The following is a 55,653-nucleotide window of genomic DNA, read 5'->3' as shown; positions in this document are numbered from 1 at the left end:
TCTCCCGGCCAGGGAAAGAGACCGCGACGGTCAGGCCGTCCTTACCCGTGGAGGTCGCGGTGATCAGGCCGTCGTGGGCCTGGGTGATGGACCGCGCGATCGACAATCCAAGCCCGGCCCCGCCGCTGTGGTCGATACGGGTGGCCGCCCGCCGCCGGAACGGCTCGAAAAGGGCGGCCACCTCCTCCGGAGGGATGTCGTCGCCGGTGTTCGCCACGACCAGTGCCGGTTCGCCGCCGACCTGGACGTCGATGGTTCCGCCCGGCCGGTTGTATTTCACGGCGTTCTGCACCAGATTGGTGACCAGCCGTTCCAGCAGGACCTTTTCCCCGAGCACGGTACGAGGGTCCAGCCGACTGGTGATCGTCAACCCGGCATCAGCGGCCCGTGCCCGGTGCGCGGCCAGGACGTCGGCGGTGATCCGGTCGAGCCGCAGCGGCTCGCGCGCCACCAGGCCACGGTCGCTCTCGCTCAGCGTCAGCAGGCCCTCGATGAGGCGCTCGTTGCGCTCGTTGGTGGCCAGCAGCTGGGCGGTGAGCAGGTCGAGTTGCTCGGCGGTCAGCTCGCCGGCCATGCCGACCTCGATCAGGGTCCGCTGCACCGCGAGCGGCGTACGCAGCTCGTGTGAGGCGTCGGCGGCGAACCGGCGCTGCGCCTCGTAGCCGACCGCGATCCGGTCCATCATCTCGTCGATGGTGCGGCCCAGCACCGCCAGCTCGTCACGGCCCGGGCCGGGTCGCAGCCGGTGGCCGAGGTTCTGCGGGCCGACGTGGGCGATCACAGCGACCAGGTCACGCAGCGGGCGCAGGCACCATCGGACCAGCGGGTAGCAGATCGCCAGCCCGGCCGCGAGCACGAGCAGCAGCGCGGTGTAGTCGACGAGGCTCGGATATTTGTAGAGCACCAGGCACAGGTTGCCCTCCGGAACCCGCCCAGGCTCGGTCAGGCACCACTGCGGCCCGAACTGGTACCAGAACGTGAGTGCCCGCTCGGCGACCGGACGGGCGAACTGCCCGCCGACCAGCAGAAGCGCGCAGAGCAGCAGGATGCGCCGGCTCATGCGCCCAGCCGATATCCGGCCCGGCGCACCGTATGCAGCACCGGCGGGTCACCGAGTTTGCGGCGCAACGTCATTACCGTCATCCGGACGGTGTTGGTGAACGGGTCGGCGTGCTCGTCCCACGCCTGTTCCAGCAGCTCCTCGGCGCTGACCACCCGCCCGCCGGCCCGCATCAGCACGTGCAGGACGGCGAACTCCTTCGACGACAGCGACAGCAGGTTCCCGTCGCGGGAGGCGGTGTGCCGGGTGCTGTCCAGCACGATCCCGTCCTGTTCGAGGACCGGCGGCAGGGCTGCGGCCGACCGGCGCGACAGCGCCTGCACCCGGGCCGCTAGCTCGGCGAACGCGAACGGCTTGGTCAGATAGTCGTCCGCGCCGAGACCGAGCCCTTCCACGCGGTCCCGGATCCCGGCCGCGGCAGTCAGCAGCAGGATCCGGGTGTGGGCCGCGGAACCCGAGTCGACGATCCAGCGGCACAGCTCGTCCCCGGTCCGGCCGGGCATGTCCCGGTCCAGGACGGCCACGTCGTAGCGGTTCACGCCCAGGCGCTCGAGCGCGGCGTCGCCGTCGTAGACCACGTCGACCGCCATCGAGAGCCGGCGCAGGCCCTGGGCCACGGTGTCGGCCAGCAGCCGTTCGTCGTCCGCCACCAGCACACGCATCCCTCGTCCTCCCGTTTCCGGCCAGGCTTACACACCGAAGGTAAGTGGCTGATAAGGGCGGCGATGACGGTCGGCGGACGCGGTGATCGGAAACATGACTGGCCCTTGCTGCCGAGTTCACGGACGGTCACTTTTGCCCAACAATGCGCGGAATTACCTCATATTCCTCCTGATCGCGGTGGTCGCTGCGCCCTGGGGAGCCCGGCCCGCCATGGCCATCGCGTACGGCGAGAACGCCCGCACCGGCGACTATTCGTTCTCGGTGCTGCTCACCATGACCGGCCTGCCCGCCGACGGTGGCGGCACCCGGGACAGCTCCTGCTCCGGAGCCCTCATCGCACCGCGGTGGGTGATCACTGCCGGTCACTGCTTCCGCGACCGCGACGGCCGCCGGGCGGACCGCCCGGTAGCCGAGCGGACCATCGCGATCATCGGCCGGACCGACCTCCAGAGCCGGGAGGGGCACGAGATCGAGGTCGCCGCCGTGCACCAGGCCGATCACACCGACGTGGCCCTCGCCGAGCTCGCCGACCCGGTCACCGACATCACCCCCATCCAGCTCGCCACCGCCCCGCCTACCGTCGGTGAAGTGCTGCGGCTGACCGGGTTCGGAGTAGCCACCCGCGGCAACAACATCGAATCGGCGACCTGGATGCAGACCGGCCTGTTCACCGTCGGCGCGATCGGCGACACCATGCTGGAAGCCTCCGGCCGATCGCCGAGCCGGGAGACCAGCCCGTGCCCGCACGACTCCGGCGGACCGTACTTCCGCGAGCAGGCCGGCGGCTCACCTGCCCTGGTCGCAGTGGTCAGCACCGGCCCAAGCTGCCCTCACCCCGGGCCGGACTTCGGCGCCCGCGTCGACAACCTCGGCGACTGGATTGACAGCACCATGTCGGGGCGGCCGGCGCTGCCGTGGGCGGCGATCGCGCTGCTGATCGGCGCCGGAGTCCTCGGCGGCGTCGTGGTCCGGCGCCGGGTGCACCGGTGAGCGCGCCGGGCGAGGCCGTCGTCGACCTCGGCGCGATCGCCGCCAATCTGCGGACGATTGCCGCGATGGCGCGCACCCCGCTCATGGCCGTCGTGAAGGCCGACGGATTCGGTCACTGCGCGGTGCCCGTCGCCCGCGCCGCGGTCGCCGCCGGTGCGACCTGGCTGGGCACCACCTCAGCCGCCGAAGCCCTGGAACTGCGCGACGCCGGCCTCACCACACCGATCCTGAGCTGGCTGCACCCCGTCGACGAGGACTTCGGGCGCCTGATCGACACCCGTGTCGACATCAGCGTCTCCAGTCTGCCGCATCTGCACGCCGTCGCCGCGGCAGCCCGGCTCCGGGGCACACCGGCATTCGTGCAGCTCAAAGCCGACACCGGGCTGTCCCGCAATGGCGCTATTGGTTCCGACTGGCCGGAACTGACGGCGTGGGCCCGCAAATACGAAAAAGACGACGGGGTACGGGTACGCGGCGTCTGGTCCCACCTCGCCAACGCCGACGCGCATGACGACACCGCCGTGGCTGCGCAGGTGGACGCGTTCGAGGAGGCGGTCCAGGCGGCTCGGGCCACCGGACTCGACCCGCGGCTGCTCCACCTGGCCAACTCGGCGGCCGCGCTGCACGCCCCGCGGACCCGGTTCGATCTGTGCCGGATCGGGATCGCCCTCTACGGGTTCGGGCCTGGGCTGCGGCCCGCGATGACGCTGGGGTCGCGGGTGGTCAACGTCAAACGGGTGCCTGCCGGGACCGGGATCTCCTACGGCCCCGACCACGTCACCGCGCGGCCGACCACGCTCGCGCTGCTGCCGCTCGGGTTCGCCGACGGGCTGCCCCGGGCCGCACAGGGACGGGCCGAAGTGTGGCTGCACGGCCAACGCCGCCCGATCGCCGGGCGCATCGCCATGGACCAATGCGTGATCGATGCCGGAGACCTGCCGGTGCGGATCGGCGACCCGGTCACCGTCTTCGGCGACGAACCCGCGCCCACCGCCGCCGACTGGGCGCGCTGGGCCGGCACCAACCCCCACGAGATCCTGACGGGCATCGGAGCCAGGGTCGGCCGCATCCTCGGAAAGGCAGCAAACCCATGAGAATCGCTCTTCTGTACGGCGGACAGAGCGGTGAACACGACGTGTCCCTCCGTTCGGCCGCGAGCATCATCGACCATCTCGACCCTCAGGCGTACAAGATCACGGAGATTTTGATCGGTCGTGATGGTCAATGGCATGTCGACGGGCAGGCGGTCTCACTGCCGACCGCACTGGGCGTGATCCGCGAGCACGACTTGGCATTTCCGGCGCTGCACGGTCCCTACGGGGAGGACGGCCGGGTGCAGGCAATGCTGGAGTGGGTCGGCGTTCCGTACATAGGCAACGGGGTCTTCGCCAGCGCCGCCGGCATGGACAAGGCGGTGACGAAGAAGCTGCTCGCCGCCGACGGGCTGCGGGTGGCCCCGGGCGTGACGATCGACGGGGCTTCACCGGATCCCCTGGTCCGTGGGCTCGGCCTGCCGTTGTTCGTCAAACCGGCCCGCGCCGGGTCCAGCCTCGGCGTGTCCAAGGTCGACGATCTGTCGGACCTGCCCGCCGCGCTGTCGGCGGCCCGTGCATTCGACCACAAGATCCTCGTTGAGTCGGCGGTGATCGGTCGTGAGGTCGACGTGGCTGTTCTCCAGCACCCTGACGGCCAGGTCGAGGCCGGACCGCCGTTGGAGATCAGCGTGCCGTCGGGGTTCTTCGACTTCGCGGCCAAATATGAGGGCGGCGCCGCCTTCGAGATCCCCGCCCAGCTCGACCCGGCCGTCACCGCGGTCGTGCAGGACCGCGCGATCCGCGCCTTCCATGCCCTGGGCTGCCGGGCCCTACTGCGCGTCGACTTCTTCCTGCCCTCGCCTGGTCATCCTTCTCCCGGCTGGTTCGGCGACCCGGACGAGCCGGTGATCAACGAGGTCAACACGTTTCCGGGGATGACCGCCGAATCCCAGCTCCCGCAGATCTGGCGGCAGGCGGGCCTCGAATTTCCGGCACTTCTGGACATCCTGATCGCCGGAGCGACCCGGCTGTGATCCATGGCCCCCCTATCCACCTACTCCTGGAGTTTCCTCGACAGGCCCAACACAGACCCGCCGTCCACGCAGCCATCGCCGGTGCACTCGCCGTCATCGGCCTGGCAGCCTTCATCTACGCCTGGAAGCACAGACGGCCCCGCAGGGCCGGCCACATGTGACCTTGGTTGGGCCGGGCTCGGGAGCGTTCTGCGGAGCCGGTGGATGTACAGCGCCAACTGCACCGGAAGTGCCAGCGGCTCGATTGGAAGTACGACGAACTGTGCCTATCGTTCTCCCGTGGCACTGCGGTTCGAGACGCGCGCGTCCGACTCGCTGTGGGTCGACACCGTGTGGACCTGTACGAGCGAGCAGGTCGCGGAGATGACATCTGTTGCAGCGGTGTGCTGGGGCCTAGTGTTCTGGGAGCGTGAGGGCACGGCGTACGCGAGCATTACCGGCCCTGAGACCAGGACCGGCACCGCGCCTGTGCCGGAGGGCGCGACCTTCGTCGGCATCGAGTTCGCCGTGGGTACGTCGCTGCGGGCCGTGCCCATGCCGGCCCTGGTCGACCGCGGCGTCGAACTCCCCGACGCCACGCACAGGAGCTTTCGGCTGGACGGCATCCGCTGGGAGACGCCCGGGCCCGACGACGCTGAGGCCCTGGTCGACCGCCTCGTCCGCTCCGGAGCTGTGGTCCGTGACCCGCTCGTCACCGAGGTGCGCCGAGGGCGCCATCCAGCGGTCTCGGAACGCACCGTCGAACGGCGGTTCCGAGCGGCGACCGGGCTCACCCAGGGTGCCGTACGGCAGATCGAACGCGCACGCAAGGCTTCGGCGCTCCTGGCCGCCGGCGTCCCGGTCGCCGATGTTGTCTCCAGGATCGAGTACTTCGACGAGCCGCACCTGGCCCGTGCGCTGCGCCGGTACGTCGGGCGCACGGCGCGACAACTCCGCAAGGGCACCGGCGGTGCGATCGCCCTGGATCTGGATCAGCCGACCACGTCGTAGATCGCCTTGACGACACCGTTCGGGTAGGCCGCGGACGCCCGAAGCCTCAGTACCTGCTTGTCCTTGTCCGCGCTGCTGAACAGGCTCTTCCCGGCTCCGAGCAGCACCGGGAAGACGAGCAGGTTGTACCGGTCGATCAGGCCCGCGTCTGACAGGCGTCGCGCGAGCTCCGCACTCCCATGGATGAAGATCGCGCCACCCTCGCTCTTCTTAAGCTCGATGACGTCCTCGGTCGAGCGCAGGATCGTCGTCGGACCCCAACCCTCGACGAGGGCGTCGTCGGGCAGCGTGGTCGAGACTACGTACTTGGGCAGTTCCTTGTAGGCGGCGTGGTCGTCCGAGTCGCGCCAGAGCGGCGCGAACGCCTCGTAGCTGCGGCGGCCGAACATCAGCGCCGTCGTATCCTCAAGTTCCTCGCCCTTGAGCGAGAATGCCTCGGGCAGGAATTCCATGTCCTTGACCACCCAGCCACCGCTGCGGTGATCCTCGCCCGGTCCACCACCCGGGGAGTCCACAACGCCGTCGAGCGAAACGAACCCGGTATAGACCAGATCACGCATGTGCTGTTCTCCTCATTGCCAGGCGACGAGGCCGCCAGGTAGATCGACAAGCGGGCGGCAGCGCCACGCCGACGCACCACGGCGGAGCGCCCACCCCCATGCTAGGAAGCGCCACTGCGGCCGTCTTGTACGAAAACGACGGCACCAGGAGGCAGTAGACGCTGCCACAACGGGCGACGGCCGACACGGGACAGCGCCAGCATCAGCTGCCCGTGCACCCGCTCGTCCAGTAGCCGCTCGCGGCTCCTCCACTCCAGCCCCAGGCAGCACGGCCACAAGATCAGACGCACTCAATTCGGCAGTTGCGGCCGTTGCCGGGCAGCACGAGGTCGAGGTCGGGGACGTCGACGTGCGACTCGTCCCAGTCGATCAGCGCGACCTGACTCGCGGCCGTGCGGACGTTGCCAGCGTTGTACGACACCTCGGCGGCTGGGTCAGCCCGCGCTGAGGTTGGTGCGGCGGACGATCCACCAGGCCGCGGCGAGCGCCACCGCGGTCAGGCTCAGGTAGCCGGTCGCGACGATCAGGTGGAAGTCGGGGATTCGGCTGCCCGGCTGGTACTGCAGGTGGTGCAGAAGATGGTTGTCGAACTCGCAGGAGAGGATCTTGCCGCCATCGTTGTCGGGCGGGCAGAGGCGTTGCAGCTCGACGCCGCTGAGCTGGCGACCGGAGGCGTCGAACGCGCCGGACGGCCCGTCGGCACCGTAGTCGATCATGCCGCCCTTGACGACCAGGGCGTTGTCGCGCAACAGACCACCGTCCGGGCCGCCCACTCGTAGCTGCGCGGACAGCGGCTTCATCAGGGTGGGGTAGCGCCACTGGACGAGGTAGGTCAGGCCGATGAACCCCGCGATCACGCCGAACACAGCGGGGAGCGTGCGTTTGATCGCGGCGCCGAGTGCGACGCCGACCGCGAACCAGCAGATGCTGACCGCGACCGGCAGCATCCCGGTGTTCAGGAACGGCAGGTAGTCGAACAGGGTTCCCGGAGCGACCTGGGTTTCCAGGTGTGCCAGGTGGTCGCTGACGCCGGCGACGGCTGCGGTCACAGCCGCCACGAACAGGCCGAGCATGCCCAGCTTGGTCCACAGCCAGCGCGTTGGGGAGACGTCCTGGCTCCAGGCCAGCAGCAGGGTTCGCTGCTCGTGCTCCCTGGTCAGCACCGGGATGCCGATGAACACGCCGATCAGCAGCGGCATGTACTGCACCACCCGCGACAGGGCACCCAAGGTCAGGACCAGGCGCGAGGACCCGGCGAGCCGCTCGCCTTGTGGGGAGCTCTCCGGGCAGTACGCGTTGCCGCACTGGTGCCACAGGTCTGTCAGTTCCATGGACAGGTAGGTCATCCAGCCCACCAGGACCGCGGCCAGGACGAGCGTGCCGATCAGGGCCCAGCGGTGCTGACGCCAGGTCAGCCACAGCAGACCGCGGACGTCCCCGGCGGACCCGAGATCGTCCTGGCGCTTGGTGGAGACGGGCGCTTGGGTGACCGGGCTCATGCCGCTGTCTCCAGGTCACGGTGCGCCTTGGACGAGGCCTTGAGGTAGGTCAGGATCAGCTCGTCCAGGGTGATGGGCTGGGCGGTCCAGCCGGGGGCGACGACGGCGTGCGCCGTCGGTGGCGCTGGCTGCCGGAGGACGAACGTGGACTGGCGGTCGGTGTGCTGCGCCTGGACGATCGCGCCCGGGCCAGGTGGCTGGTCCGCGCGGGGCCCGGTCAGCCGCACGTGGCTGTCGAGCAACTCCTCGACATCGCCGGTGAGCACGGGCCGGCCCGCGTCGAGCAGCAGCAGATGGTCACCGACGCCACTGAGCTCGGCGATGATGTGGGTCGACAGCATCACGGTCATGTCGCTGTCGGCGGCCTCCGCCATGAGTTCGCCGGTCACCTCGGTGCGGGCCACCGGGTCCAGGTTCGCGAGGGGCTCGTCCAACAGCAGCACCGCCGGGCGGGAGCCCAGGGCGACCGCCAGCGCGACCTGCGCCCGCTGCCCGCCGGACAGCTTGCCGCAGCGACGGTCCAGGGGGATGTCGAAGCGCTGAAGCCACGACAGCGCCCGCCGCTGGTCCCACACGCGGTTCATCGACCTTCCGAAGCGGAGCATGTCCGACACACTGAAGTCGCGGTACAGCGGCTTGTCCTGGGCCAGGATCGCGACCCGGCTCCCGGCAGAACCACCCCCGTTGGTGGACCTGCCCTTCACCACCGGTCGGCCGTGGACCAGCAGCGAGCCGCAGGTGGCCGTCAACGTACCGGCGATAATGCTCATCAGCGTCGACTTGCCCGCGCCGTTCGCGCCGACCAGCGCGATGATGCGGCTGGCGGGCAGTTGGAAGCTGCACTCCCGCAGCGCCCAAACGGTGCCGTAGCGCCTGCCCACGTCGCGGGCTTCCACGGCGATGGACTCCTCACTCATGCGGCGCCTTCCTTGCTCCGGAACCCAGCACCCGGTGTCGGTGCTGCCTGCGTCCGGTTGCCGCCAGCGTGGGCCCTGCGCGCCGAGTTCTCCACGATCACCGAGGCGAGCAGCGCCTGGATGTCCTCGTCCTCCAGACCGGCCTCGCGGGCCTGGCCGAGCCACCGGGCGAGGCTGCCGCGTAGGCGAGCCATGACATGGGGATCCGCGTGGCCGAGCGTTCCGCTGACGAAGGTGCCCGCCCCCTGCCGCGCCTCTACCAGGCCGGACAGCTCCAGTTCCCGGTAGGCCTTAAGCACTGTAGTCGGGTTGACCGTGCACGAGGTCACCACGCTGCGCACGGTGGGGAGTTGGTCCCCGGGCTGCAGCGTCCCGATCCGCAGCGCTTCACGCACCTGCCGCACCAGTTGGGCGTAGGCGGGGACGCTGCTGGACCGGTCGACATGAAAGTTGATCACCTAGTGATCCTCCTTGTCCCGCTGGGCATCGCGGATTGTTCTGGTTAAGTAGAACACCAGTTAAGCGACATGGCAAGGACGTGCCCGGACAGCTGACGGCGTCGAACGGCTCGCAACACCGCCTGCCCAGCGCGATCGCCGCATCGGGCAGAAACCCGATATGCCGGCACGACCGGTGGCGCGCCGCGCAGTCATGAGTTCGGGCATGCGCTTCGGCGGACGACGCGATATGAGCTCGGTCGTGGCACCAAGGTCGACCCTCGCCGCTCGACCGTACGACGCCCGCTCAGCGGCAGATCCGCGCACACTCAGCGGCAGATCCGGAAGTCAGCGCCCACCACCGACGATGCCGCTCATGATGGGAGTCGTATAGAAGGGCAGGGGGCCATGTCGGAACGCTGGCTGTTAGCTCAGGTCAAGACATCGCAGGGTGTACCGGCATACTTGCCTGATGTCGAGGACCGCGGCCCACCGACGGGCCACTGGGGCGCTAGCCGCTCTATCTGTGCTGGTTGCCGCAGCGCTGGCGATTGTCACGAACTATGCCACCGAATTGCAGCCTTCCTGGCTCAAGGATCGCCCAGCAGTTACCTGGAGCGTCCTGCTGGTTCTTGTAGTCCTGAGTGCGTGGCTGACAATGAGCTTGGCGAATACCGACGGATCCGCGGGCGGGGCGTCGAAGCGCCAGTGGCTGATATTTCACCACCGCAACGCGCGATTGGTGCGCTGTCTTGCCTGCGGCAAGGACCGCATCGGGGCCCTCCAGGCGGGCGAGAGTGGTTCCTGGAAATGTGAGAAATGCGGACGAACGTCGATCGCCAGTGTGGATTCGGCAGCGCGGCTGACGGTCGAGACTCCGGGTTATGGCAAGGTCCGAGTCACGCAGCGGGCCTCGTTCCGCGGCCTGCTGACCAAGGTCTATCAGACCGAAGTGCTGGAACAGCCAGATCCGGTATCTGACACCCATCGCGGCGCCGACCAACCAGGCGCGACATCCATCAGCCTCGCTGTCGATGGGATGTACAAACGCGAGTTCCGGACGGCCTTCGTTAGAGGGCTGCTGCGTGATCGCAGGAGGAGCGTTGTCCTATGGAGCGTCGCCCTTGCCTTCTTAGTTCCTTGGGGGCGGCCGCATAGCCTGCTGGAGTTGTCCTGGCACGTGGCGCTGGGCTTCGGGGTCTGTGTCGTCCTTGGTTTCGGCCGTCTCTGGCTTGCTGGCCGACACACCTTCAACCGATGGACGCGTTCCAGGGAAGCCCTGTACTGCTGGCTCCAGCGCCCCGAGGGTCTCGCATTGGCCGTGGTGATGGGCCCATCTCCCTGGCACTTCGAGGCGCTTCGTGTTCTTGGTGGCCAGGAGGCGCGCATGCTGACCGCCGAGCTCATGATTGACGTATGCCGATACGCTGACCGTAACGCACTGACGCTATCAATTCACGCCAGTGACCCGGATTGGCTGATCGAAGAAATGCGATTCAAGCGAGTGCCCGAACAGTCAAAACATGGCTTCACCACCTTGGTAAGGGAACCATCCAGCAAAGTGCCGGGGTCGAGGGACGGCCGCCCGAGGAAAAAACGGGCGAAAGAATCAAGGTAAGAAACCAATGGCCGCATTCGGCGGGGTGACCAGCTGCCGCATCGGTGCGATATTCGACTGAAAGCATGCAATCTCGATTCATTTACGTCTACTGCAGCTGCATCAAATCCTTCCACGCACTCATCTCGGCAGGAGCGGATGCCGCCGAACCCGGTCACCAGCCGTGACGCTGTATAGCGCGCGGACGGCGGCGGATGTGCGCACAGGATTATGGCTTGCGGGCGTCGGCTGATCGGGCGCGGGCTATGACGCTCGTCGGTGCATGAGGAAGGGCAGCATCCGGTTCGCTTCGTCGTTGACGGCTTGCTGTTCGACGGTTGCAAGAGGCCGAAATGGGACGAGTCGTATGTCGTCTCCGGTGAAGGACCAGGTTCCACGGACGAAGCCGTCGATGAGGATGGTGGGGTGTACCAGGGCTCGGCCGGGCATGACCTGCTTACGGTCTTCGTCGCTGATGATGCGGGTGCGGTCGGCGTGGCCCAGCAGGGCGTTGTCGTACGCGGGCAGCAGTCGCACGGGCGCTGGGATGCGCGGGTCGGGTAGGTGCGCGTCGGGCAGGTCGAGCAGGGTCTGGCCGTCGGGTCCGGTGTAGTGGCGCAGTTCGATGCCCATGTTCGCGACGACTTGGTTGAGCCGGGTTAGCCCGCTCCATGCCTGGACGTCGGCCACCGTGGCGGGTCCGAAGGCGGCGAGGTAGCGGCGGATCAGGTTCTGTGCCTGTAGGGCGACCAGACGCCGGATCACGTTAAGTGGCGCCTGGTCGGTGCGTTCCAGGAGGAATTGGCGCTGCAGCAGTGCCCGGTTGAGGGCGCGACGCGACAGTGGCGTCATGCCAGCCGCACCGAGACGTTGCCGCGGTAGCCGCCTCGCAACAGCGACAGGAAGGCATCGGGCACGGCATCGATGCCGGCCTCGACGACCGTCTGCGGGAAGACGAACGTGTCCTCGTCGAGCCAGGCCCTGAAGTGGGTGTGCCATGCGGCGATCTGGTCTGGCGTGTGATAGCAGGAGAATGGCAGCAGCTCGATCCCCTTGGCTGCGGCGGCAGCCTGGTCGAGTTCGGGGAATCGCTGCGCCGCCGCACCCAGTTGGGTGGACAGCGATCCGCACAGCGCGAACCGCGCTCCCGGCGCGGCGACCTCGAGCGCGGCCTCGTAGAGCGTGCCGCCGACGGTGTCGAAGAAGACCGTGATTCCCTCGGGTGCCAGTTCCATCAGTGCGGCGACCGGGTCCTGGTGGTAGTCGAATGCGGCGTCGATACCGAGCTCCCGGACCAGGTACTCCGCCTTGGCTTGGCTGCCCGCGCTGCCGATGACCTTCGAGGCGCCCAGGTTGCGGGCGATCTGGGCGGCCAGGGAGCCGACGCCGCCGGCCGCGCCGGAGACGAACACGACATCGTCACGGCCGACCTTGGCCACGTCTGCCATGCCGTAGTACGCAGTCGGTCCCTGGCCGAGGTGGTAGCTCGGCTCCGGGTACGCGTCGCGGTCCAGCTTGACATACGAGGCGGCCGGGCCGGCGGAATGCGTACTCCAGCCGCTCATTGACTGGACCAGGTCGCCCTCTTGCAGGTCCGGGCTGGCCGACCGCAGGACCGTGCCGATGGCCATGACGCCGATGCGCTGGCCCGGCTGCCAGGCCGGGATCGGCAGGTGGCAGTCGGAGCGCATGAGCTCGAGGTATGTGGCGGCCAGCCCGAGGTAGTCGGTGCGGACGAGGACCTGGCCGTCGATCTCGGTCTCGACAACGGTGAAATGTTCCCGGCCGGGTACGCCGGCGATCTGAGTAGTCAGCTGAATCTCACGAGTGATCATGAGGGTGACGCTAGACCGACTTCCGGTCACTTTCTGACCGGAAGCCGTGCGAAGATCACGACATGGCCAACACCAGTTCCCGAACGCTCCGGCTGCTGTCGTTGCTGCAGACTCACCGCCACTGGTCCGGCACCGATCTGGCCGACCGCCTGGGCATCTCAGAACGCACGCTGCGCCGCGATGTCGACCGGCTGCGGGAACTCGGCTACCCGGTGCACGCCTCCCGAGGCACCGACGGCGGTTACCAGTTGGCCCCCGGTGCGGTCCTGCCGCCGCTGCTGCTCGACGACGAGGAAGGCGTCGCGCTGGCGGTCGGCATGGGTGACGCCGCCCAGAGCGGAATCGCCGGGATCGAAGACGCGGCGGTGCGCGCGCTGACCAAAGTGGTGCAGGTCCTCCCGCCGCGTCTCCGTGCCCGGGTCAACGCGTTGCGCGCGATGACCATCTCGCCCACGGCCGCGGGACCGGTCGTGCCCGCCGAAGTACTCACGGTGATCGCCCAAGCCTGCCGGGACGAGGAACGGCTGCGATTCCGCTACACCGCACGCGGCGGCCCCGACACCGAACGAGAAGTCGAACCGCACCGCCTTGTCGCGCTCGGCGGCCGCTGGTACCTGGTCGCCTACGACCTGACCCGACACGACTGGCGCAGCTTCCGCCTCGACCGACTGACCGACCCGCGCAGCGCCGGAACGAGGTTCCGTCCACGCCCCCTTCCCACCGGCGACGCCGCCCAGTTCGTGCGCACCTCCACCGGCGTCCCCTCAGGACACGCCGTGCAGGCCCTGGTCCACGCATCCGCCGAACACGTCCAACGGATCGTCGGGCAATGGGGCACGATCGAATCCATCGACAGCCAGCACTGCCGTCTCACCATGGTATCCGCCAGCCTGGACTGGCCCACCCAAGCACTGGGCAACATCGGCGCTGAATTCGAGGTGCTCAGCCCCCCGGAATTCACCGACCACCTCCGAGACTGGGGAACCCGATTCCTCCGAGCCGCACAAGGATCAGCAGCCCGGACCAACTCCCAACGGGCACCGCATCCTCCCGATGACGCAATCCACCGGCCGAAGAAGGCGACAGGACCTTGAGGGAGAAGGACAGGAACGTCATGACTGCTGCCCGCCCGTTCCTGTGGGTCTCGCTGAATCCGCTGGCCGGCTCGCGGGCGGTTGAAGGCTCGGAGGTGCCTCCGCTTGGCAGCACAAGCTGTCACCGCCGGGGCTGCTTTGCGCCCAGGACAGCAACCAATCTGTGCGTACTGAAAGGTTGAGCGGCCGAAACCGGGCGGCACCGGGTCACCGAGAGATTTCACAGCCCCGGTCAGAAGGGCCGGTCACTGAAGAGATCAGAGAGAACCGACAGTGGGCGCGGTTGCCATCCCGCGTCCGACATTGCCGGGCCAGCCGGCAGCCGACTGCGGCCGGCCGCGCGGGGCTCCCGAACGCCCGCATGGGTTAGTGTCACGCCCGTGAATGGGAAGCATGCCCGACGGTGGGCGCTGGTGCTCGTGCCGCTGTTCCTGGTGGCGTCCGGCGTCTTCGTGCTGCGGTGGCTGTCGGTGCCCAACGCTCGGAAGCTGCCCGAGCCATTCCGGGAGCAGCTCGCATCGCGGGTGGTGGACGCAATCGAGCACGACCCGACCTTTGACGGGCACGGCCCAGATGCATTGCCGGTCTGCGCTGCCTCGGTGTTCGGGGTGGCGCCGGACTCGGCTCACACCGTTGACGAGGTCCGCACGATCTACACGCTGGCGTACTGCCAGTACCTCAGCACGGCAGACATCGCGAAGGGACCTGATACTGACCTCAGCTCGCTCGGCGGAGTGTCTATGCCGATCGCGGTGCATCTGGGACCGCCTGTCACCTTCGAGGAACCGACAGACGGAGAGAAGGCATACCCGGACAGTATCCGGCGGATCTTTCCAAAACCCTTACACGAGGCTGCGTTCAGCGCCGCACCCGACCCGTCAATGAAAAACGCGCTGGACGAACGCATCATGCGCCTGCTGTCCTCGCCGACGCCCTCGCCCTCCCACTCCTGACGGCCAGGATCACCCCGCCGACCAGATCCTGCGTAGCGGTTGCATGCCTTCCTCGACGTAGTCGGCGATAGGACGATCGCCCCCGTCGAGGTACCACTGCTCGAGTGCGGCGAAGTAGCCGAAGGCGAGGGCGTTCGCGGTGACGCGCGCCTGCGTTTCGCTCAGCTTTCCGGTCGCTGCGATCAGCGGAGCGATCCGTTGGGCTGCTCGGTCGAGTGCGGCGCAGGCAGCCATGCGCACCGATGGTTCGGTGAAGAAGTAACGAACCCGGCGCCATGGGCTTCTCGCGGCCCGCGAGTCTCGTTCCACGTCCTCGGAGCGAGGTGCCGGTTCTGGTGCGGATTCGTACGCGCGGACGGCCCGCAGCAAGCTGCCGACCGGATCCCCGGGATCCAGGATGGTTTCGAGCATCTCTGGGCTCATGGTGTCGAACTCGTCAGCGACGAGGAGCCCCTCCTTGGTGCCGAAGTAGCGGTACACCGATGACGGCGAGACCTCGGCCGCGGCCGCGATCTCCTCGATCGTGACGGCGCCGAACCCTCGCTCGTCGAACAGGTCGAGAGCGCGTTCCTGGATGGTGCGCATGGCTTTGAGCCGCTGGCGCTCACGAAGCCCGGTCATGCGACGAGAGTAGCAGGAGGTCACGCGCTGCAGACAGTGACTCTCAAATGGCATTGACTATCTGAACGAGGGCGACCTAGGGTCACGAACTGACAGTGACTGTCTCTAAAACGTTTGGGCGGCAAGCCCGCATGGAAGGACATGCCATGACAAAGCTGGCAAGGAAAACGGGCAACCAGGCAGCCCTCGCGATGATGTACGTCGGCGTCGGACTCACGGTGATCGCTACACTCGCCCCGTTCATCGACGGGGCCACGACGACCGTCTTGGCGGACCACATCCGGGAGGGCTACCCGACGTACGGGACGGGGGAGATCAACACCGCCGTCACCGCGTACACGGCGATCCTGTCCACGGTGGGGGTGCTGGGACTCCTCGGCTGGCTCGGCTCCGTCTGGGCGGTCCGCACCGGCAAAGGCTGGGCCCGCTTGTTGGCGACCGGTATCTTCGCGATCGCGGCCTGCATCGCGGTCGCGGCCGCGACCACCAGGGACACCAACGGTGAAGTCGGCCTCGCGCCACTGCTGGGCCTGCTTCAGGTCCTTCCCTGCGTCCCCGGTCTCGCAGCGGTCGCGCTGTTGTGGAGAAGGGCGGGATGACCGCCAGGCGTATGGGGCCGCGGATCATCGGCCGCGCCGCCATCCGCGGGGTCGCGGCGCTCAAGCGCTCGATGTATCGGGGCGGGCGACCCAACGCGTTCACCCGACTCGTGAACCGTCTCGACGTCCTGGTGTACCGGTCCCGATTGCTGGCACCGCGCCATGCCGCCGTTCTCAAGGTGGTAGGGCGCCGCAGCGGGAGCGTCACGTCGGTCGCGGTCGCGGTCACGCAGCACCAAGGTGCCGAGTTCCTCGTGTCGATGCTCGGGCCGGACGCGAACTGGGTTCGGAACGTCCAGGCCGCGGGCGGCACGGCTGCCCTCTGCCGTCGAGGTCGCGAGATCCCGGTCGTGCTGCAGGAAGTCCCGCCCGAGCGTCGTGCTGAGATTCTGCGTCGCTACCTCGCCATCGCGCCCGGCGCGAGGCCGCATCTCGGGCTTGCGCCGACGGCACCGCTGGCGAAGTTCCGCCAGATCGCCCCTCGCCACCCGGCCTTCCGGATCCTTGAGCGGCCGGCCCGCACCGAGACGCAGGAGGCGAGCAAGTGAGCCGGGCTTCCCCCGACATGTGGACACCCTGAGACTGGACGTTGGTCCAGAGGAAGGGGCGCCCCGTCGCTGCGGCCAAGATCCGGAACCGCCCCGGTCGCGGCAATCCTGGCGATAGCGGGCGAAGCGCGTGGAGGGCGTGTTACGACTGCCAGATGGCCTGGAGCGACGGCGGGAACCGCCGACCATGACGACCGGTGACGAGACCGGTCGAGAGGTCGATCGCGCCAAGTCCCAGGTCGCCACTACCACCACCCGGGCCACCTTCCTGGAGCTCTTCTTCGACCTGGTGCTCGTCTTCGCGCTCACTCGCATCACGGCTCGATCCTTCGAGGACCTGGCCCTGGAGCCGGGCGGGACCACAGGGTGGGCGCCGCTCACCGGCGGCGGCAAGACTCTGCTGCTGCTGTTGGCGCTGTACGTGGTGTGGCAGGGCACCGCCTGGACCGCCAGCCGATACTCTCCGAGCCGATTCGGGTTGCAGCTCGTCGTGATGATCGCCCTGGTGGGCAGCATGGTCATGGGCGTGGCCATCCCCCGCGCGTTCCACGAGTCCGGCCTGGCGTTCGCGATCGCGTACGTGGTCGCGCAGGTCTCCCGGCCGCTGATCTTGTTGATCACCGAGGGCCAGCAGAACAGGCAGCTCAAGCAGCGGATGCTGGTCGTGTTCTGCGTAACCGCGGTGTTGTGGCTGGTCGGGGCGTTCCTGCCGACCACCCCTCGGATCGTGCTGTGGGCGGTGGCGTTGGGCATCGAATACCTGGAGGGGCGCACCGGCTGGCCGGTGCCCCGAATGGGGCGGTCCACCGTCTCCCGATGGGAGATCGCCGGGGAGCACCTGGCCGAGCGCTACCAGCAGTTCTTCCTGGTCGCGCTCGGCGAGACGATCCTCGTGGCCGGGTTCTCCTACAGCGCGCGTCCGTTCAGCCTCAAGTCCACCGCTGCCTTCGCCGCGGCGCTGCTCACGTCCATCCTGATCTGGCGCATCTACTTCCAGCGGGCCGGGCAGATCCTCGGCGAGGCGGTCATGAAGGCGAAGCACCCGGCGGCGATCGGGCAGTCCGCCGCCGATACCCATATGGCCATGCTGGTCGGGATCTCCGCCATCGCCATCGGTTACCAGCTGACCATCGAGCATCCCCTCGATCGCGCCGAGTCGGCCTGGGTCGCGCTGATCATCGTCGGCCCGGCGGTCTTCCTGGCCGGTCGAGCACGGTTCGAGTACGAGGTCTTCGGCCGGGTGTCGCCGTCCCGCTGGATCGCGATCCTGGTCCTGCTCGGCTCGGTGGCGCTGTTCCTGCACCACCCGCCGCTGATCGCCTCGGCCGTGGCCGCCGCCGTGCTGGCCGCGGTAGCGGTGGCCGATGCCCTGCGGGCGCGGGGCAAGCCGCCCGAGGAGGCCGCGCCGCCGTTCTGAACCACCGCCCCGCAGTCCGCCTGAACCATCGCCTGGCAGTCCGGCGAGCTGCCGAACACGCGGGACCACCCGGGCTGCCGGGCGGCGTTAACATCCGCGGGTGACCTTCTCGATCGTCGCCCGCTCCACCGACGGCCGCCTGCACGGCGTCGCCGTGGCCAGCAAGTTCCTCGCCGCCGGCGCGCTGGTCCCGGCCGCCGAGGCCGAGGTGGGCGCCATCGCCACCCAGGCGCACGTGAACCTCGCCTACCGCCCGCAGGGGCTGGCGCTGCTGCGCACCGGGGTCGCCGCCGCCGACGTGGTGGCCGGGCTGGTCGCCGCCGACCCCGGCCGGGACGACCGGCAGCTCGGCGTGGTCGCGGCAACCGGCGACGGGGCCACCTGGACCGGGCCGCGCTGCCACCCGTGGGCCGGCGGCCAGGCCGGGGACGGCTGGGCCGCGCAGGGCAACATCCTCGCCGGCCCGCAGGTCATCGACGCGATCCGGGACGCCTGGCTGGGCGGGGCGGAGCTGCCCTTCCCGCAGCGGCTGCTGGCCGCGCTGCACGCCGGCGACCGGGCCGGCGGTGACCGGCGCGGCCGGCAGAGCGCCGGCCTGCTGGTCGTGCAGCGGCACGGCGGGTACGCCGGCACCGATGACACCCTGGTCGACCTGCGGGTGGACGACCACCCCGACCCGGTCACCGAGCTGAGGCGGCTGCTCGACACGCACACCATGCTCTTCGGCAAGCCCGACCCGGCCACCCTGCGGGATCTCGCCGGCCCGCTCGCCGACGAGGTGGCCGCGCTGCTGGCCGCCGCCGGCCACCCGGTCGACGCGGCCGGCCTGGACGACGCGCTCGCCTCCTGGGCCGGCGTGGAGAACCTGGAGGAGCGCCTCGTCCCCGGCCGGATCGACCCGATCGTCCTGGACCACCTGCGCCGCACCGCCCCGGCCGCACGCACCGTCCCGGTCGCACGCGCCAGCGGCTGACCCGCCCGCCGGTGGTGCCCGGTTCAGCCGCCGAAGGACAGCCAGCGCAAGCCGGCCCGGTCGACCAGCATCGCCTCGCGGTCGGTGAGCGCGGCCCGTCCGGTCGCCTTGCGCACCAGGGTCAGCGCATCCCAGCCGAGCCCGTCGGGCACCGGCCGGCCGCCGGCCAGCAGTCCCGCGACCACCTCGGCCGCCGCCGGGGTCAGCCACGGCCGCCGGTGCAACGCATCGGCCAGGTCCAAGCCGTGCACACCGACCTCCACCACTCGGGTACGCAGGAACTCGGTGAGCGTCATCGCATCGCCGTGCCGGGTACGCACCAGCCGTCCCGGCGGCTGCCCGGCCACCGCCGCGTCGGCAGCCCGCCAGGCTCGCGCGAAGCCGTCGGCCACCTCGCCGACGCCGGGCAGCTCCCGCGCCTCCTGCCGGGCGCCGTCGATCCGCGCGCTGTCCACCTCCGGGGTGAACTTGGCCGCCCCGAAGTAGTCGGCCGCGTCCACCTCGGCCCGCTCGGGGGCCGGCGCGGCGAGCATGTCGACGAGCCGCCCCGCGCCGGTACGCACGTGCGCGAGCAGGTCACGGACGGCCCAGGGCGGGCAGGGCGTGGGCCGGTCCAGGTCCGCCTCGTCGAGGCCCCGCAGCACCTCCTCCAGCCGCTCGCACTCGTCCCGGAAGGCCGCGCGTACCGTGTCCATCCACCAAATCCCCGTCCGATCCGTCCCGGCCGGGCCAGCCTGCCACCCGCCGTTTCGTCGCCCCACCGCCGGGTACGCGCCACCGGACGAGGAGAGGGGGCGCCGAATGGCCGGCATCATGCTGCGGAGCACCGCGTTCACCGACCACGACCTGCTGCCGGGACGCTTCTCACGGGAGGGCGGAAACATCTCGCCGCCCCTGGAGTGGTCTCAGGTCCCCGACACGGCCGGCGAGCTCGTCCTGATCGTCGAGGACCCGGACGCCGGGAAGACGCCCTTCCTGCACTGGCTGGTCACCGGAATCTCGCCCTTTGCGGGCGGGGTCGCCGAGGGCGCCGTGCCGGAGGGGGGCCGGGAGTGGCCCAACGACTTCGGTACGACCGGGTGGGGCGGTCCGCACCCACCTGCCCACGAGGACCCGCACCGGTACTTCTTCCGGCTCTACGCCCTGGAGCGCCCGCTGGAACTGCCGCAATCGCCCCAGGCCACCGACGTGCACAATGCACTCACCGACCGGGAGATCGCCAGCGGCACCATGGTGGGCACCTTCTACCGCTGATTCAACGCCGGTAGCGGGGCACCAGGCGGTGCACCATCGCGAGGACCAGCGCGGCCACCACGGCCATCGTTCCGACGATGCCGGCCGCGCTGCCCGCGTACCCGACGAAGAGCGGCCGGCGGGCGAGTTCGTCGGCGGGGACGTCGGATTGCCCGACCAGCCACGCCAGCGCGAGCCCGGACGCGACCAGCGCGAGCGCGCCGCCCACGCCGAGCACGGCGGCGGCGACCCGGTGCGCGTCGGCCGGCGAGATCGCCGCCCGTTCCCGCTGGAAGAACAGCAGCACCAGCCCGGCGACCGCCGCCCAGGCGCCCACCAGCAGATACGCGGCGACGGCGTCGCTGGGCCGGTGCCAGCCGGCGGAGAGGGTGCCCACCCCGGCCGCGGCCGCGTAGCCGGCGCCGAGGAACGCGCCCGGCACCCGTACCTTCGGGGGCAACACCAGGATCAGCGCGATCGCCACCGACGCGGCCACCGTGGTGTGCCCGCTGGGCAGGCTGTTGCCGGCCGCCGCGCGCTCCGGGTCGATGCCGAAGTCGGGGCGGGTCAGGTAGTGCTTGAGCAGCTGGGTGCTGACGTTGGCGCCGGCGATCAGCAGGGTGGCGGTGACGGCGAGGGCCGTCCGGTTGCGGATCAGCGCGATGAAGCCGATCACCGCGGTCGCCACCAGCAGGGACGCCACCGACATGGCGTTGAGGATGCGGTCCACCGGCCCGTCGATGCGATCGTGGCCGATCCGGCTGCCGGTCAAAGCGACCGTGTCGATCCACTGGCCGGACACGGTGTGCACGGCGATGCGCCACAGCACGATGAGCGCGACCGCGTGGGCCAGGGCCAGTACGACCAACCAGACCGCCGTCCAACCTCTTGCCGTTTCGCGCACCCGCACACCGTAACGGCCGGGCGGGGCCGGCGCTCGGTGGAGCGCGGCGGCGTCCGGTCAGGTTGGTTCGACGGGTGCAGGAGGTGGCGGGGTGGCCAGCTGGCGGTGAGCTGGCTGGTGATCCGGCGTTCTTTTCCGGCCGGGCATTCGGGGCTGCGCATCCGGCTCCGGCGTCCGATGCGGACGGAGGGCGGGAGACATTAAAAGAGAGGCCGCCACGGGGGGAGCGGCCTCTCCTGGTGATGTACGTTACTCCGTCGCGGGCCGTGGTGTGATCCCGTGGCGCCCCGATTTTCACGGGTGTTTTCGCGGCAAGTTCGTCTACGGGCGCAAGGATGCGCCGGTCCGTCCGCTGCGTCGACCGGACGGACCGGCCCACCCGGCCTGAGTGTGGGATTCAGGCCTTCCGCCGATCGGGCTGGCGTTCCCCTTCAGCCCGATCGGTCTCCGCCACGGGTGGGCCGGCCACCCGTGGCGGAGTCGTCATCTCACCCGGCCGGGAAGTAGGTGCCGTAGTCGGCGTACGCCATGGCGACGTCTGCCTGGGCCCAGAACCGGTGGTAGTTGAACGTCGGCGCGGGCCCGCCCTTCAGATACGCGTCGACCTTGGGCCAGTCCGGGTCGTTCTTGTAGAACGACCGGATGTCGAGGAAGCTCTTGCCGGCGGCGATGGCGTCCCCGTTGGGCATCTTGCCGGTCCAGCCGGACGGGATGTAGAGGCCCTGGCCGGTGCTGGCGTTGTAGACGTCGTCGAAGCGGTCGTAGTCCGTCCGGGTCTCCGGCCGCGAGACGCCCTTGCTGTCGGCGGCCGCGGTCAGCGCGTCGAGCAGCCCCTTCGCGGTGTTCTTGGCAGCGGTGTTGCCGGACTTGGCCGCGTACGCGATCAGGGTACGGATGTAGGCGGCGGCGACGCCGACGTCTTGGCCGCCCTTGGTCACCGTGACGTGCAGGTTGGTGTTCGGCTGCGGGTTGGCCGGGTCCCAGTTGGTGGGCTGGCCACTCCACTGCAGGTCCGACGGGATCGACCAGTTGGTGCCCACCGTGGTGTTGGCGATGGCCCAGGGCACCCACTTGTCCAGCAGCGCCTTGGCCTTCGTGTTGCCGGTCTGCAGGTACAGCTCGGCGATGCGCTGCATCGACCACGCCTGCATGCCGAACCACTGGTTGGACGGCGGGTCCCGGTAGACCGGGGCGACGTCGTAGAACATGCCGTAGAAGGTGGCGGTGCCGGCCGGCGGCTGGGAGTAGCTGCCGTCCCAGCTGTTGGTGGCGCCACCGGCGATGCCGCCCTCGGTGGACTGGAGCCAGGTGTAGAACTCCAGCTGCCGGTCGAAGCTCTTCTGCCAGTCGGCGACCGCGGTCGGCGACTGCGGCTTGAGCTCGGGCACGTTGGTCAGCGCCCAGGCCGCGAGCGGGTTCTGGTAGCCGAAGTGGTTGTGGCTGGAGCCGATCCGCCAGGACCAGTTCTGCGACGTGTCGTACGCGCCACCCCAGGCGTAGTACCAGGACAGCAGGTAGTGCGCCGAGTCCCGCCCGTTGCCGGCGGGGCAGGTGGTCGGGCCGACGCAGTTGCCGATCTTCTTGAAGTACTTGTCGAACAGCGAGTACCGCAGGTAGTCACCCATCTTGGCGGCCTTGGCCACGGTCGCCGCGACGTCGGCCTGCTTGCCCTGCGCCTTGGCCCAGGTCAGCGCCCAGTACGCGGCCTGCACGGCACGGGCGTCGGCGTCCGGAGCGTTGGTGTACTTCCACTGCTTGGCGGGGGCGTTGGCTTCCTTGATGAACAGGTCGAGGTAGCCGTTCGGGCCGCCGTGCTTGAACGTGTCGCAGGTCGGCTGCGGCACGGTCTCCCACACCGACTCCTGCGGGCCCCGCTGGAAGGTGTTGATGTACGCGGGCCGGGTGGTGCCGTCGCCACAGCGGCCGTAGCCGTACTTGTTGTCGACGTCGAGCAGCCAGTGCATGCCGTAGATGTCACCGGTGCCGTAGGTGGACTGCAGCTCCGAGCGCAGCGGGTCCTGGCCGACGGACACGTTCGGCTGCAGCTGCGACGGGTACTGGTTGGGCTGGTTGTACTCGGCCGCGTACTGCGGGGTGCCCGGGGCGCCGGCCGTCGGCTGGTCGGCGTGCGACGGGATGATGTACTTCTCCATTACCGTCCAGGCGTTGTTGAACGGGGCCCAGTTCTGGGTGACCCGGCCGTACTGCGCCTCCAGCCAGAGCCAGAAGCTGAACGCCTCCGAGGTGGTCTCGTGGCCGTGGTCGGGCGCCTCGACGATCAGCGTCTCGATCGAGTGGTACGGCACGCCCTCCGGGCTGAAGTACCCGGAGTTCTTGATCTTGCCGTACTGGTCGAGGAACTTCTGGATGTAGGCGTTGCCGCCGCCGGTGTCGGTGGCGGTGGCGGTGACCGACACCGGGGTGTAGCCGGTGGCGGAGGCGGTGATGGTGGCGGTGCTGCTGGTGTCGGCGTTCGCCGCCGCGGCGACGGTGATCGTGGCGCCGGTGCTCCAGTTGGACGGCGTCAGGGTCGCCGTGGTGGGCGAGACGGTGATGCCGGTGTTGCCGGTGCGGGTCAGCGTCACCGGCACGTTGCCGCTCGGTGCGGCGCTCAGCTTCAGGTTGAAGGTGGCGTTGCCGCCCTTGTTCACGCTGAGCGCGAGCGGGGTGGCCACCAGGGCCGGCCCGGTGGCGGGGTTGACCGTGAAGGACTTCTCGGCCACCGCGCTGGCGCCGAGGTTGTCGTACGCCTTGGCCTGCACGGTGTAGCTGCCGGCCGGCAGGCTGTCCAGCGTGTAGGCGTACGGGGCGGTGGTGTCGGTGTTGACCAGCAGGCCGTTGCGGTAGAACTCGACCTTGCTGATCGTCCCGTCCGGGTCGCTGGCGGTGGCGGTCAGCGGCACGCTCGCCGGCGCCACGAACGGCCCGGCCGGCACGCTGAGGGAGACCGTGGGCGGCTGGTTGGCGACGGTGCCGTTGCAGGTGACCCCGTTGAGGGTGAACGAGGTGGGCTTCGGGTTGCTGCCGGTGTGCGAGCCGTTGAAGCCGATGTTGGTCGTGGTGCCGGTGCCGAGGCTGCCGTTCCACGTCTCGTTGGTCGCGGTCACCTGGTTGCCGGACTGGCTCCACTTGGCCGACCAGCCCTGGACCACCTGCTGGCTGCTGGTCGGGAAGGTGAACTTCAGGGTCCAGCCGTTGACCGGGTCGCCGAGGTTCTTGAGGTCGATGTTGGCGGTGAAGCCGTTGTTCCAGTCGTTCGTCACGTACGTCACGTCGCAGGACGGGGCGGCCTGCGCGGCGCCTGCCGGCAGGGTCACCCCGCCGATGGCGAGGACGGTGGCGGCGACCATCGCCGTGCGGCGACGTCTGGCCATGAGTCTCATGTGCGCGGTGTCTCCTCGGACCGGGCCGGGACCGCACGGCCCCGGCGGGGCGCTTCCACGCGTCGACGGGCGTACGCGGGGCGACGGAAGCGCCCGGGAAGGTGGTCGACCCGGCCGTGCCGGGGATCGGGGTGCCGCACCGGGATGACCGGGTGCCCTCGGCGACCCACGCTCGCGTGAGCTGGCTCTGCGTCGCGGTTGATTGAGAGTCTGACATGGAAGCGCTCCCATCACAACGTCGCCGCCGCTCAGGCACGTCCATGTTTCGATCTCGTTTAGGGGCTTTCACAAACCCGTGACGGGCATTACAGTCGCAAGCATCGCCGATGGGAGCGCTTCCATCGATCGAGATGCAAGTCCGAGTTCGCTGGGGAACCCCCGTGTCCCCAGCGCACCAGCCCAAGAGGCTGACGGCGGGCCAGCCCGGACGCCGCCGTCAGCCATCACCCACCGGCTTGGAGGGAGGTGGAACCAGAGCCACTCGCGTGGCCCGGCTCCCGCGCGACACGTACGACAGAACCCAATTCCACTCGTGCGTGTGTGCATCGCTAGTGGGGACGGGGGTTGCCCTCCCCCGTCCCCACACACTAATCCCCCGTTGTCGACGGGAAAAGAGGCCGACGGGAATGGCGCGACACGCCTCCCGGCCGGCCTCCTTTCGCTATCTGCCCGCCTCGCCGCTCGCACCGCCCCGCGAGCGACACCCACCCGCTCACTCACCTCCGGCCGCCCGCCAACCGAACCGCATTTTCGCCGCGGTCCGCCCAGGAGACGCGGCCGGCCCCGCCTGGCCTATGCTGGGAGCGCTCCCGGCCCCAGGGTGGCCAGTCACTCCGAGGAGATCATCCATGTCGCTACTCACCCGACGGCGCCTGCTCCGCCGCGCCGCCCTCTCCGCGACCGCCGCCGGCGCGGCCCGTGTCGGGCTCCCCGGTGCCGTCGCGGCCGGGACCGCCGCGGCCGCCGCCGCTGTCGCCGGCTGCGACGACACGCCCGACCCCGCCCCCGACGGCGACGGGCACGGGCCGTTGCGCTTCCCGCCCGACTTCGGCTGGGGCGCGGCCACCTCGGCATACCAGATCGAGGGCGCGGCCAAGGAGGACGGCCGGGGCGAGTCCGTCTGGGACACCTTCAGCCACACCCCGGGACGGACCCGCAACGGCGACACCGGCGACGTCGCCGCCGACCACTACCACCGGTACGTCGAGGACCTCGACCTCATGCGCGGCCTGGGCCTGCGCAGCTACCGGTTCTCCATCTCCTGGTCCCGCATCCAGGCCGACGGGTCCGGCCGACCCAACCAGCGCGGCCTCGACTTCTACCGCCGCCTCGTCGACGGGCTGCACGAGCGCGACATCGCCCCGATGGCCACCCTCTTCCACTGGGACCTCCCCCAGGCCCTTCAGGACGCCGGCGGCTGGGAGAACCGGGACACCGCCGAGCGCTTCGCCGAATACGCCGACATCACCTTCCGCGCCCTCGGCGACCGGGTACCGGTCTGGCTGACCATCAACGAGCCGAAGACCGTGGTGCAGAACGGCTACCTGTGGGGGCACCACGCGCCCGGCCACCAGGACCCGGAGGCGGCGTACCTGGTCGCCCACCACCTCCAGCTCGCCCACGGCCTCGCCGTACGCGCGCTGCGCGCCACCGGCGCCAAGACGCGCATCGGCCCCGCGCTCAACCTGCACCCCTGCTACCCGGCCGACAACACCGCCGAGGCGGCCACGGCGACCCGGTTGTACGACGGCTACGAGAACCGGCTCTACCTGGACTCGATCCTCAAGGGCGCCTACCCGCAGGACGTGCTGGCCGACCTCGGCCCGGACAGCCGGATGGTCCGGGGCATCCGCGACGGCGACCTGGCGATCATCTCCAGCCCCGTCGACCTGCTCGCCGTGCAGTACTACACGCCCATCTACGTCACCGGCCAGGGCGACACCGTCAGCAAGTGGCCCACCTCAGAAGCGAGCTGGCAGCAGATCTACCCCGAGGGGATGTACGACATCCTCACCCGGGTCACCGGCGACTACGGCCCGATCCCGCTCACCATCACCGAGAACGGGCTGCCCTGCCCGGACGACCTCGCCGCGGACGGCACCGTCGACGACGCCGCCCGGATCGACTTCCTCCGCGACCACTTCGCCGCCGCCCACCGGGCCATCCAGGACGGCGTACCGCTGGAGAGCTACCACGTCTGGTCGCTGCTGGACAACTTCGAGTGGAACGAGGGATACCAGCAGCGCTGGGGTCTGGTCTACGTGGACTACCCGACGCAGCGCCGGGTGCTCAAGCGCAGCGCCCACTGGTATCGCACGGTCATCCGCAACAACGGGCTGTAGCGGGCCCTGCGCGGCCCGGCCGGGGCGCTGCGCCGGCCGGGCCGTCCCCGCTCAGCGGGGCAGCGCCTGCTGCAGCTCCGCCCTCAGCGCGGGGGTGAGCATCTCGCCGGCCTGCTTGGCCAGGCGCGCCATCTCGTAGCCGACCACGCCGATGTCGGCCTCCGCGCCCGCCAGGGTGGCCAGGATCGAACCGTCCCGGATCTGCATCACCAGGAAGTAGCCCCGGCCCATCTCCACCACCGTCTGCTTGACGATGTCCCCGTCGAACATCTGGGCCGCTCCCGAGGTGATGCTCATCAGACCGGAGGTCACCGCGGCGAGCTTGTCCGCGTGGTCGCGGGGCAGATGGGCGGAGATCGCCACCAGCAGCCCGTCGGAGGAGACCACCACCGCGTGCGCCACCCCCGGGACCCGCTCCGCGAACGCGTTCACCAGCCAGCTCAGGTCACGTGCCTCCTGGCTCAACACCGTCACTGTTGTTGTCCCCCTTCGCTGCGTACGCCGGCGGGCGGCATGAACATCTCTATGGTCTCGTCGGCCTCGGCCCGCCGCACCCCGCCGTAGAAGCGGGCGAGCATCCCGCCGACGGCCTCCGGGTCCGGGTCATGGCGCGGGACCAGCTCGGCCGGACGGCCCGGCCGGGTGGCCGGGGCGAGCTGGGCCATCGGCACGCGTACCGGCAGGCCCCGCTCGTTGATCCCGGCGGTGACCGGCGTCGTGGCCGGCGCCGGGGTCACCCCCCGCACCGGAGACGACGGGCCCCGACGGCTGAACCAGCCGCCCCCGACGGTCGGCGATCCGGCCGCCGGGGCCAGCACGTCCTCGGCCCGGACGGGAACCCGGCGGACCTGCCGCGGCACGGCCGGCGCAGGTCCGGCCGGCACCCCCGGGTGAGCCGCCGCCGACCGGACCTCCGGACGACGGCCCGCCACCGGCACCTCGTGCGCCGCACGCGGGTCGGCGGCGCGGGACGCCGCCGCGACCTGGGCGATCCGCATCCGCGGTGAGGCCGGCAGATCCCGCCCGGCGGCGGGCGGCGGGGCCAGCAGCGCGACGGGCAGCCGGATCGCGGCCACCAGGCCCTCGTGGCCGCCGCTCAGCCGCACCTCGACCCCGTGCCGGGCGCCCAGGTGACTGACCACGAACAGGCCCATCCGCTCGGAGGCCGCCACGTCTGCCGCCGGCGGGGCGGCCAACAGCGCGTTCGCCTCCGCCATCGCCGCCGGGCTCATCCCGAGCCCCTGGTCGACGATCTCCACCAGCGCGCCCCTACTACTGTCGGCCCGCACGATGACCCGCACCACAGTGTCCGGTCGGGAGAAGGCGGTGGCGTTCTCCAACAACTCGGCGAGCATGTGCACCAGGTCGCCGACCACGTGCCCGACGACGTGCACGTCGGCGGCGGATTCGTGGCGGACCCGCTGGTACTGCTCGATCTCGGCGCTCGCCGCGAGCAGCACCGCGCCCAGGCCGACCGGCCGGTTCCACCGCCGGCTGGACTCCGTGCCGGCGAGCACCAGCAGGCTCTCGTCGTTGCGCCGCATCCGGGCCGCGAGGTGGTCGAGCCGGAACAGGTTCTGCAGCTGGTCCGGGTCGCCCTCCTCGCGTTCGAGCTCGTCGAGGAGTTCCAACTGCCGCTCGACCAGCACCTGGCTGCGCCGGGCCAGGTTGACGAACATCGCGTTGACGTTACGCCGCATCAGCGCCTGCTCGACCGCGACATCCACGGCGCTACGGTGCACCGCCACGAACGCCTCCGCCAGCTCGCCGATCTCGTCCCCTGCACGGACCACCGCCGGCGGCACCTCGATCGCGCCCGCCCAACGGTCCATCACGCGCAGCCGGTCCAGGGTGTCCGGCAGCTCGACCTGCGCGATCCGCAGCGCCTGGCCACGCAGCAGCCGGATCGACCGGGCGACGGAGCGACCGACGAGCAGTGAGATCAGCACGGCGACCAGCAGCACCGCGACAACGCCGCCGACCACCAGCAGGGTGTCCCGCAGCTGCCGGGCGCTGGCGTCGTCGGCCCGGCGTACGGCGTCGTCGAGCACCTCGCTCTCCAGCTCGCGCAGCAGCACCTGCCGCTGCTCACTGGCCGCCCACCACTCTGGTGCGGCCAGCAGCGCCGGCTGGGTGGTGGCCGTGGGCAGGGTCTGCTCCTCCAGCGTGGCGGCCGACACGAACGCCGGATCCCGCGTCGCCCGGGCATAGCGGCTGACCTGTTCGGCGGTCGCCACGACCCGGAACGCGCCCAGCGCGGTGAGCTGTTGGGCCCGCAGGTCGGTCAGGGTGGCCTGATCATCGACCTCGTACCGGCCGGCGCGGGAGGCCGCGTACAGCTCCGCCCGGATCCGGGAGGAGAGCTCCTTGACCCGGGCGAGCTGCACGTAGCGCAGCACCGCGTCGGTCAGCGCCTGCTGGTCGTCCCCGGGCGAGGGCTCGGCCAGCAGGTTGAGCAGGGTGGCGATGGCCCGGTGGTAGTGGTTGAGAATGGTGTCGCTGCTGAGCACCGCCGGCGGGATCGTGGGGCGGATGTAGATGACCTGGTCGTACGCCTGCAGGACCTCCGAGTACGCGACCCGCCAGCCGGCGTCGGCGTCAGCGAGCGGCTCGGCGGCCCTCCGCAGGTCGGCCAACGCCTGGTCGGTGGCGGCCTGCAACGGCGCCAGCGTGGCGATCGCCGCGTCCCGGTCGACGCCACCGCCCGACCGGCGCAGCGCGGCCAGCTCACCGGCGGCGCGGTCCCGCTCCTGCTGCAGCCGGTCCACCAGGCCGGTGATCTGCCGGCCGACGCCGACCTGCTCGGCGAAGCCGCTCAGCACCGTGGTCCGCCCCACCAGCCCCCGGGCCTGCACCCCGGCCAGCGTCAGGAACGCCAGCGACGGGATGACCAGCACGGTGGCGAGCTTGGTGCGCATCCGCCAGTCCCGCAGCCGGAAGGCCGAACGCCGCCGGTGGGGCACCACCCGATCGTCGAACCGGCTCCGGCGCGGGTACGAGGCCGCCCCGCGACCCGGGTCGGGACCTGCCCCCACACCTGCCTCCTCGGCCCCCTCGACTTGACCATGATGGGAGCGAGGTCCATCCAACCAGGCCAGTGGGCGGTGTCAACGGGTCGAGCGGCCGTACAAACAGGAACATCAACGCGGCGGGGTGCCGGCTACGGTGTTCGGCGCATCCGATTCATCCGTCCGGCCGATGCCCCGCAGGTGCGCCGCCTCGGCGATCCGACCCAGCGCGACCAGGGCCGCGCCGGTCCCCCCGACCTCCGGATTGTGCTGGTATCGCACCGTACGTGGTGCCAGCTCGTCGGCGAACGCCCCGCGCCACCAGGCGGAGGCGGCAATCGCGCCGCCGCCCAGCACCACTTCGGTCGGGCGGTCCAACCCGGACTCCAGCACGGCGAGGTCGTCGGCGACCAGCCGGCACAGGCCGGTCATCAACCCGGCGAGGATGTCGACGGCGGTGGTGCCGAAGCTCAGCGCGTGCAACTCGCCGGAGCCGGCGGGCGCGACGCCGGGCGGCCGATCACCGCCGAACCGGACGTTGGCCCGAACCCGCAGGCCCTCGGACGCCCGGGCCAGGGCGGCCTCGAGCTCGGCGCCCGCGGGCAGGCGCAGCTCCCGGGTGGCCCACGCGTACAGATTCCCGCCGCTGGAGTACGCCGCACCGGTCACCACGTGCTCGTGGTCGACCCGGTAGCGCCAGAGATGCTCGGCCAGGGGCGGCAGCTCCGCCCCAGCCGGAGCCGCCCGCAGCAGGCGCACCGCGGCGGAGGTGCCGACGGTCACCGCGGCCCGCGACGGATCGACGCAGCCGGAGCCGACGTTGGAGGCGGCGCCGTCGCCCACCGGGGCGGCCCAGCGGGCCTCCGCCAGCTGCGGCCAGCGCCGGGCGAGCTCGGGGCAGAGCCGGCCGTGCCACCGCTGCGGCGCCAGCGCCGGCAGCTCCGCGGGGCGCACCCCGGCAAGCTCGCACGCCTCGGCGTCCCACGTCAGCCGGCGCAGGTCGAGCAGCCCCGCGCCCGAGGCCATCGACACGGACATCGGCGCGTCGTCGAGCAGCGCACCGAGCACATACTCGACCAGCCCCACGAAACGGGCGACCCGCCCGCCGGTCCGCTCCCGCAGCCAGGGCAGCCGGACCGTCCAGAAGCAGCGGTGCCACCACGCCCCGGTGCGCTGGTGGAAGGCGTCGGGATCGGCCGGCCCCGGGGCGCCGGCGGGCGGCTGCGGCCGGGTGTCCAGCCAGGTCAGCACCGGGCCGAGCGGCTCGCCGTCGCCGCCCAGCGGCAGCACCGAGTGCCACTGCGCCGAGATCGCGACCAGCGCCACGTCGCGCAGGTGACCGCCCTCGGCCAGCTCGTCCAGGCACTGCATCAGGCAGGCGAGGTAGCCGGGCCCGTCCAGGGTGCCGGTGCCGTCGTCGCTGGTGACCGGGTGCACCTTGCGACGGGCCAGCGCGCCGGGGCGCGGGGTGGCGTCCGCGTCCAGCACGAGCCCCCGCACGGAGGAGGTGCCCAGGTCGAGAGCGAGAATGTCCATCCCGGGTCAAGTTACCCGCCGGGAGCGACGCCGAGGCCAACATCCGGGTGCGTCGGAGGTGGGAGTGGGGAACGCAGTGGCCGCACCTGCGAAAGTCGGCCTCCCGCCCGACCAGATGACAGCGAACCGTGCGGGGCCTGAGCCATGCCGGGCAGCCTTGGTGCGACGCCAGCGGGCGTCGGACAGGTCGGAGGGGTGGGGTCGTTCGGCCATACGATCACCTGGCCCCGCCGCCGTGCGCGGTGCACCGCCGGTAGGTGGATCGCACGACCGCCGGTAACCGGTTACAGTCCTCGAAGCGGATCAACCACGATCGCCAGGAGGTACCCGGTGACGAACGCCAGCGGACCCGCACCGTCTGACGCCCGGACCGATTGGGAAGCCCGCATCGCCCGCCGCAGCGACGAAGGCGACACGGCCGCGCTACCGGACCTGCCACCGCCGGCCATGCTCACCGCCACCCCCGGCCACGGACACGTCCGCCTCTCCTGGCAGCCCGTCGACGGCGCGGTCGGCTACCTGGTGCATCGTGCAACGCTGGACGGCGACCGGGCGTCCGGGCCGTTCACCCCGGTGGACCACCTCGGCGGAGACGTGCTCTCCGTGCCCGACACCTGGTACGTCGACACGACCGGCACCCCCGGCGAGCGGTACGCGTACGCGGTGGCCGCCGTCCCCGAGGTGACCGTGACCGGCGCGCTGAGCGACCCGGTCCCGGCGGCCGCCCTGCCAGCCGCCGATGAACCGCCCACCGTCACGCTGCACCTCGACGCAAGGGCTGCGGGCACCACCCTGCACCGGCCCTGGCAGCCGATGATCGGCAGCGAGCGGCTGTCCCAACTGCTCTGCCAGGACCGCTCCGGCGGCCGCGAGATCGGCACCGAACTGCTGGCCGCACTCCGCCGGGTCCACGACGAGATCGGCGTGACCACCGTGCGGGCACACTCGATCCTGCACGACGACCTCGGCGTCTACCGCGAGGTCGACGGCGAGCCGGTGTACGACTTCAGCCGGGTGGACCAGATCTACGACCTGCTCCTGGGCATCGGCATGACGCCGGTGGTGGAACTCGGGTTCATGCCCCACGACCTCGCCAGCGACCCGGACCGCACCGTGTTCACCTACCGCGGCATCATCTCCCCGCCGCGCGCCTGGGACCGGTGGTCCGGGCTGGTCCGGGCGCTGGTGGCCCACCTGCTCGACCGGTACGGCGAGCAGGTGCTCGGCTGGGACTTCGAGGTGTGGAACGAGGCCAACCTGGAGGTCTTCTGGAGCGGCAGCCGCGAAGAATGGATGCGGCTGTACGACGTGACCGCCCGCGCGGTCAAGGACGTCGACCCGCGGATCCCGGTGGGCGGACCCTCGTCGGCCGCCGCCGGCTGGGTGGACGCGCTGCTGGAGCACGCCGCCCGGTCCGGTGCACCCGTGGACTTCGTCTCCACCCACACATACGGCAGCCCGCCGCTGGACCTGCGGCCCACCCTGGCCCGCCTCGGCTTCCCCGACGCGCGGATCCTGTGGACCGAGTGGGGCGTCACCCCCACCCACTTCCACCCGGTCAACGACGGCACCTCGGCCGCCACCTTCCTGCTCACCGGCATGCGGTCCGCCGCCGGCAGGGTCGACGCGCTGTCCTACTGGGTGGCCAGCGACCACTTCGAGGAACTCGGCCGGCCGCCGAGGCTGCTGCACGGCGGCTTCGGCCTGCTCACCGTCGGCGGCATCGCCAAGCCGCGCTACCACGCCCTGCGCATGCTCGCCCAGCTCGGCGAGACCGAACTGCCCGTACGGGCCGCCGGCGACGGCGCCGACGGCCTGGTACGGACCTGGGCCAGCCGGCGCGCCGACGGCAGCCTCGCGATCCTGGTCTGGGTGGCCACCCTCGACCAGGACAAGCGGGACGGGGACCGGGCGCTAACCCGGCGGATCAGGTTGGTCGTCGACGGCGCGGCAGGCCGGCCCGCCCTGGTCTCCCGGCTCGACCGGGAGCACGGTGACATCACCACCCTCGCCGACCGGCTGGGGGTCGCCGAGTGGCCGACCGACGAGCAGTGGATCGCGCTACGCGCCGCCGACCAACTCCCGACGGAGAAGATGCAGCCGGCAGCCGAGGCCGGGGCCGCGGTGATCGAACTGGAGGTGCCGCAGCCCGGGGCGGTGCTGGTCGAGGTCTCCAGCTCCTGAGGCGGGCAGGGGTTCCGCTGGGAGTTCGACACCGAGGACAAGGCGCTCGAACTCCTCGACGTCGTGCGGGATCCCGTACACGATCCGGAACCGACCGCTCGTCAGGGCTCCTCCCCGCGGTCACGGCGCAGCACCGTCAGGGTGGCCGCATCGGCGGGTTCGACCACGGTGAACCGGAAATCGGCGGGAATGCCCGCGGCGAACAGCCGGTCGCCCTCTCCGACGACGGTCGGGAAGGTGATCAGCCGATACTCGTCGACGAGGTCGGCCGCGGCCAGCGCATGCACCAATCTCAGGCTGCCGATCACGACGATGTCGCGCCGCGTGCGCTCGTCCGTGACCCAGGCCACCGGGTCGCCGTCGATCGCCGCCGAGTTCGACCAGGCGGTCGCGTCGATGCCGGTGCGGGTGGCTACGCGCTTGGCCACCGCGTTCATCAGCCGGGCGAAGTCCCCGTCGCGGCGCGGCCAGAGCCGGGCGAAGTGCTCCCAGGTCCGCCGGCCGTAGAGCTGGACGCCCTGCTCCATCCGCGCACCCAGGCGGAACTTGTCGTCGCTGACCGGACCCGGGCCGTAGCGGAACGCCCAGCCGCCGTGGCCGGTCCCCCAGCGCCCGTCGGGGTCGGAGACCACGCCGTCGAGCGTGGAGAACTGGATGACGATGACATCGCCCATCGCCGGCTCCCTCCTGCCGTGGCGGCTCCCGTCCGGCCGCCCTCACCCGACACTTACCGGGGCCGTGCGTCGAACTCATCGCTGCCCGGCGCGGAAATTCCGGTCGTGGTCCGGCGTAGGCTCGCCCGCGTGGCTGGGGCGACGACACGGGACTGGGACGAGCAGCACGAGGCCTTCCGTGGTGACCTGCTGGCACACTGTTACCGGATGCTCGGCTCCGTCGAGGAGGCCGAGGACCTTGTTCAAGAGACGCTGTTGCGGGCATGGCGGGCGGCCGACCGGTACGACCCGCAACGAGCATCGCTGCGCACCTGGCTGCACCGGATCGCCACCAACGCTTGTCTCACCGCGCTGGAGGGACGGGCCCGGCGGCCGCTGCCGAGCGGGCTGGGCCCGGCCGGCGACGACCCGCAGGCGCCGCTGGTGCCGAGCCTCGACGTCCAGTGGTTGCAGCCGTTCCCGGACGCGCGGCTCGGTGATCCCGCCGAAGCCGCCCAGCAACGCGCGGGGCTGCGGCTGGCCCTGGTCGCGGCGCTGCAGGTGCTGCCCGCGCGACAGCGCGCGGCGCTGGTCCTGCGCGAGGTGCTCCAACTTCCGGCCGCCGAGGTGGCACAGGCCCTGGGCAGCAGCGTGGCCTCGGTGAACAGCAGCCTGCAGCGGGCGCGGGCCACGCTGCGGGCCGCCGGCCCGGTGCTCGAGGAGCTGCGCGAGCCCGCCGACCCCGACGAGCGTGCCGTGGTCGAGCGTTACCTGGCGGCGTTCGAGGCAGCCGACGTGCCCGGCCTGGCCAGGCTGCTGGCCGACGACGTGGTGCTGGAGATGCCGCCTGTGGCGCTCTGGCTCGTCGGCCGCGCGCGCTACCGCGAGTTCATGGAGCGGGTCTTCGCCATGCGCGGGCCGGGCTGGCGCCTGCTACCCGTGCAGGCCAACGGGAGCCCCTCCCTGGCGGCCTACGCCCCGGACCCGGCCACTCGAGGAGTCCGGGCGCACTCGCTCCAGGTATTCGCAGTGACCGGCGGCCTGATCCAGCGCTGCGTCACGTTCGCCGACCCGGCGATTTTCGACCTATTCGGACTTCCGGCCGCTCCGCCCGATCGCGCACCAGACATCAAACGACAGCACGAACCCGGCCTGCCTAGAAGGTCATCCGGCTGATGCCGAAGCATCAGTGTGTGAGGGATGCGTTGGGAAGCTTCGATAATTCGTTGCTCGCTTGTTGGAGGCGGCCGTCCGGCACGCACTCGGCGCGGCGGGTGCGGGTCCGCTCCAATAGCAGCGGGTGAAGGGGATAAATGGCTTGCACAGGCGCCGGGCTGATAGTTTGACTGCTCGCCATGCCTTTCCCCTCACCGATCTTCGTCGCGGGTACGGGTCGTTCGGGAACGTCACGCATCGCCGACATCATCGGCGAACATCCGCTGATCCATCGGATTCCCATGGAGACCCGGTTTCTCATCGACCCCGGTGGCCTGCGGGACCTGGCCGACGCGCTCACCGATCGATACGACCCCACCGTCGGTGAGGACGCCCTGCACCGGCTGAGCGACTTCCTCACCGTACGAGTGCCCGGCCGGCGCGACGATCGCGGTAAAACCGTTCCCGAGCTGGTCGGCCAGCGGCGCTACCGGGACGCGGTGCAACAGCTCTGGCCGCAATTGATCGCGTACACATACGACGAACCTGCGCCCGCGGAAGGCTTCGGGAACGCCGACCGGCCTGCCGGGCCGTTCGAGCCGCTGAGCCGCCGGCGGATACTTCCCAGGTATTTCAGCGACCGGGGCGAACTGCTCGGAATCTTGCGGGGCCTGATCGACACCATGTTCGGCGGAGCAGCCGCCGACGCTGGCAAGCCGACCTGGTGCGAGAAGACACCATTCAACCTGCTGTGCATGGAGTTCCTCTGGGAACTGGTCCCCGAAGCGACCATCGTGCACATCAAGCGTCACCCGGTCTCGGTGCTCGCATCCCACCTGGCCCAGCCATGGGCGCCGCCCACCGTCGACGGCGCGCTCGCCTACCTCAAGCCGGTCTACCACCGATGGCTCACCTGGAAGAACACGGCCGACCTGACGGGCAGGCGATACATTGAGGTGAAAGCAGAAGATCTCGCAGCCGACTGGCCCGGGCAGCGCCGCGCCCTGTTCGAACGGCTCGACGTCGACGACTTCGCCACCTCTTCAACGTTTCAGTCTCACAAGCTGACGAACCGCAACGACCAATTCGACGACGAAACCCGCGAGTTCATCGAAGAAGCACTCGGCAAGGTCATCCCGGCCATGGGATATGAGTGACGGCCCTGGCTCCACCTTGACGACGCCGCGTCGCGCCCCTCGAGCGCCCGGTAAACGCTGCTTCAGCCGAACCGCACCGCAGACCACCCGTTCCTAAATTTCCGGCCGTCTTTTGAGCCCGCGCTTATGGGCGGGTGCGCGCTTCTGCCGCTGATCGAGCGTCACAGGCCGTGACCGGTCTGCCCTGTGCTTCAGCTTCCGGTACTGCCGAGAAGAGTGCGCTGTTTCAGCAGTCGGGCACCAGGACCTTACCCGGTGCTGCGGCTGGCGTTATGGTCCAACGGTGGAGATCGTGACTCGCGCCGAGAAGCCTGATTTGCAGGACATGGCCGCTGTCGTGTTCAAGGAACGCTGGCCGGAGTTCATCTTCCACGACGAGGTTCCCAAGAAGTACATGGATCGGGTCGAGGAGTACTTCGGCCGCTTCGACATCATGGTGCTCGACCATGGAACAGTGGTCGCCGGGGGGTGGGGGGTGCCAATTCCGTGGAGCGGAGCCGCCGACGGTCTGCCGTCGGGTTATGACGGTGCGCTCGTCCGGGCTGTGGAGACACGGGAGGCCGACATCCCGGCCACGACGCTGAGCTTCATGGCGGTTGCCGTCGGATCGTCGCATGACAAGCGTGGTCTCGCCACTGCCGTCCTTGAAGAGTTGACGCGTCGGGCTCTCGAGGAGGGCCTCGTGCACGTCATCGCTCCGCTGCGCCCGACGTGGAAGCATCGGTACCCGACTGTTCCGATGGACGAATACGCCGGGTGGGTACGTTCCGACGGGCTGTCGATTGATCCGTGGATCCGCACCCATCAACGCATGGGTGCACGGGTGCTCGGCACGGCACCGAGCTCGATGGTGATCGAGGGCACCGTCGCGCAATGGGAGAGCTGGACGGGGATGGTCTTCCCCGTAACGCGAGAATATGTCGTCCCCGATGCGCTCAACCTCGTCCGGATCGACCGCGAGAAGGACTGCGGTGTCTACATCGAGGAGAACCTTTGGGTTCAGCATCGCTGAACCCAAAGGCATCATCCGGACATCGACGATCGCTCGCGTGTACCTGGCCGAACGTTGACCTCGTCTTGTATGGTGCAAGGCCGCCGGCTCGGCGTGTTTCCGCCAACAGCCTCCAGGCCCGGCTAAGCACCCTCTACCCGCGGTAACTGCGCGGTTGTCGGTACGCCGGTGGATACTGCCCGGCATGGCGAGCTTCAAGGACCAGGACCTGACTGATGCCGAGTTCCGCGAGTGTGACTTGACCCGCGCTCGTCTGATCGGGGTGGTAATGCAGGACGTTGTGATCGACGGGCTGGTCACCAACCTGGTGGTCAACGGAGTCGAGGTGACGTCGTACGTCGAAGCCGAGCTTGACCGCCGGTATCCGGTGCGGCTGCTGCTCCGCTCAGCCGATCCGGCGGACCTGCTGCAGGCTGTCCGGCAGCTGCGGGCCGGCTGGGCGGAGACGATCGAGCGGCTGCGAGCGATGCCCAGGGGTTCGGAGCAGCAGCGCGTCGGCGGCGAATGGTCGGCGGTAGAGACCCAGCGCCATCTGGTGTTCGTGCACGACTCGTGGTTCCGCCGCTGCTGCCTGGGATCGACCGAGCCGTTCACCGCGATCGGGCTGGCGTCCGAGTTCGTCCCTGACCAGGAGGAGCAGGGCCTGGACCGAGCGGCGGCCCCCAGTCTCGACGAGGTGCTGGCCGCGCGAGACGTGCAAGGCGCTGAGCTAGAGCGTTGGCTGTCGACGGTGACGGCCGATCAGCTCTCGGCGCCCGCGCCAGTGCCGGCGGGCCCGGGTTGGCCGCCGTATGCCAGGGGAAAGTCGGTGCTGGAGTGCGTTCAGGTGGTACTGAACGAGGAGTGGGCGCACCACGGCTTCTGCGTTCGTGACCTCGATCTACTCGGATCATGACCCTCGCCACGAGGTTGCGTGCGACTAGCAAGGATTTCACTCTATGCCGCCGTCCGCGCCTGCTGATTAATCGAGAGCGGCCACTGTCGGTAGCTGACCTCTGAGAGAGGATTGGGTAACCGGGCAGTCTCTCTTCGTGCTCGGGTGAGTCGTCAGCGGGTACGTGCGAGTTCCTCGACGTCTGCCAAGGTGGCGACTTGGTCGCACTCTTCGGGTGTCAGTTTGTTGATCAAGGCCTTGGCTGCTTGGGCTTCCTTTGTGGTGGGCAGGGCACCGGCGACGAGGGCGGGCAGGCTCAGTTCGTAGCCGACTCGTGCCCGTGGGGTATACCGGGTGCGATTACGGGCGACGGCAAAGGAGACGCGAATGGCGTGCTCATTGCCGGCCAGCACGTTGGGCCGGTCGACCTCTCGGGCCCCGAAGCGCGTTCCGTGGTAGAAGGTGCACCGCTGACAGGTGGCCGGTCCCCTGGTGAGGGTGGATCCGCACTCCGTGCACGTCAGGCGGTCGAGCGCGGCGTCGGCGATGCGCCAGTCATGCTCGGCGGGACTGCCGACCACGAGCCACCCCAGGGCCGTCTCATCCGGCGAACCGGGCGCCACGTCCAGCTCGCTGAGCAGGCGCGCCCAGGCCAGGTCGAGCTGGGCCTCGATCTCGCCGATGGTCCGGGCCAGGGACGTGCTGCGCCATGCCCGTGTCGTGTCAACCATGTCGTCAAGCATCGCCCGTCAGCGGATGCCGGCATACCGGATCTGTTGCCCGGCCAGGCGTGCGGCCAACAGCCGGATCATCGCTACCTAGATGAAGTCCTCGGCGTGCGCGGTCGTGCGTTCGTAGTCACGGCACAACCTACGGCAGCGAGTCAGCAGCCGAACGTCCTCTCCACCACCCAGCGGCGGGGCAGTACCTGGAAGCCGGTCACGACGCAGACCAGCAACAGGCCTAGCGTGTCGACCAACAGATGCCGTTTGCGTCCCCGAACCTTCTTGCCCGCGTCGTAGCCGATCTGCTCGCCGCCGCTGGCGGACTTGCGGACTGGGCATCCAGCACCGCCGCCGACGGGACCGGATCACGGCCCTCGGCCTGGCGTACCTGCTCACGCAGCGCGTCGTGGATGGCATCCCACACCCCGCCGCGCTCCAGCACCGAAACCAGCGGTACGCCGCATCCCACGGCGCCAAATCATTCGGGACCAGCCGCCACGCACAGCCGGCGACCAGCACGTACAGGATCGTGTCGATGATCAACCGTGACCGAACTTCAACGGACGCCCGCCACTCCGGGGGCCCCGTACCGGTAAAACGAGCGGCGACCACCTCCCACATCGAGTCGGTCAGGGCACAGGGGTAGCGTCGGCGAACGTCATCCCCGCAACTGTTGTAAGTCGTCACAAACTCGCGACCTTGGCGGGGATGACCCATTCCTATCCAGTCGACACGCGCCGGCTCCGTTGATCGTCGTGCTCGCGCTGGCGCTGCTCGTCGCGGGAGCGCCCACTTTCCGTGATCTTGGTGCGGCGCAAGGGGCGTAGCGCCGTGGCCGGGCGGCCAGGCGGGCGCTATCCGCGGCAGATGGGGGCGACATGATGCCCGCAGGCGCCGAGCGGCGTCCCGTGCCGTCGAGGATTGGCGCGTACCGCATCACTGCGGCTTACCCCGTGCCCGGCGGAGTCGTGTTCTACGAGGCGAACGGATACTTCCTCGACGACGCCGGGTTTGCCTACCTGCCCGAAGGCCCAACTCCGGACCTGGAAACCCCCGACTTTGAGTCCCCGGCCTTCAAGCACCTCGGCGGTGCCTGGTACAGCTGGACCGCGAGCTGGTAGGCGAGGAACGCGAGGGCGAGCACCGGCCGTCCTACGCAACAGCATCCGCCTAGAAGATGAGCTTGCAGCCGTCTGGGCGAGCGGGCGTTCCCGAACATCCGCTTCTGCCGCTTCAGGTGGACTGGTGTTCATCGCCAGTGGTGACGCACGGTGATGTACGGCTATCTCTCCTGCTTCGGCCTCCAGTGTCGTACCTGCCGATCAACTCGTGGTGCGCGCCGCGGTGTCGGCCTCCCTGGGCCGTGCCCCAACCCGAGGGTCGGCGACTCGGCCGGCACCGTGGGCCGACGGACGTAGTCGGTCGGCGAGTGCTCAAGGATGGCGTCGATGACGCAGACTCGATAGAAGCCGACTACGACCGACAGCCGCCGCGACACCGTCGAGGGCTGGTACCGGCGTACATCTTGCAGCCAGCGCACGTACCGCTCGATGTCCACCCGCGCCGCAGCCAGGGGTCAAGGCCGTGGTCGACGCACCAACGGAGAAAGACTCGCAGGTCGGACTCGGCATGAACGCGAGTCTGGCCACGGTAGCGGCCCAGGGAGGCCGACACCGTACGCGGCAAAGGCGGCAAGGTCGTCCTCGTCCCGCTACCACCCGCAGTCGCCAGGGCCATCGACCGGGCCGTCGACGACCGCATCAGCGGGCCGATCCTGCGCAACAACCACGGTGGACGGATGGACCGGCACGCCGCCACCCGCCGACTCAAGCACCTCGCCCACGCCGCTGGGATCCGGATGCCGAGCATGCACCCCCACATGCTGCGCCACACCTTCGTGACCACGATGCTCGACGCCGGCGTCAGCCTCCGCGACGTGCAGATCGCCGCCCGCCACGCCGACCCGAGAACCACCATGCGCTACGACCGCGCCCGCAAGAACCTCGACCGGCACCCCAACTACATCCTCGCCGCGTACATGGCCTCCGGGACATAGCAAGCCCTCCCGGCTTTGCCGATGACAGCGCGTTGGAGTTCAGGCGCGGGGAACCCGCATCGCTTCCACCACCGCTGGGCCTAGAAGTTCGTGGGCGAGCGGAGGCATCTCCTCAGGCCGGAACCAACGGATCTCGTCATGTTCATCGGGAGCGACGTTTGTCGGTGTCCCCTCCCACTCGCCGACAAGCCAGGCGCTGAAGCGTACAGTTTCTTCTCCGCGGCCTGCGTCCAGCCGACACAGATGGATCGCGGAGCCTGTTGCTATCTGCACGCCCAGTTCCTCGTGCATCTCCCTGGTGAGCGCAGCCAGCTCTGTCTCGCCTGTCTCGATGTGTCCGCCGGGCAGATCCCACACGTCCGGGTAGGCGCGGCGGTTCGGACTTCGATGGACGAGTAGGACCCGACCTTCGCGAACCAGTGCCGCCGTCACGATCTCGTGCATGGGTTGGGATTGTGGCATGACCATCCGACCAACAACGTCCGCAACTGCCGCTGAGCCGGTGCTGCGGCTCATGTCGATCGTCACGGTTCCTACGCCGCTCCGCAGGCCATTGATCACAAATCTGGCGAGGGCGCCACATGCCGGCGATCTTGGCCCGGCTTACGCCACCAACTCCTCGCTGAGGGCCCATAGACGCGCGGCGGCCTCGGGGTCGCGGGCCAGGGAGCTTGGCTCGATCTGCTTGCCACGGAAGAAATAGCCTCCGGTGACCTCGGCCGCCTCCGGGGCGCTGGCCAGGTAGACCGGGGTGGCCGCGCCGGTCTGGACGGTACCCATGAAGGGCTTGGCGGCCGCGACGAGCAGCTTGGCGACGCCGCGGACCTCGCGGCCCAACTGGGTGCGGATGAGGCCCGGGTGCAGGCAGTTGGCCACCACGCCGGTGCCGGTCAGGCGCTTGGCCAGCTCGACTGTGAACAGGATGTTTGCCAGTTTCGACAGCGGGTAGCTCGGCTCGCCGCGGGCCAGTTCGTCCCACGGGATCTGCTTGGCCGAACTATGCGCATTGGACGACACCGTGATCACGCGGGCCGGCGCGCTGCCCACCAGCCGTTCCCGCAGCAGGCTGGTCAGCAGGAACGGCGCCAGATGGTTGACGGCGAACATGGTCTCGTAGCCGTCGACTGTGAACTGCCGCTTGAGCATGATCACACCGGCGTTGTTGTCGAGCACGTCAAGCCGGTGGTACTTCTCCAGCACCTCGGCGGCCAGCCGGCGCACTTCGGCCAGGCTCGACATGTCGGCCGTCAGGAGGTCCACCTCGGCGCTGGGCGCCCGACGCCGGATCTCCTTGACGGCCGCTCGCCCTCGCTCGGCGTCGCGCCCGACGACGACCACGGTAGCCCCCAGCTCGGCCAGCCGGGCCGCCGTCTCCCGGCCAATCCCGCTGGTCCCGCCGGTCACCAAGCACACCTTGCCGGACATCGTGGTCATTGGCCCTCCCAGATGTACTTGCCGCGGCGCCATTTTCTCCACGGCGACGCCTCGGGTACCAGGTGGGGCTCGACGCCGCCAGCGGACGTGCCCGGTCCGCCCCGTTCTCCTGACGATCCTCAATGCCGCCGTCAGCCGCCGCAACGTCCAGATCGCTGCCGTTACGCCGACCCACGCACCACCATGCGCTACGACCGAACCGGCAACAACCTGGACCGCCGCACCAATCACCACACCGAACGGCGCGCTTGGAGATGGGCGGCCACCACGCCGAGACTCGGAGATCCGGCTCGCTGGGACTGAACGGCGGTGACTAGCGCCCCGGCCAGGCCAAACCGGACCGTGCGCCGCGCAACTCATTACGGACGCCGGTCTGCGGTACGAGTACGGCCAGGGAATCCACGCAACCCCCGGCATCCGGAATGTGGCCCGACCGGCCAGCGTCATCATCGGCCGTCGTCGGAACTCGGGCCTCATGCCGCTACTACCTCTTGATCGGGTGCACCGACATGCCGCGATCCGCTCGCTACGCGGTCATGGCAAGGCGGCGCCCTCTGCGCCCGGGCATGCCGAAGAGCGGATGCGTCACTCGATGCCGCGTCTCAAGTGCCAGCCGAAGAGGGCTCGGGTGCGTGCTCGGTCAGCTCGTCTCACCGCCCGGCGACCAACTCCTTCTGCCTCCGGATCACGTCGAGGCAGATCTCGCTGGCCGTCTGCTGTTCGAGTGTGATTCTGCGGCCGAGACCCTGGGTCTGCATGGCGACGTCGTAGCACGAGAAGAGGACTTCGTTGACCGTCGAGACCTGCGCCCCGTCAGCTACGGAGACGAGCAGGTCCATGGCGGTCTGAAGCATGTTGGCGGGAGCCGGCCCCACCTGATCCGACAGCTCGGCCGGTGGCGGGCCGGGCACGGTGAGAACCACATCGATAGCCGCCCGCAGTAGATGGTTGGCCGCCGGTGGAAACAGAGCAGACAACGGCAACCGCGATTCGAACATCACGTACTCGACAGATGTGGCCATAAGATGCAGCCTCGTCGCCTGATCCATCTCCTCGATCGCAGGATCGATCTCAGACAGCTCGATCATCCATAGGTTGTCCACGTCACCCGACATTCCGCGGCTCGACCCGCCGCTGGCCGTAGATCGTGATGCTGTCGTCAGCCGCCGACCATACGCGGATGATCGCTCGTGGCCGCGGCTCAGGCGCGCACATCTGCCACCGTCCGTGCGTGCCGAACACCTGCGTACGGTGCAAGATGTTGCGTCTCGACCTGGCGCAAGGGCCGCGGTTGCTGCAGATCGAGTCGAACAACAAGGAGCGGGCTCGCCGAAGTCCGCCAACAGCAGTGGCTCGGAGGGCTCGCGGCCCTGAAGGAGAGCCTGCGGCACGTAGCGGCTAAGAAACTGCAGGCCAAGCGTCTTCGAGAGCGGACTGACAGCAACGAGTTCGTCCCGGACGCCCTCCGAGAGCGGTTCGGGGCAGGACGGGAGGGGTCGATAGCCCGAACCTGGGACCGAGACACTCGCAGCCACTGCGTACCGGCGCGGTGTCGTAGGCTGATCGGCCATGCGACGCAGCCCGCTCCTCGGCTGGGCTGTCCCAGCTGTCATAGTTCTGGCGATCGCCGTATACGTCGGCGGAGTGGTGTCAGGCCGCTGGCGGGACCCGACCGCCGCCCGGGGCGCCGACGGGATCACGGCGTATCCCGAGTCGACCGACTCGGAGCAGCGCAAGGCGCGTGCCGAGCTGTGCCCGCTGATCAACCGGCCCGAGGTACTCGAGCTCGTCGAGCAGCCGGCGACGGTCAAGGGCCTCGGTACGTCGTACGACCTCCACAGTGACTGGCATCAGTGCGCGGTGACGCTGCCGAACAGCGTGCTCCGGCTGAACGTCTGGCACGGCCGTACCCGCATCGTGGACTACCAGAAGCTGTTCCCGGAGGCGCAGCCGCGTGCCGTGCTCGGGCGGCCGGCCATCTGGACGACCGACCCTTCACCAATGATGAACTCGACATTGAACAGTTCAACGTTGCTGGTAGCGTGCCGCGCCGACGCCGGCGGGATGGTCGAGATAACCATCCTCCGGCAGGTTGTCGAGCCGGGTGACGAGGCCGCGCTGATGCGGATCGCCGAACGGCAGCTTCCGGCCCTGCGCGGCTGGCCAGGCTGACCTCGAGGCTCGGGCTACGGCGTGCGCCCTGCGTCTGATCGCGGCGCGGACGTTCTCGTCTGGAAGAACGACCGCGGAATGATCACGGCCTTGCGGACGCCGCAGATGGGGCGACGCCCCTCCGACGCGGCGCCCCGCTCGGCCGCTGAGCGCTCCGCGCCCACACTGCTCGTATCGATCGGCGATCGGCCGGACTTGCGCTACAGCTCGGTCACGCGTCCCGGTTGATCAAGTCTCATCATCGGGTGCACGGATCTGCCGCTGGTCGAGCGTGACAGGCCGTGACCGGTCCGCCCTGTGCTTCAGCTTCCGGTACTGGCTCCCCTCTGTGTCAAGACACCGCCGGGAGGAGAGTTCTATGCTGGGTCTCGGCGGGTCCGGGAAGTGACTTCTCTGAAGAGCCGGCTTGGGGATGCGAGCCGGTCACGCTGGAGTCAGTAGCCGTTCCCCGTTGTCCTCCCGGGCCCGCTGCCGTAGCAGCTGTGACGTCGTTGATCATGCGTCGGTAGACGATGTCGGACAGGCGTCGTTTCAGCGCGCGCATCGCTTCCATCGACGTCTTGCCGGACGCCTTCTTCCGGTCGAAATAGGCGCGGCCCTCGGTGGGGTTGCGCAGCTGGACCGTGGCCATGATGTGCAGCACCCGGTTGATCTGCCGGTTCCCGGCGCGGGAGAGCCGGTGGCGTACCTGCTCGCCGGAGGACGCGTCGATGGGGGCGGTGCCGTTCCAGGAGGCGAAGTGGGCCCGGTTGGGGAACCGGGTGATGTCGCTGACCTCGACCAGCAGCCGGGCGGCGCCGGATGGTCCGATGCCGTGCAGGTCCATCAACGTGGTGCCGGTCGAGGCCACAAGTTCCTTCAGTTCCTTGTCGGCTTCCTTGGAGCGTTGGTAGACCCGTTCCAGGTCGCTGATCAGCTCCGCGGCGACCCGGCGTCGGGCCTTGCCGACCGTGTCACGGGGTCTGACCCCAGCCAGCAGTGCCTTGGCCTGGGCGGCGGACAGGCTCTTCTTCGCCCCACCCGGAATGAGCTCGAGGAGCAGTTGGTGCAGCTGGGAGACCATCCGGGTGTGGTCCTCGCCGAGGGAGCGGCGCCGGTCGACCAGGATCCGCAGCAAGGCGAGCTGCTCATCGTTGACCACCGGGCGCAATCCCGCCATGCGGGTGCCGACCAGCGCGATGGAGTGGGCGTCGGTGGCGTCGGTCTTGCGGCCCTGGCCGGTGGCGAACACCCGCGCCCGGGCGGACAGCTTCGGTGGCACGTCGACGACCTGCTCGCCGTCGGCGAGCAGCCGGTTGGCGATGTGCCGGCCGATGCCCTGGCAGCCCTCGATCGCCCAGACCCGGTTCGGCCACTGCCTGCCGTACTTCCTCATCGCCGCGTAGCCGTCCCGCCCGGTGTCGAAACGGCCCGTGCCGACGACGGTCTCGTCGCCGGCCATGACCTCGATCGTGGCAGAGCGCTTGTGCGGGTCCATACCGATGACCACGCGGTCCGATATGACAGTCAACGCGTCCTCCGATGCTCGATCCACCTGGGTTGTCGAGCCGGGAGGGCAACGCTACTTCGAGCAGAGCAAACCCCTCTTGAGCCTCTCCCCGCCCTTGGGGCGACGCCCGGGACCGCGCAGGCCAAATGAGAGCCACACGACCAGCGTGGGCAGCCGATGTGAGAGCGACAGCCCGGGCGCCTCGACCGAAGCCTGGCCGGGCAACGGTCGTAGGTCAATGAAACAAGTAGCCGATGACAGTGCACCCGATCATGTGCTGGTAAACATGCCCCGGAGGACCGTGAGTACGACTGGGACGGCCCGGTTGGTCAGGACACCGGCGTGACCCGCCCCAGGCAGCAGGACATTGACGGAGTGACTTATGCCTTCAGCGACGTACGATGGTGTGAGCCGTTCGGCGATGGGGTAACGATGCTCGGCTCGATGGCGCACAGGGATCGGTTGCTGCTACGGGCCATCGCGCGGCACGCTTCACACCTGGCCAGCGGACAGCACGTCGATCTGCCCGGTCTGGCGGCGACGATGCGGCAGCGGCTGGCGGCGGGTGAAGGCTTGGGCGCCCTGCTCCCCGAGGCCTTCAACGCAATGTGCGAGGCGTACCGCCGGACCCGGGGCCCGGGCAGGTGCTCATCCTCGCGGGTCTGGCGCTTCATCGGGGCGCGGTGGCGCAGCTAGCCTCGGGCCCGTGGAGACGACGAAAGACCCCGCCTCTATGGTGGGCCGATGGCATCGGTCAAGCAGATCCAAGTCACCTTCGACTGCGCAGATCCTGAGCGCGTCGCTCGCTTCTGGTGCGAGGTGTTGGGGTACGTCGTACCGCCGCCACCGGAAGGGTTTGCTAGTTGGGGCGATTTCAATCGCACGCTGCCGCCTGAGCGTCAGGGTTCAGCGTTCGCCTGCAGTGATCCCTCAGGTGTGGGTCCGCGATTGTACTTCCAGCGCGTTCCCGAAGGCAAGGTCGTCAAGAATCGGGTGCATCTTGACGTGCGGGTCGGCACCGGGCTCGTGGGTGAGGAGCGCCTGGCCGCACTTGAGGCCGAATGCGCACGACTGGTCGCGCTCGGCGCGGTACGCGGGCGACTACTGCGCGCCGATGGCGACAACGAGTCGTGCCTCGGGATGCAGGACATCGAGGGCAACGAGTTCTGTCTCGCCTGAGTGGCCGCGAACGTGGCACCTTCGCGAGTCGACTGGTGCAGTTCACCACCGCGAGGGTCGCCGTCCCGCAGCGCGCCAACGGTCCTGATCCAGAACCACCCCTCGCCCCCGATGCCCCCCCCCGCATCCGGTGACCTCTACTCGGCATCCGCCTCACGTCGACTGGCGCCGAGATCGCCCACGAGCCACCCAAACAGCCGGGCGCCATCCTGGCCACCACGACGGAGGCCCTCCTGGCCGCCTTCGGCAACGACGACATCGCCGGACTCGTAGCCGCCGGTGCCACCATCACCGGCGATCCGGAGGCCGTACGCCGTCTCATCGCGGGCGTCCAAGTCTCAAGCGCCACAGATCAAAGCTCAAATGGCACCCACGGGCAAGGGGGCGGGGCGGATAGCCGCCAGAGGCTGACCGAAAGGTGAGCCAATGCCGTGTCAGGTCGCGTCCGCTCTGTTCTGATCGGCACTCCAGCCCGACGTCGACCAAGGTCACGTGCGCGCATCTGCCGCGATCCGCGCGCCACGCAGTGTCACTACAACAGATCAAGCCAGCGCCCGGTCATAGCCGATGAGCGTGCCCCCGGTCGCGCCCCTGTTGGACCCTTGCATAGGCTGCGTCGCCATGGACGAGTCGCGCGGGTCAGGAGTCCTCCGTCATCAGTCGCTGCACGACGGGTTCGTACCGGCGCAAGGGCCGCAGCAGGCGTTCGCCGACGCTATCGACCGACACATCGAGGAACACTTCGGGCCTGTCGAGTTCGTCTACCACGAGACCGCCTCGCACCTGGTCGGTGTGCATGTCTATGTCGTGGCCCCGACCGAGGAACGCCCGTACCGGACGCTGATCACTTCTGGGATGAGTGAGCTGCCGATGACGGTCCCGGAGGGCCACGACATCAGCCCGTACGCCGAACTGATGCTCAGCCTGCCGGCAGATTGGCCGCTGACCGAGGTAGCCGGGCTCGGCGACGAAACCGGGTGGCCGCTGCGGATCCTCAAGCAGGTAGCTCGGCTGCCGCACGAGTACGGGACCTGGATCGGCGAATGGCATTCCGTGCCGAACGGCGATCCCGCGCAGCCGTACGCTACGGACGCCCCGTTCGCCGGAGTCGTCGTCACGCCGATGCTGCGGGTGCCGCCAGAGGCCCGGACGATCGACGTCGGCGGCGGCATCCGAATCGCGTTGCTCGCGCTGATCCCTCTGCACCCAGAGGAGATAGCGGTCAAGGTCGAACGCGGTACCGACGCACTCATCGAAGTCCTCGACCGTGGCCGCGTCACCGAGTTGCTGGACCCGCGCCGGCCCTCGTACGCCTGACAGCTCGCGCTGACCAAGGTCACGCGCGCGCTTCTGCCGCTGGCCGCGCGTCACGCAGCGTCACAGCCGGTCGATCAAGAGAGGCTCGGTATTGCCGAAAGTGGTGCGCTCGGCGCGGGCTAGCTGACCCGGCGCTGGATGCGCCACAGGCCGACCGCCGCGAGCAGCGCGCTGAGACCGAGATACAGCGCCAGTTCGATCCATGGGAAGGGCCAGAATCGCTGGTTGGGCTGGCAGACCAGGTCCACGTGCAGGTCGAGCTTGCCGAGACATACCGCGGTGTCACCGAACCTGCCGGTGGCGCCGGTCTTCGGGGCGTTGTTGAGACACTCGTTGAAGGCGGCGTCGGGCAGTTGCCGGCCGTCGGGTGTCAAGAGTTTGCTGGTATCCGTGACCCCGGCGTCCGGTACCTCCAGCCCCCCGATAACCGGCCCGCCGGTGATGCTGCCCAGCGACCGGGCCTGGTTGATGGCGTCGGCACTCATCGTCATTGCTGCGAACCACACGAGCTACATCCGGGTCCGCGCGTACGCTTGTAGTGCGTCGCGGACGAACGTCGCCCCCGCGGCGTCGTCGTACATGCCGGCGAAGCGGGGGTCGTCGACGTACATGTCCCCCAGGCATTTCACCATCTCGATCGAGCGCTCCCGGTCGCCCTCGGCCGTGGGGGTACCCGGAATCTGGCTCAGCCACTGGACGTGCCGGGCAGCCAGTGACTGAGCGTGTTCCGATGTCGGAGAAACCCCGGCCTTCACTGCGGCGACCCATGCGGCGACGAGGTCCTCGGTGTCCTGCTTCCAGGCCCGCTGCTGGTCAAGGCTCTTGCCGTGCCACCAGTCATTACCCACTTGGAACGCGCGCTCGCCCCAGCGTGAGATCACCTCGTCCTTGTAGCCGTCGTTGAATCCCGCCAACATGACGTCCATCCGCGGTTCCGCCCCCGACTGCAGGGCCTCGAGCGTGTGCCGCACAGACCGGATCTGCCGTTCGATGCGGTCCCGTTCCTCGTCCAGTGCGGCGATGTGGGCACGGAGCCCGTCGCGCGTGTCCACCTCGTCGGCCAGGACCTCGGCGATGGCCGGCAAGCCCATGCCGAGCTGGCGCATGAGCAGGATCCGCTGGAGCCGGGCGACCGCGGTGGGGTTGTAGTAGCGGTACCCGTTCGCGCCGACCCGGGACGGGGCCAGGAGCCCGACGCGGTCGTAGTGACGCAGGGTGCGGCTGGTGATGCCGGCCCTCGTCGCGAGTTCCTGGATCGTCCACTCCATCGTTCCAGTGTTACCTGCGGCGGAGCGTGGTTGCGATGATCTCCGAGCTGTCGGCGTGCAGGGCCTGCGCCGCCGTCTGCCCGGTCGCCGCCAGGTAGGTGTCGACCAGCCGGTTGCCCGCGGCGTACCCGGCGCCCATCGGCAACCCCACCGGGGTGACACCGAGGTGCTCGGCGCCGGGGTCGCCGTGCACCCAGGCAGTGAAGTTCTGCATGCCTGTTACGTCGAGCCCGGTGAGCACCTTGCTGAAAACCGCGTCGTCGTGCAGGTGCGGCACGCCGATGCGGGCGGGGCCGAGCTCGTCGCCGTAGAGCTGGCGGGCGAAGGCGTCGGCCAGGCCCTCGCCGACGATGTGCTCGCCGACCGTGACGGTCATCGGGTCCCACACGACCCCGCCCGGGCTGTAGCGCAGGTTGTGGTTGAGCTCGTGCACGGCGGTGGCCTCCAGCCGCTCCACGTTCTCGGGGAAGGGCCAGAACGTGATGGCGATGTTGCCCGAGATGCCGCCGAACCCGGTCAATCCTTTGCAGGGACCCATGAAGTGCTCGTCACCCGGATCGCCGAGCACGAACAGCACGGTGATGTCCGGGGCCTCCAGCCCCGGCGTCGCCTCCAGCAGTACGGCGAGAGCGTCGTCGAGCGCGCGTTGCATCCGCTCCCAGGCTCCGGCCGCCGCCAGGGTTTCGAGCGCGTCGAGGCAACGCTCCTCGTCGCGGTCGATGGGAAACCCGGACGATTGGAGGTGCACGGCCACCAGGTCGACCTCGCCGGGGTAGTAGCGGTACATGCCCCTGTTGGCCTCCAGCATCGAACGCAGCAGGTCAACACGGTCCGCGACCGGGGCCAGCAGGATCCGCCTCATGGCGGAGTAGGTGTCAAGAACAGTGATCGACATGGCCCCGATGCTAGAAGTTGACGCAGCGTCAAGGTCAAACCAGCGGCGCTCGTCGTCGAGGTACGGCCGGTGTGCCGTCACCCAGTCCCGTGATGACCGGCGGTTCGCCTCTGCGATGGACTCACGCGACTTGGTCAGCCGCTGTTCCAGTGTGCGCAGCTCCTCGGTCTTGCAGTCCGCAGTGACGTAGTCCGGATGATGCCTGCGTCGTCTATGCGAGCACGCAACCCCTTGATCAGGTGCACGGATCTGCCGCGATCCGGGCGTTACGCCGAGTAACAGCGAGCAGGGCGGCCGGTGCCCAGACCTACCGAATGCAGCGCGTGGCTCTGCCCGCGGCGGAATGTCTTGAATCCCGAGGCGACGGTCGGAGAGGCTCAGGGCGTGCCTGAGCTGATAGACATCACGGTCGGTGACCTGCACTTCTCACTGCGGGTATGGCAAGCCGTCGGCAAGGACAAGGCGCCCACCGTGCTGCTCCATGCCACCGGAAAGACCGCAAGCGACTGGGACATGATCGCCTCGGGCTTGTGTATTGAGCGGACCGTGTACGCCGTCGACCTGCGGGGCCACGGCGCCAGCGACTGGCCCGGCACGTACCGCCTGAAGCTGTTCGCGCAAGACGTCATCGGCATCCTGGACCAGCTGGACATCGGCGCGGTGGACCTGGTCGGTCATTCCCTCGGCGGTCTGGTGGCCTGTACGGTGGCCGCCGAACGGCAGGGACACGTCCGCAAACTCGTGCTAGAGGACATCGGTTACCCGCACCCACGCCCGCCAGAACTGCCCGACCGTCCCGCAGGGGATCTACCCTTCGACTGGCACATGGTGGAGCAGGTCCGGCCCGAGATCGACGATCCGGATCCAGGATGGGCCGACATCGTCGCCCGGATCACCGCACCCACGCTGCTCATCGCCGGCGGAGCAGCGAGCCCGGTCCCCCAGAAGCACCTTGCCGAACTCGCCGATCGTTTGGCCGACGCCCGGCTGACTACGATCGAGGCCGGCCACCTGGTGCACGAGACCCTGCCCGACGAGTACCTCAGGACCCTGATCGCATTCCTTACCGACTGATCGACGCCCATCCGCTATTGCCGCTGACCGCGCGTCACGCAGCGTCACAGTCGGTCGATCAAGACATGCTCGGTATTGCCGATGTGAGTGCACGGACGCTCGCCGACTCAGCTCACCCTTCGGTCGCGATTGCCGCGATGGCGGCGTGCGGCCGATCAGTGCCTTCGCTGGGCCGCTGCAGGCGCTCAACCTCCGTGAAGCCGACTCGCGCCAGTCGCTCGGAAAACTCGTCAACGGGCCAGCGATAGGCGGTAACGACCTTGTGGTCGAAGGCGGCGACCTCATCACCTACGAAGAGAGCAAGCACTAACGTTCCGGCCGGGGCTATTGCTCGCCGGAACTCAGCGAGCACGCCGTCGAGATCTTCCGGCGGCAGATGGATCAACGAGCCCCAGGCCAGGATGCCGGCGATGGAGTGGTCGGCAACGGCGAGATCTTCCATCGACCCGAGTTGGTAGCTACCGCTCGGGTGGGCCGCCTGCGCATGGGCGATGAACTCGGGAACCATGTCGATGCCCGTTGCGTCGACCCCCAGCCAACGAAGGTGATCGGTGATATGGCCAGGCCCACAGCCCAGATCGAGCACCGCACCAGGTCGGCCCGCCAGATGTCGCCCGATGAAGGCGAGGTCGTCGGCGTGCACCTGCTGCCTTGTACCAAACAGCTCGATGTAAAGCTCCGCGACGGACGCATATGCCTGCCGGACCTGGTCCATGTCCACCACGCGACTATATGGGCTCGGATTGGCAGAGCAGGCCGGGGCCAGCGCGGGGAGTACGTCGATGCTCGCGGTGCCCGCATCCGGCGATCCGAGGCCAGGGCCAGATGAGCACATCTGCCGCGTTCCGCTCGCCCGTGCGGAAGGTCATTCCGCTGCGCCCTGGCCGCGCGGCACCCAGGTCGGGCGCGGCCGTCTCGGTCACTGTGCGCTTGGACGCCGAGGTCAAGGCCGCGATCTCCTCGATCCCCGAGGACGCCTGAACCACGATGGAGTGCACCGACGCCGTCTACGACGAACAGACCAGCCGTTTCTCCCGCTCGATGTCACATCCGCGGCCCGGCCGGTGTCTCCATGCCGTGTCGACCTACCAACCCGACGGCACAGCCACCGACACAGGAGGAGACATGGAGCACACGACCCGCATCCCCCCGGCCGAGATCACCGGCGTCAAGGGAGCGCTGATCAAGCGGATGATCGAGAAGAAACTTGGCAAGGTACCGACGGCGGTGGGCGTCTACTGGCACAACCCCAAGGTGCTGTTCGCCAGCTTCGGCCTCGGCGGCAAGCTGCAGAAGTGGGACGCCTGCGACGAGAACCTGAAGTCGTTCGCCCACATGGCGGTCGCGTCGCTGGTCGGCTGCACGTGGTGCCTGGACTTCAACTACTTCGAGACCCGCAACAAGGGGCTCGACGTGGAGAAGGCGCGCGAGATCCCGCGGTGGCGGGAGGCGGACGTCTTCACTCCGCTGGAGCGGGACGTCCTGGAGTACGCCGAGGCGATGAGCCAGACACCGCCGACCGTGACCGACGAGCTGGTGGACCGGCTGCACGCCGAGTTGGGACCTCCCGCCGTGGTCGAGCTCACCTCGGTGATCGCATTCGCGAACATGAGCACGCGTGGCAACGTGGCGCTCGGCATCGAGTCCGACGGCTTCGCCGCCGCGTGCGGCTTAAGGCCGCTGGCCGAGCGCCCGGGAGTAGCGTCCGCATCATGAGCGAGGACCCCTTCGTCGCCCACCGCAGCCTGCTGTTCACCGTCGCCTACGAGATGCTCGGCTCGGTCGCCGACGCCGAGGACGTGGTGCAGGAGACCTGGCTGCGGTGGGCAGCCTTGGTCGATGCCGAGCGCTGCGAGGTCCGGGATCCGCGGGCGTACCTCGTGCGGATCGTGACCCGGCTCTGCCTCAACCGGCTGCGCACGCTCGCGCGGCAGCGCGAGGAGTACGTGGGCGAGTGGCTGCCCGAGCCCCTGCTGACCAGCCCGGACGTCGCCGAGGACGTCGAGCTCGCGGAGAGCGTGTCGATCGCCATGCTGGCGGTACTCGAGACGCTGCTACCGACGGAGCGCGCGGTCTTCGTGCTCCGCGAGGTCTTCGACGTGCCGTACGACGAGATCGCCGAGGCGCTGGACAAGTCGCCGGCGGCGGTGCGCCAGATCGCGACGCGGGCCCGCAAGCACGTGGCGGCGCGCCGGCCGCGGATGTCGGTAAGCCGCACCGAGCAGGAGCAGGTGGTCGAGCGGTTCCTCGCCGCGCTGACCACCGGCGACGTGCCCGGGCTGCTCAAGGTGATGGCTCCCGACGTGCTGGTCGTGGGCGACGGCGGCGGCCTGGCCCCGACAATCCCGAAGCCGGTCCGCGGGGCCGAGAAGCTCGCCCCGGTGATGGCCCGCTTCGCCGAGGTCGCGCCCGGCGCCAGGGCTTTCATCGTCGACCTCAACGGCGGCATCGCGGCGCGCATCGACCCCGGCGGCGAGAACGACACGGCCGTGTCGTTCGTCATCGAGGACGGCCGGATCACCCAGATCTACGCGATCCGCAACCCGCACAAGCTCGAGCGGCTAAGCGAGGTGGCCGAACTTCGACGGTGAGTCCGGGCTTACGCATGATCGCATCTGCCGCCGACCGAGCGTCACGGTACGTGACGGACGCGCGGCGACGCTCGGCGCGCGGTCGTGCCGATGTAGGTGCGCCGGTGCGATGACGAAGGCGCAGACCCGTGACAGGGTGCCGAGGTAGAGTCTCGCGTCGTGGTGGCAGGGCTTGATCAACACGGACAGGGTGAGGATGGCCGCCGTCTCGGTCAGGAAGCGATGCGGCGGCTGCGGCTCAGGTACGTCTGCGCGATCGACCCCGGGCTCACCGGCTCGGAACTTGACCGGATCGAGCAAGAATTTGGGTTCCGGTTCGCCGCCGACCACCGGGCCTTTCTGTCCGCAGGACTGCCGGTGAACACCCGGCCCGAGCCACGCGAGCCGGGAGTGCTCTACGCCCACTCGGAGCCGTGGCCCGACTGGCGTAACGGGGACCGCGACATGCTGCGCAGTTGGCTGGACTGGCCCAGCGAAGGAGTGCTGTTCGACGTCGAGAACAACGGCTTCTGGTACAACGGCTGGGGTTCACGCCCAAGCGACACCGCATCGGCATTGGCGACAGCGACGCGCATGCTGGCGCAGGTTCCGAAGATGGTGCCGGTGTACGGGCACCGGTATCTTCCTGGTGAGCCGAGGACCTTCGGCCACCCGGTGCTTTCGATGTGGCAGACCGACATCGTCTACTTACGGGTTGGATCTGGCCGACTACATCGACCGGGAGTTCGGTCACCTCGGCCAAGGCGAAAACCCGTGGGAGCCGAGGGCAGGCGTCGAGTTCTGGCGCGATCTACTCTGAGGAACACAGCCACCGGGTCATACGGGTGCGCGGCAAGGGCGGCAAGGTCGTCCTCGTCCCGCTGCCACCCGCGGTCGCCAGGGCCATCGACCGGGCCGTCGACGACCGCATCAGCGGGCCGATCCTGCGCAACACCCGCGGTGGTCGGATGGACCGGCACCCCAACTACATCCTGGCCGCGTACCTGGCCTCCGGGACATAGCCAGCGCTCGCGGCATTGCCGAATTGAGTGCGGTCACTGTGTTTGGGTCGCCCAGACCGGCTGCTGGGGCTCGTCGTTGTGCACGATGATGTCGACGTGGTCTGTCGGGCGGACCGTAGCGAAGTAGAACTGTTGGGAGGGGATGTAGCGCTCGCGCCAGCGCCGTTCGACTTCGGCCCGAGATGACACC

Annotated in this window: 55 protein-coding genes and 2 pseudogenes (1 of these 57 only partly in view); 29 read left to right on the top strand and 28 right to left on the bottom strand. The window is 69.4% G+C overall.

Annotation, left to right across the window (positions count from 1 at the left end; genetic code table 11):
• Together ACNAVT_RS14720 and ACNAVT_RS14715 are read right to left on the bottom strand one after the other, a co-directional pair.
• On the bottom strand, positions 1 to 1,060 hold the 5' portion of the coding sequence (locus ACNAVT_RS14720; protein ID WP_416296561.1) for a sensor histidine kinase. The gene continues 5 nt to the left of window position 1, outside the view; the window shows 1,060 of its 1,065 coding nt (coding positions 1-1,060); it begins with the start codon at positions 1,058 to 1,060; the stop codon falls past the left edge of the window.
• Complete coding sequence (locus tag ACNAVT_RS14715; RefSeq protein WP_416296559.1) at positions 1,057 to 1,722, bottom strand: response regulator transcription factor; 666 nt, start codon at positions 1,720 to 1,722, stop codon at positions 1,057 to 1,059. The genes ACNAVT_RS14720 and ACNAVT_RS14715 overlap by 4 nt, the downstream gene beginning before the upstream one ends.
• Before the next feature lie 211 nt (positions 1,723 to 1,933).
• On the opposite strand from ACNAVT_RS14715, the gene ACNAVT_RS14710 reads away from it, so the two are divergent.
• The 4 genes from ACNAVT_RS14710 to ACNAVT_RS14695 all read left to right on the top strand — a co-directional run bounded on the left by ACNAVT_RS14710 (position 1,934) and on the right by ACNAVT_RS14695 (position 5,771).
• Positions 1,934 to 2,713: a S1 family peptidase gene (locus tag ACNAVT_RS14710; RefSeq protein WP_416296557.1), complete on the top strand. Its 780-nt coding sequence runs from the start codon at positions 1,934 to 1,936 to the stop codon at positions 2,711 to 2,713.
• Positions 2,710 to 3,807, top strand: coding sequence for an alanine racemase (gene alr, locus ACNAVT_RS14705; RefSeq protein WP_416296555.1), 1,098 nt, complete (start codon positions 2,710 to 2,712; stop codon positions 3,805 to 3,807). Before ACNAVT_RS14710 ends, alr begins: the two co-directional genes overlap by 4 nt.
• Entirely contained in the window at positions 3,804 to 4,781 is a 978-nt protein-coding gene (locus tag ACNAVT_RS14700; RefSeq protein WP_416296553.1) for a D-alanine--D-alanine ligase family protein, read from the top strand. Before alr ends, ACNAVT_RS14700 begins: the two co-directional genes overlap by 4 nt.
• A 279-nt stretch (positions 4,782 to 5,060) precedes the next feature.
• Entirely contained in the window at positions 5,061 to 5,771 is a 711-nt protein-coding gene (locus ACNAVT_RS14695; protein ID WP_416296551.1) for a helix-turn-helix domain-containing protein, read from the top strand.
• On the opposite strand, the gene ACNAVT_RS14690 is transcribed toward ACNAVT_RS14695, so the two are convergent.
• The 5 genes from ACNAVT_RS14690 to ACNAVT_RS14670 all read right to left on the bottom strand — a co-directional run bounded on the left by ACNAVT_RS14690 (position 5,753) and on the right by ACNAVT_RS14670 (position 9,205).
• Positions 5,753 to 6,331 (bottom strand): dihydrofolate reductase family protein, encoded by a 579-nt coding sequence (locus ACNAVT_RS14690; protein ID WP_416296550.1) that lies wholly within the window; start codon positions 6,329 to 6,331, stop codon positions 5,753 to 5,755. The two genes, ACNAVT_RS14695 and ACNAVT_RS14690, sit on opposite strands and share 19 nt — an antisense overlap.
• A 280-nt stretch (positions 6,332 to 6,611) precedes the next feature.
• A complete protein-coding gene (locus ACNAVT_RS14685; RefSeq protein ID WP_416296548.1) occupies positions 6,612 to 6,752 on the bottom strand; it encodes a hypothetical protein in 141 nt (46 codons plus the stop codon).
• 13 nt (positions 6,753 to 6,765) lie between these two features.
• The gene (locus ACNAVT_RS14680) at positions 6,766 to 7,830 is read right to left on the bottom strand and encodes an ABC transporter permease (protein WP_416296546.1); all 1,065 of its coding nucleotides are present in this window, start codon (positions 7,828 to 7,830) and stop codon (positions 6,766 to 6,768) included.
• Positions 7,827 to 8,747 (bottom strand): ABC transporter ATP-binding protein, encoded by a 921-nt coding sequence (locus tag ACNAVT_RS14675; protein ID WP_416296544.1) that lies wholly within the window; start codon positions 8,745 to 8,747, stop codon positions 7,827 to 7,829. Before ACNAVT_RS14675 ends, ACNAVT_RS14680 begins: the two co-directional genes overlap by 4 nt.
• Complete coding sequence (locus ACNAVT_RS14670; protein WP_416296542.1) at positions 8,744 to 9,205, bottom strand: GntR family transcriptional regulator; 462 nt, start codon at positions 9,203 to 9,205, stop codon at positions 8,744 to 8,746. The genes ACNAVT_RS14675 and ACNAVT_RS14670 overlap by 4 nt, the downstream gene beginning before the upstream one ends.
• Positions 9,206 to 9,710: 505 nt before the next feature.
• Here ACNAVT_RS14670 and ACNAVT_RS14665 point away from each other — a divergent pair.
• On the top strand, positions 9,711 to 10,802 hold the full coding sequence (locus ACNAVT_RS14665; RefSeq protein ID WP_416296540.1) for a hypothetical protein: 1,092 nt from the start codon (positions 9,711 to 9,713) through the stop codon (positions 10,800 to 10,802).
• A 243-nt stretch (positions 10,803 to 11,045) separates the two neighbouring features.
• Here ACNAVT_RS14665 and ACNAVT_RS14660 read toward each other — a convergent pair whose 3' ends face one another.
• Together ACNAVT_RS14660 and ACNAVT_RS14655 are read right to left on the bottom strand one after the other, a co-directional pair.
• The gene (locus ACNAVT_RS14660) at positions 11,046 to 11,633 is read right to left on the bottom strand and encodes a DNA glycosylase AlkZ-like family protein (protein WP_416296539.1); all 588 of its coding nucleotides are present in this window, start codon (positions 11,631 to 11,633) and stop codon (positions 11,046 to 11,048) included.
• Entirely contained in the window at positions 11,630 to 12,616 is a 987-nt protein-coding gene (locus tag ACNAVT_RS14655; protein ID WP_416296537.1) for a zinc-binding dehydrogenase, read from the bottom strand. Before ACNAVT_RS14655 ends, ACNAVT_RS14660 begins: the two co-directional genes overlap by 4 nt.
• 62 nt (positions 12,617 to 12,678) lie before the next feature.
• On the opposite strand from ACNAVT_RS14655, the gene ACNAVT_RS14650 reads away from it, so the two are divergent.
• Together ACNAVT_RS14650 and ACNAVT_RS14645 are read left to right on the top strand one after the other, a co-directional pair.
• Complete coding sequence (locus ACNAVT_RS14650; RefSeq protein ID WP_416296535.1) at positions 12,679 to 13,710, top strand: helix-turn-helix transcriptional regulator; 1,032 nt, start codon at positions 12,679 to 12,681, stop codon at positions 13,708 to 13,710.
• A 413-nt stretch (positions 13,711 to 14,123) separates the two neighbouring features.
• Entirely contained in the window at positions 14,124 to 14,663 is a 540-nt protein-coding gene (locus ACNAVT_RS14645; protein WP_416296533.1) for a hypothetical protein, read from the top strand.
• 9 nt (positions 14,664 to 14,672) lie between these two features.
• Here ACNAVT_RS14645 and ACNAVT_RS14640 read toward each other — a convergent pair whose 3' ends face one another.
• Positions 14,673 to 15,284, bottom strand: a complete 612-nt coding sequence (locus ACNAVT_RS14640) for a TetR/AcrR family transcriptional regulator (RefSeq protein ID WP_416296531.1) — start codon at positions 15,282 to 15,284, stop codon at positions 14,673 to 14,675.
• A gap of 146 nt (positions 15,285 to 15,430) precedes the next feature.
• Between ACNAVT_RS14640 and ACNAVT_RS14635 the strand changes: the two genes are divergently transcribed.
• From ACNAVT_RS14635 to ACNAVT_RS14620, 4 genes are all read left to right on the top strand, one after another.
• The gene (locus ACNAVT_RS14635) at positions 15,431 to 15,883 is read left to right on the top strand and encodes a hypothetical protein (RefSeq protein WP_416296529.1); all 453 of its coding nucleotides are present in this window, start codon (positions 15,431 to 15,433) and stop codon (positions 15,881 to 15,883) included.
• Complete coding sequence (locus tag ACNAVT_RS14630) at positions 15,880 to 16,431, top strand: nitroreductase/quinone reductase family protein (protein WP_416296527.1); 552 nt, start codon at positions 15,880 to 15,882, stop codon at positions 16,429 to 16,431. Before ACNAVT_RS14635 ends, ACNAVT_RS14630 begins: the two co-directional genes overlap by 4 nt.
• A 187-nt stretch (positions 16,432 to 16,618) precedes the next feature.
• A complete protein-coding gene (locus ACNAVT_RS14625) occupies positions 16,619 to 17,848 on the top strand; it encodes a low temperature requirement protein A (RefSeq protein ID WP_416296525.1) in 1,230 nt (409 codons plus the stop codon).
• A gap of 100 nt (positions 17,849 to 17,948) precedes the next feature.
• Entirely contained in the window at positions 17,949 to 18,821 is an 873-nt protein-coding gene (locus ACNAVT_RS14620; RefSeq protein ID WP_416296523.1) for a DUF1028 domain-containing protein, read from the top strand.
• A gap of 23 nt (positions 18,822 to 18,844) precedes the next feature.
• Here the strand turns inward: ACNAVT_RS14620 and ACNAVT_RS14615 are convergent, their stop codons facing one another.
• Positions 18,845 to 19,516, bottom strand: coding sequence for a maleylpyruvate isomerase N-terminal domain-containing protein (locus ACNAVT_RS14615; RefSeq protein ID WP_416296521.1), 672 nt, complete (start codon positions 19,514 to 19,516; stop codon positions 18,845 to 18,847).
• 106 nt (positions 19,517 to 19,622) lie between these two features.
• On the opposite strand from ACNAVT_RS14615, the gene ACNAVT_RS14610 reads away from it, so the two are divergent.
• Positions 19,623 to 20,075: a YbhB/YbcL family Raf kinase inhibitor-like protein gene (locus tag ACNAVT_RS14610; RefSeq protein ID WP_416296519.1), complete on the top strand. Its 453-nt coding sequence runs from the start codon at positions 19,623 to 19,625 to the stop codon at positions 20,073 to 20,075.
• Between the two features lies 1 nt (position 20,076).
• On the opposite strand, the gene ACNAVT_RS14605 is transcribed toward ACNAVT_RS14610, so the two are convergent.
• Entirely contained in the window at positions 20,077 to 20,964 is an 888-nt protein-coding gene (locus ACNAVT_RS14605) for a phosphatase PAP2 family protein (RefSeq protein ID WP_416296517.1), read from the bottom strand.
• A gap of 482 nt (positions 20,965 to 21,446) precedes the next feature.
• Entirely contained in the window at positions 21,447 to 24,332 is a 2,886-nt protein-coding gene (locus ACNAVT_RS14600; RefSeq protein WP_416296788.1) for a glycoside hydrolase family 48 protein, read from the bottom strand.
• Positions 24,333 to 25,189: 857 nt separating this feature from the next.
• On the opposite strand from ACNAVT_RS14600, the gene ACNAVT_RS14595 reads away from it, so the two are divergent.
• Positions 25,190 to 26,683 (top strand): GH1 family beta-glucosidase, encoded by a 1,494-nt coding sequence (locus ACNAVT_RS14595; RefSeq protein WP_416296515.1) that lies wholly within the window; start codon positions 25,190 to 25,192, stop codon positions 26,681 to 26,683.
• A 51-nt stretch (positions 26,684 to 26,734) separates the two neighbouring features.
• Here ACNAVT_RS14595 and ACNAVT_RS14590 read toward each other — a convergent pair whose 3' ends face one another.
• From ACNAVT_RS14590 to ACNAVT_RS14580, 3 genes are all read right to left on the bottom strand, one after another.
• Entirely contained in the window at positions 26,735 to 27,148 is a 414-nt protein-coding gene (locus ACNAVT_RS14590; RefSeq protein WP_416296513.1) for a roadblock/LC7 domain-containing protein, read from the bottom strand.
• 5 nt (positions 27,149 to 27,153) lie between these two features.
• On the bottom strand, positions 27,154 to 29,718 hold the full coding sequence (locus tag ACNAVT_RS14585; RefSeq protein WP_416296511.1) for a nitrate- and nitrite sensing domain-containing protein: 2,565 nt from the start codon (positions 29,716 to 29,718) through the stop codon (positions 27,154 to 27,156).
• A 105-nt stretch (positions 29,719 to 29,823) separates the two neighbouring features.
• Positions 29,824 to 31,227 (bottom strand): FGGY family carbohydrate kinase, encoded by a 1,404-nt coding sequence (locus ACNAVT_RS14580; RefSeq protein WP_416296510.1) that lies wholly within the window; start codon positions 31,225 to 31,227, stop codon positions 29,824 to 29,826.
• Between the two features lie 330 nt (positions 31,228 to 31,557).
• Here ACNAVT_RS14580 and ACNAVT_RS14575 point away from each other — a divergent pair, with 330 nt between their 5' ends.
• Complete coding sequence (locus ACNAVT_RS14575) at positions 31,558 to 33,411, top strand: GH39 family glycosyl hydrolase (protein ID WP_416296508.1); 1,854 nt, start codon at positions 31,558 to 31,560, stop codon at positions 33,409 to 33,411.
• A 101-nt stretch (positions 33,412 to 33,512) separates the two neighbouring features.
• Here the strand turns inward: ACNAVT_RS14575 and ACNAVT_RS14570 are convergent, their stop codons facing one another.
• A complete protein-coding gene (locus ACNAVT_RS14570; RefSeq protein ID WP_416296506.1) occupies positions 33,513 to 34,085 on the bottom strand; it encodes a dihydrofolate reductase family protein in 573 nt (190 codons plus the stop codon).
• Positions 34,086 to 34,214: 129 nt separating this feature from the next.
• Between ACNAVT_RS14570 and ACNAVT_RS14565 the strand changes: the two genes are divergently transcribed.
• The 4 genes from ACNAVT_RS14565 (at position 34,215) to ACNAVT_RS14550 (ending at position 38,283) form a co-directional block, all read left to right on the top strand.
• On the top strand, positions 34,215 to 35,240 hold the full coding sequence (locus tag ACNAVT_RS14565) for a sigma-70 family RNA polymerase sigma factor (protein ID WP_416296505.1): 1,026 nt from the start codon (positions 34,215 to 34,217) through the stop codon (positions 35,238 to 35,240).
• A 179-nt stretch (positions 35,241 to 35,419) separates the two neighbouring features.
• Complete coding sequence (locus ACNAVT_RS14560; RefSeq protein WP_416296503.1) at positions 35,420 to 36,376, top strand: sulfotransferase family protein; 957 nt, start codon at positions 35,420 to 35,422, stop codon at positions 36,374 to 36,376.
• Between the two features lie 283 nt (positions 36,377 to 36,659).
• Positions 36,660 to 37,388, top strand: coding sequence for a GNAT family N-acetyltransferase (locus ACNAVT_RS14555; protein WP_416296501.1), 729 nt, complete (start codon positions 36,660 to 36,662; stop codon positions 37,386 to 37,388).
• A gap of 184 nt (positions 37,389 to 37,572) precedes the next feature.
• Positions 37,573 to 38,283, top strand: coding sequence for a DinB family protein (locus ACNAVT_RS14550; RefSeq protein WP_416296499.1), 711 nt, complete (start codon positions 37,573 to 37,575; stop codon positions 38,281 to 38,283).
• Between the two features lie 152 nt (positions 38,284 to 38,435).
• Here ACNAVT_RS14550 and ACNAVT_RS14545 read toward each other — a convergent pair whose 3' ends face one another.
• Together ACNAVT_RS14545 and ACNAVT_RS14540 are read right to left on the bottom strand one after the other, a co-directional pair.
• Positions 38,436 to 39,005: a hypothetical protein gene (locus ACNAVT_RS14545; protein ID WP_416296497.1), complete on the bottom strand. Its 570-nt coding sequence runs from the start codon at positions 39,003 to 39,005 to the stop codon at positions 38,436 to 38,438.
• A 75-nt stretch (positions 39,006 to 39,080) separates the two neighbouring features.
• A pseudogene (locus tag ACNAVT_RS14540) lies at positions 39,081 to 39,608 on the bottom strand (transposase).
• A 332-nt stretch (positions 39,609 to 39,940) separates the two neighbouring features.
• On the opposite strand from ACNAVT_RS14540, the gene ACNAVT_RS14535 reads away from it, so the two are divergent.
• Positions 39,941 to 40,108 (top strand): hypothetical protein, encoded by a 168-nt coding sequence (locus tag ACNAVT_RS14535; protein WP_416296495.1) that lies wholly within the window; start codon positions 39,941 to 39,943, stop codon positions 40,106 to 40,108.
• Between the two features lie 566 nt (positions 40,109 to 40,674).
• Positions 40,675 to 41,043, top strand: a pseudogene (locus ACNAVT_RS14530) (tyrosine-type recombinase/integrase); the annotation flags it as partial.
• 39 nt (positions 41,044 to 41,082) lie between these two features.
• Here the strand turns inward: ACNAVT_RS14530 and ACNAVT_RS14525 are convergent.
• From ACNAVT_RS14525 to ACNAVT_RS14515, 3 genes are all read right to left on the bottom strand, one after another.
• Positions 41,083 to 41,487, bottom strand: coding sequence for an NUDIX domain-containing protein (locus ACNAVT_RS14525; RefSeq protein WP_416296494.1), 405 nt, complete (start codon positions 41,485 to 41,487; stop codon positions 41,083 to 41,085).
• Between the two features lie 159 nt (positions 41,488 to 41,646).
• On the bottom strand, positions 41,647 to 42,510 hold the full coding sequence (locus tag ACNAVT_RS14520) for an SDR family oxidoreductase (protein WP_416296786.1): 864 nt from the start codon (positions 42,508 to 42,510) through the stop codon (positions 41,647 to 41,649).
• A 617-nt stretch (positions 42,511 to 43,127) separates the two neighbouring features.
• Positions 43,128 to 43,565 (bottom strand): hypothetical protein, encoded by a 438-nt coding sequence (locus tag ACNAVT_RS14515; protein WP_416296492.1) that lies wholly within the window; start codon positions 43,563 to 43,565, stop codon positions 43,128 to 43,130.
• A gap of 481 nt (positions 43,566 to 44,046) precedes the next feature.
• Here ACNAVT_RS14515 and ACNAVT_RS14510 point away from each other — a divergent pair, with 481 nt between their 5' ends.
• Complete coding sequence (locus ACNAVT_RS14510; RefSeq protein WP_416296490.1) at positions 44,047 to 44,649, top strand: hypothetical protein; 603 nt, start codon at positions 44,047 to 44,049, stop codon at positions 44,647 to 44,649.
• 331 nt (positions 44,650 to 44,980) lie between these two features.
• On the opposite strand, the gene ACNAVT_RS14505 is transcribed toward ACNAVT_RS14510, so the two are convergent.
• Entirely contained in the window at positions 44,981 to 46,090 is a 1,110-nt protein-coding gene (locus ACNAVT_RS14505) for an IS110 family transposase (protein WP_416296488.1), read from the bottom strand.
• Positions 46,091 to 46,582: 492 nt separating this feature from the next.
• On the opposite strand from ACNAVT_RS14505, the gene ACNAVT_RS14500 reads away from it, so the two are divergent.
• Together ACNAVT_RS14500 and ACNAVT_RS14495 are read left to right on the top strand one after the other, a co-directional pair.
• The gene (locus tag ACNAVT_RS14500; protein WP_416296486.1) at positions 46,583 to 46,834 is read left to right on the top strand and encodes a hypothetical protein; all 252 of its coding nucleotides are present in this window, start codon (positions 46,583 to 46,585) and stop codon (positions 46,832 to 46,834) included.
• A 48-nt stretch (positions 46,835 to 46,882) separates the two neighbouring features.
• Entirely contained in the window at positions 46,883 to 47,317 is a 435-nt protein-coding gene (locus ACNAVT_RS14495; protein WP_110564523.1) for a VOC family protein, read from the top strand.
• 137 nt (positions 47,318 to 47,454) lie between these two features.
• Here ACNAVT_RS14495 and ACNAVT_RS14490 read toward each other — a convergent pair whose 3' ends face one another.
• A complete protein-coding gene (locus ACNAVT_RS14490; protein WP_416296484.1) occupies positions 47,455 to 47,652 on the bottom strand; it encodes a hypothetical protein in 198 nt (65 codons plus the stop codon).
• 286 nt (positions 47,653 to 47,938) lie between these two features.
• Between ACNAVT_RS14490 and ACNAVT_RS14485 the strand changes: the two genes are divergently transcribed.
• Positions 47,939 to 48,634, top strand: a complete 696-nt coding sequence (locus ACNAVT_RS14485; RefSeq protein WP_416296482.1) for a suppressor of fused domain protein — start codon at positions 47,939 to 47,941, stop codon at positions 48,632 to 48,634.
• Between the two features lie 119 nt (positions 48,635 to 48,753).
• On the opposite strand, the gene ACNAVT_RS14480 is transcribed toward ACNAVT_RS14485, so the two are convergent.
• From ACNAVT_RS14480 to ACNAVT_RS14470, 3 genes are read right to left on the bottom strand one after another with little or no spacing between them, the layout of a single operon-like run.
• Positions 48,754 to 49,119, bottom strand: a complete 366-nt coding sequence (locus ACNAVT_RS14480) for a hypothetical protein (protein WP_416296481.1) — start codon at positions 49,117 to 49,119, stop codon at positions 48,754 to 48,756.
• 24 nt (positions 49,120 to 49,143) lie between these two features.
• On the bottom strand, positions 49,144 to 49,902 hold the full coding sequence (locus ACNAVT_RS14475) for a MerR family transcriptional regulator (protein WP_416296479.1): 759 nt from the start codon (positions 49,900 to 49,902) through the stop codon (positions 49,144 to 49,146).
• A gap of 10 nt (positions 49,903 to 49,912) precedes the next feature.
• Complete coding sequence (locus ACNAVT_RS14470) at positions 49,913 to 50,797, bottom strand: DUF2268 domain-containing protein (protein WP_416296477.1); 885 nt, start codon at positions 50,795 to 50,797, stop codon at positions 49,913 to 49,915.
• Positions 50,798 to 51,145: 348 nt separating this feature from the next.
• On the opposite strand from ACNAVT_RS14470, the gene ACNAVT_RS14465 reads away from it, so the two are divergent.
• Positions 51,146 to 51,871 carry an alpha/beta fold hydrolase gene (locus ACNAVT_RS14465; protein WP_416296475.1) on the top strand — a complete coding sequence of 242 codons (726 nt, stop codon included), beginning with the start codon at positions 51,146 to 51,148 and terminating at the stop codon, positions 51,869 to 51,871.
• Between the two features lie 112 nt (positions 51,872 to 51,983).
• Here the strand turns inward: ACNAVT_RS14465 and ACNAVT_RS14460 are convergent, their stop codons facing one another.
• Entirely contained in the window at positions 51,984 to 52,592 is a 609-nt protein-coding gene (locus ACNAVT_RS14460; protein WP_416296473.1) for a class I SAM-dependent methyltransferase, read from the bottom strand.
• A gap of 104 nt (positions 52,593 to 52,696) precedes the next feature.
• Between ACNAVT_RS14460 and ACNAVT_RS14455 the strand changes: the two genes are divergently transcribed.
• From ACNAVT_RS14455 to ACNAVT_RS14440, 4 genes are all read left to right on the top strand, one after another.
• Positions 52,697 to 52,852, top strand: coding sequence for a hypothetical protein (locus ACNAVT_RS14455; RefSeq protein ID WP_416296471.1), 156 nt, complete (start codon positions 52,697 to 52,699; stop codon positions 52,850 to 52,852).
• A 144-nt stretch (positions 52,853 to 52,996) separates the two neighbouring features.
• A complete protein-coding gene (locus ACNAVT_RS14450; RefSeq protein WP_357107422.1) occupies positions 52,997 to 53,587 on the top strand; it encodes a carboxymuconolactone decarboxylase family protein in 591 nt (196 codons plus the stop codon).
• Positions 53,584 to 54,462 (top strand): RNA polymerase sigma-70 factor, encoded by an 879-nt coding sequence (locus tag ACNAVT_RS14445; protein WP_416296469.1) that lies wholly within the window; start codon positions 53,584 to 53,586, stop codon positions 54,460 to 54,462. Before ACNAVT_RS14450 ends, ACNAVT_RS14445 begins: the two co-directional genes overlap by 4 nt.
• 824 nt (positions 54,463 to 55,286) lie before the next feature.
• A complete protein-coding gene (locus ACNAVT_RS14440) occupies positions 55,287 to 55,463 on the top strand; it encodes a hypothetical protein (RefSeq protein ID WP_416296467.1) in 177 nt (58 codons plus the stop codon).
• Positions 55,464 to 55,653 lie beyond the last annotated feature (190 nt).

Source organism: Micromonospora sp. SL4-19, from assembly GCF_047921475.1.
In the GTDB taxonomy this organism is placed as follows: Bacteria; Actinomycetota; Actinomycetes; order Mycobacteriales; family Micromonosporaceae; genus Micromonospora.
Note: the sequence above shows the minus strand (reverse complement) of the source record. Positions and strands in the feature narration are given on the sequence as shown.

Bases quoted from the DNA above. Each gene is read 5' to 3' on its own strand.
- ACNAVT_RS14480 (WP_416296481.1), bottom strand. From the start codon at position 49,119: ATGAGTGCCGACGCCATCAACCAGGCCCGGTCGCTGGGCAGCATCACC.
- ACNAVT_RS14635 (WP_416296529.1), top strand. From the start codon at position 15,431: ATGACAAAGCTGGCAAGGAAAACGGGCAACCAGGCAGCCCTCGCGATG.
- ACNAVT_RS14640 (WP_416296531.1), bottom strand. From the start codon at position 15,284: ATGACCGGGCTTCGTGAGCGCCAGCGGCTCAAAGCCATGCGCACCATC.
- ACNAVT_RS14525 (WP_416296494.1), bottom strand. From the start codon at position 41,487: ATGCACGAGATCGTGACGGCGGCACTGGTTCGCGAAGGTCGGGTCCTA.
- ACNAVT_RS14570 (WP_416296506.1), bottom strand. From the start codon at position 34,085: ATGGGCGATGTCATCGTCATCCAGTTCTCCACGCTCGACGGCGTGGTC.
- ACNAVT_RS14680 (WP_416296546.1), bottom strand. From the start codon at position 7,830: ATGAGCCCGGTCACCCAAGCGCCCGTCTCCACCAAGCGCCAGGACGAT.
- ACNAVT_RS14510 (WP_416296490.1), top strand. From the start codon at position 44,047: ATGCGACGCAGCCCGCTCCTCGGCTGGGCTGTCCCAGCTGTCATAGTT.
- ACNAVT_RS14710 (WP_416296557.1), top strand. From the start codon at position 1,934: ATGGCCATCGCGTACGGCGAGAACGCCCGCACCGGCGACTATTCGTTC.
- ACNAVT_RS14600 (WP_416296788.1), bottom strand. From the start codon at position 24,332: ATGGCCAGACGTCGCCGCACGGCGATGGTCGCCGCCACCGTCCTCGCC.
- ACNAVT_RS14515 (WP_416296492.1), bottom strand. From the start codon at position 43,565: ATGATCGAGCTGTCTGAGATCGATCCTGCGATCGAGGAGATGGATCAG.
- ACNAVT_RS14690 (WP_416296550.1), bottom strand. From the start codon at position 6,331: ATGCGTGATCTGGTCTATACCGGGTTCGTTTCGCTCGACGGCGTTGTG.
- ACNAVT_RS14445 (WP_416296469.1), top strand. From the start codon at position 53,584: ATGAGCGAGGACCCCTTCGTCGCCCACCGCAGCCTGCTGTTCACCGTC.
- ACNAVT_RS14630 (WP_416296527.1), top strand. From the start codon at position 15,880: ATGACCGCCAGGCGTATGGGGCCGCGGATCATCGGCCGCGCCGCCATC.
- ACNAVT_RS14505 (WP_416296488.1), bottom strand. From the start codon at position 46,090: ATGGCCGGCGACGAGACCGTCGTCGGCACGGGCCGTTTCGACACCGGG.
- ACNAVT_RS14615 (WP_416296521.1), bottom strand. From the start codon at position 19,516: ATGGACACGGTACGCGCGGCCTTCCGGGACGAGTGCGAGCGGCTGGAG.
- ACNAVT_RS14560 (WP_416296503.1), top strand. From the start codon at position 35,420: ATGCCTTTCCCCTCACCGATCTTCGTCGCGGGTACGGGTCGTTCGGGA.
- ACNAVT_RS14485 (WP_416296482.1), top strand. From the start codon at position 47,939: ATGGACGAGTCGCGCGGGTCAGGAGTCCTCCGTCATCAGTCGCTGCAC.
- ACNAVT_RS14500 (WP_416296486.1), top strand. From the start codon at position 46,583: ATGGCGCACAGGGATCGGTTGCTGCTACGGGCCATCGCGCGGCACGCT.
- ACNAVT_RS14580 (WP_416296510.1), bottom strand. From the start codon at position 31,227: ATGGACATTCTCGCTCTCGACCTGGGCACCTCCTCCGTGCGGGGGCTC.
- ACNAVT_RS14595 (WP_416296515.1), top strand. From the start codon at position 25,190: ATGTCGCTACTCACCCGACGGCGCCTGCTCCGCCGCGCCGCCCTCTCC.
- ACNAVT_RS14455 (WP_416296471.1), top strand. From the start codon at position 52,697: ATGAGCACATCTGCCGCGTTCCGCTCGCCCGTGCGGAAGGTCATTCCG.
- ACNAVT_RS14545 (WP_416296497.1), bottom strand. From the start codon at position 39,005: ATGCTTGACGACATGGTTGACACGACACGGGCATGGCGCAGCACGTCC.
- ACNAVT_RS14520 (WP_416296786.1), bottom strand. From the start codon at position 42,510: ATGGCGCCGCGGCAAGTACATCTGGGAGGGCCAATGACCACGATGTCC.
- ACNAVT_RS14700 (WP_416296553.1), top strand. From the start codon at position 3,804: ATGAGAATCGCTCTTCTGTACGGCGGACAGAGCGGTGAACACGACGTG.
- ACNAVT_RS14450 (WP_357107422.1), top strand. From the start codon at position 52,997: ATGGAGCACACGACCCGCATCCCCCCGGCCGAGATCACCGGCGTCAAG.
- ACNAVT_RS14625 (WP_416296525.1), top strand. From the start codon at position 16,619: ATGACGACCGGTGACGAGACCGGTCGAGAGGTCGATCGCGCCAAGTCC.
- ACNAVT_RS14610 (WP_416296519.1), top strand. From the start codon at position 19,623: ATGGCCGGCATCATGCTGCGGAGCACCGCGTTCACCGACCACGACCTG.
- ACNAVT_RS14660 (WP_416296539.1), bottom strand. From the start codon at position 11,633: ATGACGCCACTGTCGCGTCGCGCCCTCAACCGGGCACTGCTGCAGCGC.
- ACNAVT_RS14475 (WP_416296479.1), bottom strand. From the start codon at position 49,902: ATGGAGTGGACGATCCAGGAACTCGCGACGAGGGCCGGCATCACCAGC.
- ACNAVT_RS14715 (WP_416296559.1), bottom strand. From the start codon at position 1,722: ATGCGTGTGCTGGTGGCGGACGACGAACGGCTGCTGGCCGACACCGTG.
- ACNAVT_RS14675 (WP_416296544.1), bottom strand. From the start codon at position 8,747: ATGAGTGAGGAGTCCATCGCCGTGGAAGCCCGCGACGTGGGCAGGCGC.
- ACNAVT_RS14550 (WP_416296499.1), top strand. From the start codon at position 37,573: ATGGCGAGCTTCAAGGACCAGGACCTGACTGATGCCGAGTTCCGCGAG.
- ACNAVT_RS14470 (WP_416296477.1), bottom strand. From the start codon at position 50,797: ATGTCGATCACTGTTCTTGACACCTACTCCGCCATGAGGCGGATCCTG.
- ACNAVT_RS14495 (WP_110564523.1), top strand. From the start codon at position 46,883: ATGGCATCGGTCAAGCAGATCCAAGTCACCTTCGACTGCGCAGATCCT.
- ACNAVT_RS14650 (WP_416296535.1), top strand. From the start codon at position 12,679: ATGGCCAACACCAGTTCCCGAACGCTCCGGCTGCTGTCGTTGCTGCAG.
- ACNAVT_RS14655 (WP_416296537.1), bottom strand. From the start codon at position 12,616: ATGATCACTCGTGAGATTCAGCTGACTACTCAGATCGCCGGCGTACCC.